At 44.2% G+C, this 57671-nt stretch carries 51 protein-coding genes; 34 read left to right on the top strand and 17 right to left on the bottom strand.

Going from position 1 to position 57671, the window contains the following annotated elements:
* Window positions 1–22 precede the first annotated feature (22 nt).
* The 6 genes from hemF to ACRN9H_RS16320 form a co-directional block, all read right to left on the bottom strand.
* A complete protein-coding gene (gene hemF / locus ACRN9H_RS16345; RefSeq protein WP_432315149.1) occupies window positions 23–931 on the bottom strand; it encodes an oxygen-dependent coproporphyrinogen oxidase in 909 nt (302 codons plus the stop codon).
* A gap of 25 nt (window positions 932–956) precedes the next feature.
* Window positions 957–1523, bottom strand: coding sequence for an L-threonylcarbamoyladenylate synthase (locus ACRN9H_RS16340; RefSeq protein WP_432315136.1), 567 nt, complete (start codon window positions 1521–1523; stop codon window positions 957–959).
* A 147-nt stretch (window positions 1524–1670) separates the two neighbouring features.
* Window positions 1671–2234: a topoisomerase DNA-binding C4 zinc finger domain-containing protein gene (locus ACRN9H_RS16335; RefSeq protein WP_432315134.1), complete on the bottom strand. Its 564-nt coding sequence runs from the start codon at window positions 2232–2234 to the stop codon at window positions 1671–1673.
* Between the two features lie 119 nt (window positions 2235–2353).
* Window positions 2354–2827 (bottom strand): DUF494 family protein, encoded by a 474-nt coding sequence (locus ACRN9H_RS16330; RefSeq protein ID WP_076501740.1) that lies wholly within the window; start codon window positions 2825–2827, stop codon window positions 2354–2356.
* Between the two features lie 2 nt (window positions 2828–2829).
* Window positions 2830–3846: a DNA-processing protein DprA gene (gene dprA, locus ACRN9H_RS16325; RefSeq protein WP_432315147.1), complete on the bottom strand. Its 1017-nt coding sequence runs from the start codon at window positions 3844–3846 to the stop codon at window positions 2830–2832.
* An 83-nt stretch (window positions 3847–3929) separates the two neighbouring features.
* Window positions 3930–5060, bottom strand: coding sequence for a LysM peptidoglycan-binding domain-containing protein (locus ACRN9H_RS16320; protein WP_432315132.1), 1131 nt, complete (start codon window positions 5058–5060; stop codon window positions 3930–3932).
* Window positions 5061–5185: 125 nt separating this feature from the next.
* Between ACRN9H_RS16320 and def the strand changes: the two genes are divergently transcribed.
* Genes def through ACRN9H_RS16295 form a run of 5 tightly spaced genes read left to right on the top strand, consistent with a single transcriptional unit; the run spans window position 5186 to window position 10836 of the window.
* Entirely contained in the window at window positions 5186–5698 is a 513-nt protein-coding gene (gene def / locus ACRN9H_RS16315) for a peptide deformylase (protein WP_432315131.1), read from the top strand.
* An 8-nt stretch (window positions 5699–5706) separates the two neighbouring features.
* Window positions 5707–6663: a methionyl-tRNA formyltransferase gene (fmt, locus tag ACRN9H_RS16310; protein ID WP_432315129.1), complete on the top strand. Its 957-nt coding sequence runs from the start codon at window positions 5707–5709 to the stop codon at window positions 6661–6663.
* Between the two features lies 1 nt (window position 6664).
* Window positions 6665–7951 carry a 16S rRNA (cytosine(967)-C(5))-methyltransferase RsmB gene (rsmB, locus tag ACRN9H_RS16305; RefSeq protein WP_432315127.1) on the top strand — a complete coding sequence of 429 codons (1287 nt, stop codon included), beginning with the start codon at window positions 6665–6667 and terminating at the stop codon, window positions 7949–7951.
* A 15-nt stretch (window positions 7952–7966) separates the two neighbouring features.
* Window positions 7967–9376: a Trk system potassium transporter TrkA gene (gene trkA / locus ACRN9H_RS16300; protein ID WP_432315126.1), complete on the top strand. Its 1410-nt coding sequence runs from the start codon at window positions 7967–7969 to the stop codon at window positions 9374–9376.
* 17 nt (window positions 9377–9393) lie between these two features.
* A complete protein-coding gene (locus ACRN9H_RS16295; protein WP_432315124.1) occupies window positions 9394–10836 on the top strand; it encodes a TrkH family potassium uptake protein in 1443 nt (480 codons plus the stop codon).
* Between the two features lie 52 nt (window positions 10837–10888).
* On the opposite strand, the gene hemG (ACRN9H_RS16290) is transcribed toward ACRN9H_RS16295, so the two are convergent.
* The gene (gene hemG, locus ACRN9H_RS16290; RefSeq protein WP_432315122.1) at window positions 10889–11443 is read right to left on the bottom strand and encodes a menaquinone-dependent protoporphyrinogen IX dehydrogenase; all 555 of its coding nucleotides are present in this window, start codon (window positions 11441–11443) and stop codon (window positions 10889–10891) included.
* A gap of 199 nt (window positions 11444–11642) precedes the next feature.
* Between hemG (ACRN9H_RS16290) and ACRN9H_RS16285 the strand changes: the two genes are divergently transcribed.
* Window positions 11643–11951: an ArsR/SmtB family transcription factor gene (locus ACRN9H_RS16285; RefSeq protein ID WP_432315120.1), complete on the top strand. Its 309-nt coding sequence runs from the start codon at window positions 11643–11645 to the stop codon at window positions 11949–11951.
* An 82-nt stretch (window positions 11952–12033) separates the two neighbouring features.
* On the opposite strand, the gene hemG (ACRN9H_RS16280) is transcribed toward ACRN9H_RS16285, so the two are convergent.
* From hemG (ACRN9H_RS16280) to pepQ, 4 genes are all read right to left on the bottom strand, one after another.
* Window positions 12034–12558, bottom strand: a complete 525-nt coding sequence (gene hemG / locus ACRN9H_RS16280; protein WP_432315119.1) for a menaquinone-dependent protoporphyrinogen IX dehydrogenase — start codon at window positions 12556–12558, stop codon at window positions 12034–12036.
* A 2-nt stretch (window positions 12559–12560) separates the two neighbouring features.
* Window positions 12561–14018, bottom strand: coding sequence for a TrkH family potassium uptake protein (locus ACRN9H_RS16275; protein ID WP_432315118.1), 1458 nt, complete (start codon window positions 14016–14018; stop codon window positions 12561–12563).
* A gap of 77 nt (window positions 14019–14095) precedes the next feature.
* A complete protein-coding gene (locus ACRN9H_RS16270; RefSeq protein ID WP_432315116.1) occupies window positions 14096–14710 on the bottom strand; it encodes a YigZ family protein in 615 nt (204 codons plus the stop codon).
* A gap of 21 nt (window positions 14711–14731) precedes the next feature.
* Window positions 14732–16054, bottom strand: a complete 1323-nt coding sequence (gene pepQ / locus ACRN9H_RS16265) for a Xaa-Pro dipeptidase (protein ID WP_432315114.1) — start codon at window positions 16052–16054, stop codon at window positions 14732–14734.
* A 490-nt stretch (window positions 16055–16544) separates the two neighbouring features.
* Between pepQ and fadB the strand changes: the two genes are divergently transcribed.
* The 5 genes from fadB (at window position 16545) to ACRN9H_RS16240 (ending at window position 24347) form a co-directional block, all read left to right on the top strand.
* On the top strand, window positions 16545–18695 hold the full coding sequence (fadB, locus tag ACRN9H_RS16260) for a fatty acid oxidation complex subunit alpha FadB (protein ID WP_432315112.1): 2151 nt from the start codon (window positions 16545–16547) through the stop codon (window positions 18693–18695).
* Between the two features lie 22 nt (window positions 18696–18717).
* On the top strand, window positions 18718–19881 hold the full coding sequence (gene fadA / locus ACRN9H_RS16255; protein WP_432315110.1) for an acetyl-CoA C-acyltransferase FadA: 1164 nt from the start codon (window positions 18718–18720) through the stop codon (window positions 19879–19881).
* Window positions 19882–20188: 307 nt separating this feature from the next.
* Window positions 20189–20434, top strand: a complete 246-nt coding sequence (gene tusA / locus ACRN9H_RS16250) for a sulfurtransferase TusA (RefSeq protein ID WP_220772707.1) — start codon at window positions 20189–20191, stop codon at window positions 20432–20434.
* 48 nt (window positions 20435–20482) lie between these two features.
* The gene (locus tag ACRN9H_RS16245; protein WP_432315109.1) at window positions 20483–20929 is read left to right on the top strand and encodes an MOSC domain-containing protein; all 447 of its coding nucleotides are present in this window, start codon (window positions 20483–20485) and stop codon (window positions 20927–20929) included.
* 229 nt (window positions 20930–21158) lie between these two features.
* Window positions 21159–24347, top strand: coding sequence for an amidohydrolase family protein (locus ACRN9H_RS16240; protein WP_432315145.1), 3189 nt, complete (start codon window positions 21159–21161; stop codon window positions 24345–24347).
* 205 nt (window positions 24348–24552) lie between these two features.
* Here the strand turns inward: ACRN9H_RS16240 and ACRN9H_RS16235 are convergent, their stop codons facing one another.
* Complete coding sequence (locus ACRN9H_RS16235; protein WP_259564062.1) at window positions 24553–25155, bottom strand: DNA-3-methyladenine glycosylase I; 603 nt, start codon at window positions 25153–25155, stop codon at window positions 24553–24555.
* Between the two features lie 118 nt (window positions 25156–25273).
* Between ACRN9H_RS16235 and glyQ the strand changes: the two genes are divergently transcribed.
* Both glyQ and glyS read left to right on the top strand, forming a co-directional pair.
* On the top strand, window positions 25274–26179 hold the full coding sequence (gene glyQ, locus ACRN9H_RS16230; RefSeq protein WP_259528464.1) for a glycine--tRNA ligase subunit alpha: 906 nt from the start codon (window positions 25274–25276) through the stop codon (window positions 26177–26179).
* A 10-nt stretch (window positions 26180–26189) separates the two neighbouring features.
* Window positions 26190–28259 (top strand): glycine--tRNA ligase subunit beta, encoded by a 2070-nt coding sequence (gene glyS / locus ACRN9H_RS16225; RefSeq protein WP_432315107.1) that lies wholly within the window; start codon window positions 26190–26192, stop codon window positions 28257–28259.
* 423 nt (window positions 28260–28682) lie between these two features.
* Here the strand turns inward: glyS and gyrB are convergent, their stop codons facing one another.
* The 4 genes from gyrB to dnaA all read right to left on the bottom strand — a co-directional run bounded on the left by gyrB (window position 28683) and on the right by dnaA (window position 34917).
* Entirely contained in the window at window positions 28683–31100 is a 2418-nt protein-coding gene (gene gyrB / locus ACRN9H_RS16220) for a DNA topoisomerase (ATP-hydrolyzing) subunit B (RefSeq protein WP_263189977.1), read from the bottom strand.
* A gap of 16 nt (window positions 31101–31116) precedes the next feature.
* Window positions 31117–32199 (bottom strand): DNA replication/repair protein RecF, encoded by a 1083-nt coding sequence (recF, locus tag ACRN9H_RS16215; RefSeq protein ID WP_263189975.1) that lies wholly within the window; start codon window positions 32197–32199, stop codon window positions 31117–31119.
* Between the two features lie 200 nt (window positions 32200–32399).
* Entirely contained in the window at window positions 32400–33500 is a 1101-nt protein-coding gene (gene dnaN, locus ACRN9H_RS16210) for a DNA polymerase III subunit beta (protein WP_432306514.1), read from the bottom strand.
* 19 nt (window positions 33501–33519) lie between these two features.
* Window positions 33520–34917 carry a chromosomal replication initiator protein DnaA gene (gene dnaA / locus ACRN9H_RS16205; protein WP_432315104.1) on the bottom strand — a complete coding sequence of 466 codons (1398 nt, stop codon included), beginning with the start codon at window positions 34915–34917 and terminating at the stop codon, window positions 33520–33522.
* A 446-nt stretch (window positions 34918–35363) separates the two neighbouring features.
* Here dnaA and rpmH point away from each other — a divergent pair, with 446 nt between their 5' ends.
* The 5 genes from rpmH (at window position 35364) to mnmE (ending at window position 39214) form a co-directional block, all read left to right on the top strand.
* Window positions 35364–35501 carry a 50S ribosomal protein L34 gene (gene rpmH, locus ACRN9H_RS16200; protein WP_006083827.1) on the top strand — a complete coding sequence of 46 codons (138 nt, stop codon included), beginning with the start codon at window positions 35364–35366 and terminating at the stop codon, window positions 35499–35501.
* 15 nt (window positions 35502–35516) lie between these two features.
* Window positions 35517–35873 carry a ribonuclease P protein component gene (gene rnpA, locus ACRN9H_RS16195; protein ID WP_432315102.1) on the top strand — a complete coding sequence of 119 codons (357 nt, stop codon included), beginning with the start codon at window positions 35517–35519 and terminating at the stop codon, window positions 35871–35873.
* Window positions 35840–36094, top strand: a complete 255-nt coding sequence (yidD, locus tag ACRN9H_RS16190; protein WP_076501674.1) for a membrane protein insertion efficiency factor YidD — start codon at window positions 35840–35842, stop codon at window positions 36092–36094. Before rnpA ends, yidD begins: the two co-directional genes overlap by 34 nt.
* A gap of 3 nt (window positions 36095–36097) precedes the next feature.
* Window positions 36098–37726: a membrane protein insertase YidC gene (yidC, locus tag ACRN9H_RS16185; RefSeq protein ID WP_432315100.1), complete on the top strand. Its 1629-nt coding sequence runs from the start codon at window positions 36098–36100 to the stop codon at window positions 37724–37726.
* A 126-nt stretch (window positions 37727–37852) separates the two neighbouring features.
* A complete protein-coding gene (gene mnmE, locus ACRN9H_RS16180) occupies window positions 37853–39214 on the top strand; it encodes a tRNA uridine-5-carboxymethylaminomethyl(34) synthesis GTPase MnmE (RefSeq protein ID WP_432315098.1) in 1362 nt (453 codons plus the stop codon).
* Window positions 39215–39305: 91 nt separating this feature from the next.
* On the opposite strand, the gene ACRN9H_RS16175 is transcribed toward mnmE, so the two are convergent.
* A complete protein-coding gene (locus ACRN9H_RS16175; RefSeq protein ID WP_432315096.1) occupies window positions 39306–40853 on the bottom strand; it encodes a POT family MFS transporter in 1548 nt (515 codons plus the stop codon).
* A gap of 250 nt (window positions 40854–41103) precedes the next feature.
* On the opposite strand from ACRN9H_RS16175, the gene mioC reads away from it, so the two are divergent.
* The 16 genes from mioC to ACRN9H_RS16095 all read left to right on the top strand — a co-directional run bounded on the left by mioC (window position 41104) and on the right by ACRN9H_RS16095 (window position 57411).
* A complete protein-coding gene (gene mioC / locus ACRN9H_RS16170) occupies window positions 41104–41544 on the top strand; it encodes an FMN-binding protein MioC (protein ID WP_394474597.1) in 441 nt (146 codons plus the stop codon).
* A gap of 439 nt (window positions 41545–41983) precedes the next feature.
* Window positions 41984–43873 (top strand): tRNA uridine-5-carboxymethylaminomethyl(34) synthesis enzyme MnmG, encoded by a 1890-nt coding sequence (gene mnmG, locus ACRN9H_RS16165; protein ID WP_432315093.1) that lies wholly within the window; start codon window positions 41984–41986, stop codon window positions 43871–43873.
* Window positions 43874–43989: 116 nt separating this feature from the next.
* Window positions 43990–44610, top strand: a complete 621-nt coding sequence (gene rsmG / locus ACRN9H_RS16160) for a 16S rRNA (guanine(527)-N(7))-methyltransferase RsmG (RefSeq protein ID WP_432315091.1) — start codon at window positions 43990–43992, stop codon at window positions 44608–44610.
* A 74-nt stretch (window positions 44611–44684) separates the two neighbouring features.
* Entirely contained in the window at window positions 44685–45473 is a 789-nt protein-coding gene (locus ACRN9H_RS16155) for a ParA family protein (RefSeq protein ID WP_263189966.1), read from the top strand.
* A 9-nt stretch (window positions 45474–45482) separates the two neighbouring features.
* Window positions 45483–46361, top strand: coding sequence for a ParB/RepB/Spo0J family partition protein (locus tag ACRN9H_RS16150; protein ID WP_432306516.1), 879 nt, complete (start codon window positions 45483–45485; stop codon window positions 46359–46361).
* Between the two features lie 223 nt (window positions 46362–46584).
* A complete protein-coding gene (locus ACRN9H_RS16145; protein ID WP_220773637.1) occupies window positions 46585–46968 on the top strand; it encodes an ATP synthase subunit I in 384 nt (127 codons plus the stop codon).
* 12 nt (window positions 46969–46980) lie between these two features.
* Window positions 46981–47802, top strand: coding sequence for a F0F1 ATP synthase subunit A (atpB, locus tag ACRN9H_RS16140; protein ID WP_220773638.1), 822 nt, complete (start codon window positions 46981–46983; stop codon window positions 47800–47802).
* Window positions 47803–47838: 36 nt separating this feature from the next.
* Window positions 47839–48114 carry a F0F1 ATP synthase subunit C gene (atpE, locus tag ACRN9H_RS16135; protein ID WP_220773639.1) on the top strand — a complete coding sequence of 92 codons (276 nt, stop codon included), beginning with the start codon at window positions 47839–47841 and terminating at the stop codon, window positions 48112–48114.
* Window positions 48115–48142: 28 nt separating this feature from the next.
* Complete coding sequence (gene atpF / locus ACRN9H_RS16130) at window positions 48143–48613, top strand: F0F1 ATP synthase subunit B (protein ID WP_220773640.1); 471 nt, start codon at window positions 48143–48145, stop codon at window positions 48611–48613.
* A gap of 15 nt (window positions 48614–48628) precedes the next feature.
* Window positions 48629–49162, top strand: coding sequence for a F0F1 ATP synthase subunit delta (atpH, locus tag ACRN9H_RS16125; protein WP_220773641.1), 534 nt, complete (start codon window positions 48629–48631; stop codon window positions 49160–49162).
* Between the two features lie 14 nt (window positions 49163–49176).
* Window positions 49177–50718 (top strand): F0F1 ATP synthase subunit alpha, encoded by a 1542-nt coding sequence (gene atpA / locus ACRN9H_RS16120; RefSeq protein WP_220773642.1) that lies wholly within the window; start codon window positions 49177–49179, stop codon window positions 50716–50718.
* A gap of 50 nt (window positions 50719–50768) precedes the next feature.
* Complete coding sequence (atpG, locus tag ACRN9H_RS16115; RefSeq protein WP_432315089.1) at window positions 50769–51629, top strand: F0F1 ATP synthase subunit gamma; 861 nt, start codon at window positions 50769–50771, stop codon at window positions 51627–51629.
* Between the two features lie 35 nt (window positions 51630–51664).
* Window positions 51665–53056 carry a F0F1 ATP synthase subunit beta gene (gene atpD / locus ACRN9H_RS16110; RefSeq protein WP_220773644.1) on the top strand — a complete coding sequence of 464 codons (1392 nt, stop codon included), beginning with the start codon at window positions 51665–51667 and terminating at the stop codon, window positions 53054–53056.
* Between the two features lie 36 nt (window positions 53057–53092).
* A complete protein-coding gene (locus tag ACRN9H_RS16105; RefSeq protein WP_220773645.1) occupies window positions 53093–53521 on the top strand; it encodes a F0F1 ATP synthase subunit epsilon in 429 nt (142 codons plus the stop codon).
* Between the two features lie 196 nt (window positions 53522–53717).
* On the top strand, window positions 53718–55082 hold the full coding sequence (glmU, locus tag ACRN9H_RS16100) for a bifunctional UDP-N-acetylglucosamine diphosphorylase/glucosamine-1-phosphate N-acetyltransferase GlmU (protein WP_432315087.1): 1365 nt from the start codon (window positions 53718–53720) through the stop codon (window positions 55080–55082).
* Window positions 55083–55299: 217 nt separating this feature from the next.
* A complete protein-coding gene (locus tag ACRN9H_RS16095) occupies window positions 55300–57411 on the top strand; it encodes a TonB-dependent receptor (protein ID WP_432315085.1) in 2112 nt (703 codons plus the stop codon).
* Window positions 57412–57671: the final 260 nt, after the last annotated feature.

The raw sequence follows: 57671 nt of genomic DNA, 5'->3' as shown, positions 1-57671 counted from the left end.
ATCCACTTTATAAGATTACTGGCTAAACCCAGTTGCGGGGTTTGAGGTAGTTATCGTACAAATCTGCCTCAGGGCTTCCGGCCTCTGGTGTATAAGCATATTGCCAACGCACTAATGGCGGTAGTGACATTAAAATTGACTCAGTACGCCCACCCGTTTGCAAGCCAAACAAGGTGCCTCGATCGTACACTAAGTTGAACTCAACATATCGACCACGCCGATAAAGTTGGAACTGACGCTCACGCTCACCAAATTCAATATCTTTACGACGCTCAACAATCGGCGCATAGGCCGTTAAGAAGCCATTACCCACAGCTTGCATAAAGCTAAAGCTTTGCTCGAATCCTTCTTGATTCAAGTCATCGAAAAACAATCCACCCACGCCGCGGGTTTCATTACGATGCGGTAGGAAGAAATACTCATCGCACCATTTCTTATATTTGGGATAAACCTCATCCCCGAAAGGCGCGCAAATATCCTTAGAAGTCTGGTGCCACTCGCGCACATCTTCCTCGAAAGGATAATAAGGCGTTAGATCAAAGCCACCGCCAAACCACCACACGGGATCGGCACCCTCTTTTTGAGCAATAAAGAAACGCACATTAGCGTGAGTCGTTGGGATATAAGGATTATTAGGATGAATAACTAACGAAACCCCCATAGCCTCAAAGCTACGACCGGCTAATTCAGGACGATGCGCCGTAGCTGACGCCGGCATAGCGGCGCCAGTCACATGGGAAAAATTAACCCCAGCTTGCTCGAACACTGCACCTTGAGTTAATACTCGGCTAGTGCCACCACCGCCTTCGGCGCGGGTCCATGAATCGGCGGCAAACGTAGCTTGGCCATCCAGAGCCTGTAAACCGGCACAAATTCGGTTTTGTAAATCGAGTAAAAACGCTTTTACCACTGCAATATCAGGCACACTCATCTTGTTATCCTTATTATTGGTTTGCTCATTGTCCATTTCGTAAAATCTTACCGCTTCGCGCATCGATAATGGTCGAGGGCTGACGTTGCTCACCGAGTTCGCCTAATACAAGTGCATCGATTTTACCGGTAAAATCAGCGAGGATTTCAGCGGCAGTTAATGCTGGCTCTTCACCAGCAAGGTTAGCGCTGGTCGACACTAAAGGTTTATTGAGCGCGCGGCACAGGGCTTGCACCCCAGCATGGGCAGATACTCGCACTGCGATAGAGTCAAATTCGCCACAAAGGTATTTTGAAACATGCGCTTTGATTGGCATTACAAAGGTAAAAGGTCCTGGCCACTTGGAAAATGCAAATTCGAGCTGCTCAGCCGTCAATTGCGATTCATCAACATAAGCTAAAAGCTGCTGAAAATCACTGGCGACTAAGATCAGTCCTTTTTGCCATGGGCGCTGTTTTACCGCCAATAACTTTTGGATAGCGGTGTCATTATCCGGGTCGCAACCTAGGCCATAAACGGCCTCGGTTGGATAAGCGATAACGCCACCTTGAAGAATGATGTCTTTTACATCGGATGGGTGTAGCTGCAACATCTTAGGATCACCTTTTGAGTATTGTCGATTTCTACAATCAAGTTATTGGATAAATTCGAACACAGACCAGCCCATCAACGGTCAGCCGAAGATTATACGCAAGCCAGTTTCATCGGCCAAATCATAAGATGCAGATCACACAATAAACTACAGTGGTCTTTTGTATTTACAGCTTTTTTGCGGACATTCTACGCGCATACCTGCCGCCCCTTTACGCTCAACTAAGATCCCAAAACCACAACTCGGGCAATTTTCAGCCACGGGTGGATAATTCACAATAAACTTGCACTTAGGATAAGCGCTACAGGCATAAAAACTCCTTCCAAAACGGCTGGTTCTGTGCTCAAGTTTACCCAGTTTGCACTCAGGGCAAGAAATGTCAGGCTGATCGCGCGTTTGATCCTGTTTTTCAATATGTGTGCAGCTAGGATATTGTGTACAACCGATAAAAATACCAAATCGACCAGACTTTACTGCCAGTGCGTGACCGCATTCTGGGCATACAGAACCTTCAATCACTTGAGTTTCAATAGATTCGTGCTGCACTAAGGGTCGAGTGTAATTACAGCTAGGATAGTTATTACAACCGAGAAAACCACCATGCTTACTGTGCTTCACCGATAACTCACTGCCACATTCAGGACAAAGCTCGTATTCTTTTTCCAGTGCGTGTTCATGGGCACTAAATAATTGTTCATCAATCTTAGACATAATCATTCACCACCTGTCGTAGCGCATTAGGATATCAAGCGCTGTGCCATCAATAAATTAATGGCATCAAAAAAGGAGGTCTTAGCCTCCCTTCTCTCATAATGCATATCTTGCAACGATTAAGAATGCAGCCTGCCTTCCGGTTGCTCGAAGATTAAATCTTCCATTTGCTCGTAAGCGGATTCATGACCGGGTGCATTGAATAACACCATCAAGATAACCCACTTCAAATCTTCTAAAATCAGTGTTGGTTCATCCAACTCCATGACTCTATCGATCACCATTTCACGGGTTTCAACATTTAGCACTGTCACTTGCTCTAAAAACAGTAAGAAACCGCGGCACTCAACATCCAGTTTTTCCATTTCGTCTTTTGTATAAATACGAAACGAATGCTGATCATGATTACAAAGATAAGGCTGATCGCCTTCTTGTAATTCAGCTAAGCGCTCTAACCAAGTTAACGCTTTTAAAATCTCGGACTTATGAAATCCAGCGCGAGTGAGTTCTTTGGTTAACTCGTCTTCATCAACGAGTAATTCAACTTCACTATGAACATAGTTTTCAAATAGATACATGAGGATATCAAACATGGCTAGCTCCTCTTTACTCTGACGTAACCACCGGGTATTGCGATAACCCAACCTTGCAATTCAAGTTCAAGCATTTGTTCTAACACCAGATCTATCGTTTTTCCACTATGTTCAACTACAGCATCAAGGGTTGTAGTTTCATAACCTACACTAGCTAACAGCGACGAAAATGGCAAATCACAAACATCATCCTGCTGTATATGGTGGTGCAGCCTCAACTCTTCAAGGTGAAAAGCGGTTAAACTTGCTAATTCTTCCACTATATCGGCCGCGGTCTCTACAAGTTTTGCGCCATCACGTAATAAATCATGACAACCCTGATGGTAACCGCCGAGGATTGAGCCAGGAACGGCAAACACCTCACGCCCTTGCTCCATTGCTAATCTCGCAGTGATTAAAGAGCCACTTTTACGGCAAGCCTCAACCACTAGTGTACCAAGAGAGAGACCGCTAATAATGCGATTTCGTTTCGGAAAATTACCCGCAAAGGGCTCTACATCTGGCCAAAACTCGCTAAGTATACAGCCTTGCAGCTGAATATCATGATAAAGCTGCCGATGTTTACGTGGATAAATTGTCTCGATGCCGGTACCCAGCACGGCAATTGTTCGTCCTTGGTGATCAACACAGGCTTTATGAGCCGCGCCATCAATCCCCATCGCCATACCGCTACAGATACTAAATCCCATTGATGACATATCAGCGGCAAGTTGATAAGCAACCTGTAAACCTCCCGGCGATGCATTACGACTGCCAACAATAGCAAGCGAAGGCAATGCGAGAGCTTCTATACAGCCTTTCAAAAACAAGACTGTAGGCGGATCGGTAAGCTGTTTTAAGAGTGGTGGGTAGAGCGGATCGGAGAAACAAAGTAGATGATGGTCAGCAGCCTGCTGTTGCCACAATAGGGCTATATCCACTTTTTGATAATCAATAGCAAGGCTCTGGAGCAGATGCTTAGATAAAGGTAGGGCTTCTTTCTCGTGCTCTAACCTTTGCCTAAGATCGTCCACTTCCATGTGCGTTAATAATTGTTGGATCCTAGCGGGTCCCAGCCCAGATACAGCACCAACAATTAACCAATCGACCAAGTATTCAGAAATTATAGACCTCTAAAGGCTAAAGATTCAGGAGCTATTAACTTATCGCCAACACGAACAGGGCGCTCAGTCGTGACAATTAATCCTAAACTCACTTTATCGAACACCTTAAACACTAACAATTTACCATGATAGACATCTGGCATTTGAATCGCGCGATCAGTGGAAGCTGAAGCGATTAAATTTTCGTAAGCTGTACGCTCGATAACAGGCACCGGCATACCATTAGGGTCGATAACAATCACCTCTCCATCACGGTAGATTGAAAATACAACTCCCGGTTCAATACGATCTTGAGTTCCCTTATCGAGATAAACGACATTCAACTTGCCCGCTTCACGTAAATTAGACTCTGTGGCCAAAACTAAGGCTGGAGCCTTTAACTCTGCGGGTTTAGGCGTGAAGTAAGCAGACATTAAAGAGTCACTCTCCATCGGCAGCACTCTAAAGCCAGCTTTAGTCTCGCGAAAACTGCTTAATAACTTAATTTTTGAAACCTTACCAGACTCAATCACCTGTCCTGTTGAGGCTAAAATGGCTTCTTGACCTAATACTTCACCCGATTCTTTATTCAAAAACTCGCGGCCGCGTTCATAAGCACCGTATTTTTGCCCCAGCGGTAGAATGCCATCGATATAAATTACATCGCCAACGATATGATGGCGTGATGGGCTTTCACCTGATAACACCATAGGTTGTTCGGCAAGCCAGTTAGTTTCAACCACTCGATTTTGAACTAAATATTGTTCTATCAAAGTGAGATCAACCGCTGGTATTGCATTATTTTTTGCAATAACCCGTCCCTCTGGACTCTTCTTGATATGGGGTTTAGCGCTATCACTGGAGGCGCCATTACGCATCAGTCGCGGTTGACCATCGACAAATACCAATGTGAGCTGATCGCCAGGATAAATGAGATGGGGATTAGCAATCTGAGGGTTAACATCCCACAAACGTGGCCATTTCCATGGATCATTTAGAAACACTGTGGAAATATCCCAAAGAGTATCACCCTTTTTCACCACATATGACTCAGGATACCCCGCTTTTAGCGTAAGAGTATCAGCGGTAACAAACGTGCAATTTAAAGTCATTAACGCGATTAAAATTAACCGTTTCATGGGCATTTCCATGTTGTTTGGCTCTTAGTTTGAGCTTTTACTATTATTGATAGGAACTAAAGATTAAAATTAACCCATTAGCATCAGTAAGTATAACTAACTGATAGATATTTGACAGACTTGTTAAGAGTTTATGTATGACACTATTAAAAGTTTTACAATTTCCCGATGAAAGATTACGGACACAAGCCACACCTATCACTGAGTTTAATGCTCAACTACAGACTCAAATTGATGATATGTTCGAAACCATGTACCAAGAGAAGGGAATTGGATTAGCTGCGACCCAAGTGGATTACCATAAACAACTTATTGTCATGGACTTACAAGATGAAGTCGAACGACCTAAAGTGTTTATTAATCCCGAAATTATCGCCAGCAGCGGCGACTTCTGCAATGAAGAAGGTTGCCTGTCGGTGCCGGGCATTTATGCCAAAGTCGATCGCGCCGAATTTGTTACGGTAAAAGCCTTAGACAGGCACGGCAACGAATTTATTGTTGAGGCCGATGAGCTTTTTGCGATCTGTATTCAACACGAAATGGATCACCTCAAAGGCAAATTGTTTGTCGATTATCTGTCGCCGCTAAAACGTCAGCGGATCAAACAAAAACTTGAAAAAGCGGCCCGATTGGACGCCAAAGAAGCATAGGATCAGATTTGAAACCACTCAACATCATCTTTGCCGGAACACCGGATTTTGCCGCTCGCCACTTACATGCACTGTTGAACTCACACCACAATGTGATTGGCGTTTACACTCAGCCCGATAGACCCGCTGGCCGCGGCAAGAAACTGACCGCCAGCCCAGTAAAAGAACTCGCCGTAGCCAACAATATTCCTGTGTATCAACCTGGTTCATTACGTAAAGAACCCGCGCAACAAGAACTTGCCGCGCTGAATGCCGATATCATGGTGGTGGTTGCCTACGGTCTGATCCTGCCAAAAGTCGTATTAGATACGCCGCGTCTAGGTTGTATTAACGTTCACGGTTCTATTTTGCCACGCTGGCGCGGTGCCGCACCGATCCAGCGCGCGCTTTGGGCCGGCGACAAAGAAACTGGCGTGACAGTTATGCAGATGGATGTGGGTTTAGATACCGGCGATATGCTACTGAAAACCACTCTGCCGATTGAAGATAGCGACACCTCAGCCAGCCTTTACGAGAAATTGGCGGAACAAGGTCCTGTTGCCCTATTGCAAGCCCTCGAAGGTCTAGCAAACGGCACCTTAGCCGCTGAAAAACAAGATGAAGCCTTAGCGAACTACGCAGAAAAACTCAGTAAAGAAGAAGCCAGACTCGATTGGAATAAATCTGCCAAACAACTCTGGCAAGAAGTCCGAGCCTTTAATCCTTGGCCAGTGAGTTACTTTGAGCACCAAGGCAATACCATTAAAGTGTGGCAGACCCAAGTTAGCGAGACCACCAGCACAGCCGCTCCCGGCACTATTATCAGCGCCAGCAAAAAAGGCATAGAAGTCGCCACCGCCGACGGCGTATTAACCCTGCTGAGTATGCAGCTGCCGGGGAAAAAGCCGCTCAATGTTGCCGATATACTCAATGCACGAGGTGAATGGTTTAGCCCGAATACTCGCCTCGCAAACGAGGCACAATAGTATGAACTTGCGCGCGCTGGCTGCGAAAGCCATCTTCGAAGTATTAGAAAAAGGCGTGTCACTCTCAGTGGCATTGCCCGATCAACAAAAGCACCTTGCCAGCGGCAAAGATAAAGCCTTACTCGCCGAGCTCTGTTACGGCGTGATGCGCACTCTGCCGCAAATAGAGAAACGCATCAGTGAATGCCTAGCGAAACCACTCAAAGGTAAGCAAAGGATTATCCACCAGCTGCTGATCATAGGTTGCTATCAACTTTACTTCACTCGCATTCCAAGCCACGCCGCGATTTCAGAAACCGCCGAAGCCTGTCGCCAGTTAAAATTTGAAGGCATGGTTAAGGTCGTTAATGGCGTACTGCGCAACATTCAGCGCCAGCTTTCGCCGCTGAGTACTGAGTCAGATACCTTAAGCTACAACACGCCCGCTTGGTTGATTAAGCGCTTGAAAGAAGCCTATCCCGAGCAGTGGCAAGACATCATTCAACAAAGCCATGAACGCCCACCTATGTGGCTGCGTAATAATCGCTTATCCCAGAGCCGTACCGAATACCTTGCTGCCTTAGCCGAACTCGAGATTGAAGCGAGCGAAGGCAGCAGTGCCGATGCCATTCTCTTGGCGCATCCAAAGGATGTCGCCACACTGCCACGCTTCCACGAAGGCGCGGCCTCAGTGCAAGATGGCGCGGCGCAATGGGCGGCGCCACTGCTCGCGCCACAAGCGAATGAGTTAATCCTCGATGCCTGCGCGGCGCCCGGTGGTAAAAGCTGTCATCTACTCGAACTTGAGCCAAGCATCAAACTGGTTGCCATCGACTTTGATGCCAAACGCCTCGAGCGCGTGCAACAGAACCTTGACCGCTTGTCATTAAAAGCGGAGCTTATCCATGGCGATGCGGCCAATATTGACTCATGGTGGCAAGGTGGACAATTTGATCGTATCTTACTGGACGCGCCATGCTCGGCCACGGGAGTGATCCGCCGCCATCCCGATATTAAATGGTTACGCAAAAACCATGACATCGAAGAATTGGCTGAACTACAACAGCAAATTCTCGATCATTGCTGGAAGTGGCTCAAACCCGGTGGCACGCTTCTTTATGCCACTTGCTCGATTTTACCGCAGGAAAATCGCGACCAGATCAGTGCGTTTTTAGAGAGAACGGCAGATGCTAAGCTAGATACATTACCCCAGCAAAATTCGCCACAAGATATAGGTTGGCAAATCACGCCAGGACAAGACAATATGGATGGGTTTTATTATGCCCGTTTATTAAAAGCGACCGATTAGGAAGTAAGCAAGGCCATGAAAATTATCATATTAGGTGCGGGTCAAGTCGGGGGAACCTTGGCCGAAAATTTGGTAGGTGAAAATAATGACATCACCATAGTCGATAATGACAAATCCAGATTACGCGCCCTGCAAGATAAATATGACCTTCGCGTCGTAACAGGCCACGCAGCTAACCCTGATGTACTCAGAGAAGCGGGCGCAGAAGATGCCGACATGCTGATCGCCGTCACCAACAGCGATGAATGCAATATGGCTGCTTGTCAGATTGCTTACACCCTCTTTGGTACCCCAACCAAAATTGCCCGAATTCGTTCAGAACCTTATTTGGCAATGCGCGATAAACTGTTTATCGACAGTGAAACAAAAAATAGCGACGGCCGTCCCCGCGGTGGCTTCGTGATCGATGAGTTAATCGCTCCTGAACAGTTAGTGACTGCTTACATTCAACGTCTTGTTGAGTATCCTGGCGCATTGCAAGTACTCGAATTTGCCGATGGTCGCTTGAGCTTAGTGGCTGTTCGTGCCTATTATGGTGGCCCGCTGGTAGGTAATGCTTTAGCAGCACTTCGCGAACATATGCCGAATATTGATACCCGGGTTGCGGCAATTTTCCGTCAAGGTCGCCCAATTATGCCTCGCGGTACCACGATTATCGAAGCCGATGACGAAGTCTTCTTCGTTGCCGACAGTCGTCACATTCGCGCAGTCATGAGCGAAATGCAAAAACTCGATAGCACCTACCGCAATATTATGATCGCTGGCGGCGGTAACATAGGATTAGGTTTAGCCAAACGCCTTGAGCGTACTCACTCAGTCAAGTTGATTGAGCATAAATATGAGCGAGCAGAAGCCTTATCGGAACAACTCGAAAATACCACCGTATTCTGCGGTGACGCGTCAGATCAAGAATTACTGCTCGAAGAACATATAGACCAAACCGACGTATTTATTGCAGTTACCAATGATGATGAAGCCAATATCATGTCGGCCCTGTTAGCCAAACGCATGGGCGCGAAAAAGGTCATGGTATTGATCCAGCGCGAAGCCTATGTAGATATCGTGCAAGAAGCGAATATTGATATCGCCATTTCACCACAGCAAGCGACGATTTCAGCACTATTAACTCATATTCGTCAGGGTGATATTTGTAACGTTTATTCGTTACGCCGCGGCGCTGCAGAAGCGATTGAAGCCATTGCCCATGGTGATTCAAGTACGTCAAAAGTGGTGGGTAAGGCCATTGGCGATGTGAAATTACCACCAGGTACCACAATTGGTGCCCTTGTACGTAATGACGAGGTGCTGATGGGCCACGATAAAACAGTGATAGAGCAAGGCGATCACGTTATTTTGTTTTTAGTGAATAAAAAATTTGTTGGCGAAGTCGAGAAGCTTTTCCAACCCAGTGCTTTCTTCTTTTAAACCTCTAAGCCCTATCCATGCTGAACTTTAGACCACTATTGTTTATTTTAGGCCTGTTTTTGTCGATGCTGACAGCCTTCATGTTAATCCCACTGCTTCTTGCTATGTCCAATGGCGAAGAAACCGTGGGCTCTTTCATGCTATCTGCTTTATTGACCGGCATTAGCGCCAGCCTGTGTTTACATAATGGGCAGAGTAAAACAATCAATCTCAATATTCGCGATATGTTCTTATTGACCAGCTTAACCTGGTTAATCGTCAGTTTATTTGCTGCCATGCCCTTTACCCTTTATCACGGTATTGGTTACACGGATGCCTTCTTTGAAACCATGTCAGGTATTACGACCACAGGATCTACCGTCCTATCAGGTTTGGATACCATGGATCACAGCATCCTCATCTGGCGTTCTTTATTGCAATGGCTAGGCGGCATCGGCTTTATTGTGATGGCGGTAGCTATTCTGCCCTTTTTAAACGTTGGCGGAATGCGGCTATTTCGAACTGAATCTTCTGATTGGAGTGATAAAGCGGTTCCTCGCACCCAGAGCATGGCTAAGTATTTGTTTTTTGTGTATATCACTCTTACCGGTATCTGTTGCGTGGCCTACTATCTTGCGGGCATGACTTGGTTTCAAGCGATTAATCATGCCATGACCACCCTATCGACCGGCGGTTACTCAACCTCTGATAGCTCAATGGCTGCATTTTCGAACTCTGCTCATTGGGTCGGTGTAGTATTTATGGCTGCCGGAGGGTTACCGCTACTCATGTTTGTACACTGCATACAGCAAAGAAACCTACGGATTTGGAATGATGCTCAGGTCAAAGGCTTTCTATTTTTTCTAACTATAGTGTCTTGTTCTATTGGATTTTGGCTGTGGCAAACCCGCGATATCGCATTACTTGATGCACTGCGTTTATCCAGCTTTAACGTAGTTTCAGTGGTGACCACCACAGGTTATGGTTTAACAGATTACGGTGCTTGGGGCGCTTTTTCTAACATTGCCTTTTTATTTTTAATGTTTGTCGGCAGTTGCTCAGGCTCAACCTCTGGCGGGATAAAGATTTTTCGTTTTCAAATTGCTGGCGCCATTATGCGTGAGCAATTAAAACAACAATGTCATCCGAATGGGATTTTTAGAGAACGCTATAACAACCGCATCATCAGTGAAGATATTGTGCGTTCACTGATCACTTTCGTACTGTTATTTATGATGGTTATTGTGGCCTTATCGGTGATTCTAGTACTGACGGGACTTGATCCTATGACGAGCTTTACCGGTGCAATTACCGCAGTCACAAACGTAGGTCCAGGGTTAGGACCCATTATTGGCCCAGTGGGTAACTTTTCGACGCTCCCCGATGTGGCTAAATGGGCATTAGCCCTTGGTATGTTACTCGGCCGTTTAGAAATTTTGACCGTCGCGGTGTTGTTTCATCCGAGTTTCTGGAAATACTGATCCCATAACGCTTAAAAACTAAAATACGCTTAAATAATTAAGCGCATTTTTATTATGCGGCAGTGTTCACCTGAGCTAACTCCAACAGATGATCGGCATAGACCTTCACATCCTCCCAGTCGGTATAGTCGATAACGGTTTTAGGATCCGTTGGGCCTTTAGTGATCTTCATAATCAATTGGATCATCCACCTGTCGTACCAAGGCCATGAAGGATAATCGACTTTACCGGCAATAATTTTAAGGTCTGCTGGTGTCCAAGGCGACAGCGTAATGAACTTTTGCAGATATTTATTATTCTCAGGAATGCGTTTTTCAGGCTTTCTCGCCACCACGTTGACGCAAAAAAAACTGTTGGGCAATGCGGCCAAAGCGCGTGCATGCTGCTCAATAAATTGAAACACGCTTTTATCATAACTGCCGTAGAGTACACAGGCGCCCAAGGCGACGGCTTGATAAGCGGACCAGTTAATAGATTTAGCTGCAGCACTGTTGATATCGATGAGATCGACCTGCACTCCCCGTGACCTTAATTGGTCGGCAATCGCACTGGCTATCTTGGCCGTGTGGCCGCCACGGGTAAAATAAAGCACAAGAACACGTATCATAGGAAATTCCAAATCGATTCAGTAAGTAGGCTATTGTGGCAAGATTGTGCGCAATAAACCTCTGATAGGATCACAAATTAGTCGTATCTCATATTCTGAGATACAAGAATTGAGATCTACATGAGTGAGCAGTATGATTGCGTTGACACAGGTGTTCAATTAGAATTATCTAATAAAAAGCGATAAAGTGAGTGACCTTATGCAAAATGACATAGATGTAGCTGCAATGGTAACTAATGCGGAAAGTGCGGCAAAATGGCTCAAAGCTATAGCGAACCCCTATCGCCTAATGATTTTGTGCCTACTACTCGACAAAGAGTTGAGCGTAACAGAGCTCAATGCCACAGTGCCATTAAGCCAGTCAGCACTATCCCAGCATTTAGCGGTATTACGTACTGAAGATTTGGTTGATACCCGTAAGAGCTCGCAAATTGTTTACTATAAACTCAAAGACGAACAAGTGACTCAGGTGATTTCGATTCTGCATAGCCGCTACTGTGCAACCTAATGCAACAAAATCAGCCTAAATTTAAGCCTTAGCATTTTACATCGCTAAGGCTTAAGTAACCTGAACTAGGGGATAAGTATCTTTAAGCTTGGCTAAACCGGGTACCAAAGGCGTCAACTTTAGCCCAATCGGTAAACTCAAAGGTGCCCGAAATATCGGTAGGACCTTTTGTCACCCACATGATGAAACGTATCATAGTGCGATCGAATAAACCGTATTTAGGATAATCAATCTTACCCGCAAACACTTCTAACATCTGCGGCTGCCACAGTGATAATTGCAGAAACTTTTGCATATAAGGGTTAGTTTCGGGCGTATTCTTTAAAGGCTTGCGGGCCACAACATTAACGGTAAAAAAGCCATTAATCTTAGTATTCAATACTGCATGGTGGCGATTTACAAACTGGTAAAGCGCGGGCCTATGTTTACCATAACGAATACTGGCACCAATCAATACTTTATCAAAATCAGCTAAGTTCAAAGCTTCAGCCTGCTCTAATGTGGCCAACGAAACCTGTTCCCCCGCTTGCTCAGCAATGGCCTTCATTTTCTGGCAAATTGCTAAGGTTTGGCCATCTATCGTCGAATAGATTATTAATGTTTGCATGATTAATTCTTCCAAAAAGTTGGCGTAAACAAAATCAGTAAAGTAAAGACTTCTAATCGCCCGAAAAGCATGGCAATTACGAGAACCCATTTAGCGCCATCACCGATACTGGCATAGTTGCTGGCAACAGCGCCTAAACCTGGGCCCAAGTTATTGAGGCATGCAGCGGTGGCACTAAAAGCGGTAATATCATCAAGCCCCAGCGCCATCAGCGTAAGCATACAAACAACAAAAACAAGGGCATAAGCAGAAAAGAATCCCCACACCGCATCAATAACGCGGTCAGATAGTACTTTAGAGCCAATACGAATTGAAAACATCGCTTTAGGATGAACCAAACGTTTTAACTCACGGGAGCCTTGCAACAATAATAAAATAATACGGATAACTTTAATACCGCCAGCAGTAGAGCCCCCACAGCCACCAATAAAACTTGAAAATATCAATAAAATAGGCAGAAAGAGTGGCCATAAATGGAAGCTTTCACTACCAAATCCTGCGGTAGTCGCCACCGATACCACCTGAAATAACGCATGATCTAAGGTTTCTTCGGGAGAATCATAAATGCCAGATTGATACAGAGTAAAAAAGCAAATCGCCGTCAATATTAGTTGGATCGCCACCAGCATTTTAAATTCAGTATCTCTAAAATATACTTTTACGTTGATGCCTCTGCGGGAAAATGCCGCGAAATGCACACTAAAATTGACGGCAGAAACAATTAAAAAGAAGGCACAAATGAGATTAATCGCGGAGCTATCAAAATAGCCGATACTGGCATCATGGGTAGAAAATCCGCCAATCGCAATCGTCGAAAATGAGTGACAAACAGCATCAAAAAGACTCATGCCCGCAAACCAATAAGCAGTTGCACAGGTAATGGTCAGGAATAAATAAATATACCAGAGTGCTTTAGCTGTTTCGGCTATACGCGGGGTCATTTTATTATCTTTTACTGGCCCAGGAATTTCAGCCCGATACAGCTGCATTCCTCCAATCCCCAGTACGGGTAAAATAGCCACGGCTAATACGATAATCCCCATACCACCGAGCCATTGCAGCAAATGTCGATAAAATAAGATGGCTTTAGGTAGGGAATCAAGCCCCACAATTACGGTTGCACCTGTGGTGGTTAATGCAGAAAAGGATTCGAAGAAACTATCTGTCCAGCTAAGATCTGGCTCGCTAGAGAATATAAAGGGTAATGCACCAATGGACCCAAGAACGGTCCAGAATAGAACAACAATAAGAAATCCTTCTCGGGTACGTAACTCTTCTTTGCAGCGACGATTAGGATACCAAAGCCAAAAACCAATAAACAAACTGACAAAAAATGCCTGCACAAATGCAGTACCACCACCATCGTTATACCATACGGCAATCAGTGCTGGCGGCAACATAGTGGTGGAAAACAAGCCAACTAATAGGCCTATAATTCTTATTATTGTTTTATATTGCATTGAGCGGGTTCAATTATTCCATAGGCTGCAAAGGTATTTTCAGCATTTAAGCTATTTTGGCATAATTTACGCAGGCATCACAACTCAAACTCAGGCTGCAAACTTCCCTGGCTCAGTGTCGCCAACAACTCACAAAGTAATGCCTGTTGCTGTCGCCCGATTTCAAATTCAATATCGACTGCCTCAGCAAATTGCTTATCGATGATTAAAGCATTCACTTGCTGTAATAGATGCTCAACATCGCGAAGCTGCGCATAATTACAATGCAGCTTCGCGGGATAGCGTAATTGTTTAAGGCGAGTAGGCAATTGAATCAAGCCTTGCCTCAATCCAGAAGTGTAAGCTCGCACTAAGCCACCCACACCCAACTTAGTGCCACCGAAGTAACGCACGACGATAGTGCCAATTTCGCCAATATTTGCACCTTGTAATAACGCTAACATAGGCCGTCCTGCACTGCCTGCTGGCTCACCATCATCACTCGAACCAATTAAGACGCTATCATCCGGTGCGCCAGCCACAAAAGCAGAGCAATAATGGCTGGCGCCGGGATAGTCACGCTTTATGTCAGTGAGTACTAACTTAAATTTTTCAAAGCTATCGCAATGAAAGAGAAAAGAGATAAAGCGGCTATGCTTTACCTCTTCTTCTACCACGATATCTTCACAGGGAACGCTATAACTTTCGAGCACACATCCGCCCTAATCTTTACCCTATATACCCAAGCCGAGCTCACGGGTCATGTTCTCGTTGCGATCTTGATGCACTATGACGTTATCTTCGATACGAATACCGCCAAAAGGCCTTAACTCATCAACCGTTTGCCAGTTGATCTGCAGGCCACGACTATCTTGTTTAAGCTCATTGAGCAGAGTATCGATGATGTATAACCCAGGTTCCATAGTCAGCACTTGGTTTGGCGCTAAAATGCGGGTGCAGCGTAAGAATGGGTGGGCCTCGGGTGCCGCGATATGGGTACCGCGCTCATCGTGGGAGAAGCCACCCACATCATGTACTTGTAAACCTAACATGTGGCCTAAACCATGGGGGAAGAAAGCACTGGTAATGCCTTGATCAACCAAACCTTGGGCATCCCCCGTGGCTAAATCAAAATCCAATAGCATTTGCGCGACTTTAGCGTGAGTCGCTAAGTGTAAATCAGGATAACGCACGCCGGGGCGCATCATGTCGATGAGCTCAAGCTGCGCCTTATTCATCGCAGCGATCAACTCATCAAAACGATTCTTCTCGAATGCATAGGTTCTAGTGATATCAGACGCATAACCAAAGTAGCTCGCGCCGGCATCGATAAGAAAAGACAAACGTTTCGCAGGGCTTTGATGCTCGAGCGCGGTGTAATGCAAAATCGCCGCATTTTGATTAAGAGCGATAATATTGCCGTAGGGCACTTCATTTTCGCTCTGACCCACGGCAGATAAATAATGCTGTTGGATCTCGAACTCACTCGCACCGTTATAAAATGCATTTTTAGCCGCCAAATGTCCCTGCACCGCAATTTGATTCGCGCGGCGCATACATTCCAGCTCATATTCAGTTTTAGTGGTTCTGTGGTAATGCAAATAGCTCATCACAGCATCAGGATTGCGACTGGTAAAACCCAGCACTTCGGCTACATCTAAATGCTCACCCAAATAAGCCCAATTAACAGTGTCTTTGGGCAACAGTTCAGCGACCTTATCGGCCTTAGTTAACAGCTTAATATCAAAATGCTCGGTCCAGAACATATCCGGCACATCGGATACTTTGTGCCAAAAATCCACAGGACGATAAAAAATCAGCTGCGGCTTATCGCGACCATTGACGACTAACCAGCAATTCGGATTATCCAACACTGGCAACCATGCCTTGAAGTGCGGGTTTGCTTTAAAGGGATAATTGATATCATCCAAAAACATCCGATGCGGCTGACCCGAATGGATCACTAAACCAGACAAGGCTTCTCGAGACAAAATCTCTGCGACTCGACGGTTTAACTCGGCAATATGGGCACGATAGTGATGAGCCAACTGATCCATTTGTCATCTCCTGCAATGAATAAAAGTTAATAATATGAGCTGAATTTGCTCACATAATCTTAATCTGATCATGAACAACAGATTCAATCAAAACGTTAAACTGTCACTCAATCTAAAATACATGGCTGCTGAATAAAGAACATTAAAGCGATAACATCATGATTATTTTTAATAATTCTATTCAACCCTAGCATGGCTACAGCGTTTAAACGTCTAAGGAAAACAGCCACAAAGACCTATTTATCTGCAAAGTGATTTAACGCATTCTAGGTGTTCTACACTCTGTGCAGTGTATCACAAAGGTGAAAAATCACTCTAGCCGACAATAAATTAAACAGTCGTTTAAATTGGGTGTTGTAATTTATCGAATTTCGAAGCACACTGGCACACAACTGGTCAAATGATGGCCGAAGCTGCTGTGAGATAGAGAGTCGTACTAGCACCAACACATAATGGTGGGTATCACTTTTAAGCCAAAAGGAAGCAAGCAATGATCTACCAAAGTCCTACAATTCAAGTTGAGTTACTCGAGGATAATATTGCCAAGCTGTGCTTTAACGCACCCGGTTCGGTGAACAAATTCGACAGAGAAACCCTCGCCTCGCTCGATGCCGCATTAGACAGCATCAAGCAAAATTCCAATATCAAAGCGTTAGTGCTGACCTCAAGTAAAGATACCTTTATTGTGGGCGCCGACATTACCGAATTTTTAGGCCTGTTCGCACAAGATGACGCCGTATTGCTCTCTTGGGTTGAACAAGCCAACGCAGTCTTCAACAAACTCGAAGACTTGCCTTTCCCAACCGCATCAGCAATCAAAGGCTTTGCCTTAGGTGGCGGCTGTGAAACCATTCTGGCAACGGATTTTCGTATCGCAGATACCACAGCCAAAATCGGTTTACCTGAAACTAAACTCGGCATCATCCCAGGTTTTGGCGGCACAGTTCGTCTGCCACGTGTGATTGGTGCAGATAACGCACTTGAGTGGATCACCACAGGTAAAGACCAACGCGCTGAAGATGCACTGAAAGTCGGCGCTGTTGATGCCGTGGTTGCACCACAAGCGTTAGAAGCGGCTGCGATTCAAATGCTGAAAGATGCTGTTGCTGAAAAGTTGGATTGGCAAGCGCGTCGTAACCGCAAGCTGTCTGCCCTAACGCTGCCAAAACTTGAAGCTATGATGTCATTCACCACAGCTAAAGGCATGGTGTTTGCTGTTGCGGGTAAACACTACCCTGCACCAATGGCTGCTGTAAGCGTAATTGAGCAAGCATCGACTAAAGGTCGTGCTGAAGCATTACAAATCGAACATCAAGCCTTTATCAAGCTGGCTAAAACTGACGTAGCTAAGGCACTTATCGGTATTTTCCTTAATGATCAATTTGTTAAAGGTAAAGCGAAGAAAGCCGGCAAGTTAGCAAAAGAAGTCAACAACGCGGCCGTATTAGGCGCAGGTATTATGGGCGGCGGCATCGCTTACCAAAGCGCCAGCAAAGGCACACCGATTGTCATGAAAGACATTGCCCAGCCAGCATTAGATTTAGGCCTCAATGAAGCCGCTAAACTGCTGTCTGCCCAAGTCGCCCGTGGCCGTTCAACGCCAGAAAAAATGGCCAAAGTGCTGAACAATATCACTCCTTCGTTAGATTATGACGCGATTAAACACAGTGATGTTGTCGTTGAAGCCGTTGTTGAACATCCAAAAATCAAAGCACAGGTTTTAGCCGAAGTTGAAGGCTATGTGAGTGAAGATGCAATTATCGCCTCAAACACTTCAACCATTTCAATCAACTTGCTCGCTAAGAGCATGAAGAAGCCAGAGCGTTTCTGCGGTATGCATTTCTTTAACCCAGTGCACAAAATGCCGTTGGTTGAAGTTATCCGTGGCGAGCACAGCTCTGAAGAAACCATCGCCTCTGTTGTGGCTTATGCCAGCAAAATGGGCAAGACCCCAATCGTTGTTAATGATTGCCCAGGCTTCTTCGTTAACCGCGTACTCTTCCCTTACTTTGCAGGCTTTAACGGCTTACTTGCCGAAGGTGGCGACTTTGCTGCAATCGACAAAGTGATGGAAAAACAATTCGGTTGGCCAATGGGTCCAGCTTACCTGCTCGACGTAGTCGGTTTAGACACAGGTCATCACGCCCAAGCCGTTATGGCTGAAGGTTTCCCTGATCGCATGGGTAAATCAGGTACTGACGCGATTGATGTGATGTTTGAGAACAAACGTCTTGGCCAGAAAAATGGCAAAGGTTTCTATGTCTATTCAGTCGATAGCCGTGGCAAGCCGAAGAAAGATGTCGATCCAACAAGCTACGGTCTATTGAAAGATGCCTTTGGCGAGTTAAAAGCCTTTGAAGCCGATGACATTATTGCCCGTACTATGATCCCTATGATCATCGAAACCGTGCGCTGTTTAGAAGAAGGTATTGTCGCATCGCCTGCCGAAGCGGATATGGGCCTAGTTTATGGCTTAGGTTTCCCGCCATTCAGAGGCGGCGTATTCCGTTACTTGGATACCATGGGTGTCGCAAATTTTGTAGCCTTAGCAGACAAATACGCTCACTTGGGCGGTCTGTATCAAGTCACAGATGCGATGCGCACATTAGCAGCCAATAACGGTAGCTACTACCAAGCCTAATTAGCGGGAAAGGAATTTAATCATGAAACAAGCTGTTATCGTAGACTGCATCCGTACTCCGATGGGCCGCTCAAAGGCTGGCGTATTTCGTAATGTGCGTGCAGAAACTCTGTCTGCCGAACTAATGAAAGGTCTGTTGCTGCGTAACCCACAACTCGACCCAAACCTGATTGAAGACGTGATTTGGGGTTGTGTGCAACAAACCCTAGAGCAAGGCTTCAACATCGCCCGTAACGCTTCGCTATTAGCGGGCATTCCAAAGACTGCTGGCGCTGTGACAGTTAACCGCCTATGTGGTTCATCAATGGATGCTATCCATCAAGCTGCACGTGCGATTATGACTGGCATGGGCGACACCTTTATTATTGGTGGCGTAGAACACATGGGCCACGTGCCGATGAGCCATGGTGTCGACTTCCACCCAGGTCTTGCTAACAACGTGGCAAAAGCCTCTGGCATGATGGGTTTAACGGCTGAAATGCTGGGTAAACTGCACGGCATTACCCGTGAGCAGCAAGATGCTTTTGCGGTACGTTCACACCAACGCGCTTATGCTGCAACGGTTGAAGGCCGCTTTGCCAAAGAAATCTATGGCATTGAAGGTCACGATGCTAACGGCGCCTTAATTAAAGTCCTGCAAGACGAAGTGATCCGCCCAGAAACCACAATGGAATCTTTGGCTGCACTGCGCCCCGTGTTTGATCCAGTAAATGGTACTGTGACTGCTGGTACTTCTTCTGCACTGTCAGATGGCGCTTCAGCCATGTTGATCATGGAAGAATCTAAAGCGCGCGCACTTGGCTTGCCGATTCGTGCACGTATTCGCTCTATGGCGGTTGCAGGTTGTGACGCGGCTATCATGGGTTACGGCCCAGTGCCAGCCACGCAAAAAGCACTGGCTCGTGCCGGTATCACAGTTGCCGATTTAGATGTGATTGAACTGAACGAAGCGTTTGCAGCTCAGTCTTTGCCTTGTGTAAAAGATTTAGACTTAGCGGATGTGGTTGACGACAAAATCAACCTCAACGGCGGTGCGATTGCACTAGGTCACCCACTGGGTTGTTCAGGTGCGCGTATCTCTACGACGCTGATCAACTTGATGGAAGACAAAGACGCGACCTTAGGTTTAGCGACCATGTGTATTGGTTTAGGCCAAGGTATCGCAACCGTGTTTGAACGTGTTTAATTCGTTAATCGAATAATTATCAAAGCCGGAACTTGTTCCGGCTTTTTTATACTTTTTATACTTTTTATACTTTTTATACTTTTTATACTTTTTATACTTTTTATACTTTTTATACTAAAAATTATCCCCCAACTACGTCGTACAAATAACAGATGCCATAAGTGTTCCACGTGGAACATTTAATATTCCACATGAGTAATGACACATATACCCGAGAACAACTCACAAATTTAAATCGCCAACTTGGTTTATCATAGGTGCTGGAGTAACATTAGCTCATTCTGCTTAACCGTTCAGTAGAGGTAATATGAACGACGCTTTCTCAACTGCACAGCATAAACTCGACGCCCTCGGCTTACGCTGCCCAGAACCCGTAATGATGGTACGTAAAACAGTAAGACAAATGGCAGCCGGTGAGACATTACTGATTATCGCTGATGACCCTGCAACAACACGTGATATTCCAAGTTTTTGTGAGTTTATGGATCACACTCTTATCGCTAGCGAAACAACACAAATACCCTATCAATATTTGATCAAAAAAGGTCTTTAATCCGTATAGCTAATGAGGACTAGCTTATTGATTGGGGAGCATAAAACTATGCCAAAACTGTTGGGTATTGCCTATAAGACCGCAAAACGCGGCACGATGAACGAGGTTCTCTGCGCTAATGTCACTCAATTAAGAGGTATAGAGAACGACGTTTTTGGCCACCCAGGCAAACGCCAAGTCACAATCCTCTCCCATCAGCAGTGGCAACAGGCATGTCATAGTCTGCAAGTTGATTTACCTTGGATAACTCGCAGGGCAAACTTGCTTATCGATGGTCTAATGTTTAGCCATGCAGACGTAGGCAAACATTTACTGATTGGCGAGTTACGATTAGAAATCACTGGCGAGACAGAACCCTGTAAAAAGATGGAAATCGCTCACACTGGTTTAGAGGTGGCATTAACCCCATATTGGCGTGGTGGTGTCACCTGCCGAGTCATACACAATGGCATGATCCACCTCGGTGACGATGTTGAAATATCACTCCTCACCTAAAGCGGCCTTCCATACCAAAGTCATTCTTGCTCGCTAAACACAAAAACCAAACGTCTTGTTTGGTTCCTCTACTATTTCCCGCTCGCACTAAACCTCAGTCATCACTTGAAACAGTATTTACGTTTTCCTTCTTATCTATTTATGCGATAACTACACCAAGTATTAACAAAAATTTATCTTGTGATTAATACCGCTCATGTAGCCCATAAGAACGATAACAGGAAGTGACATATTGAACTCTAAACTTACCCCGCTTTATATTGCCCTCACGCTTGGGATGAATACCCTCGCAGTTAACGCCACAGAAACGAAAGAGTCGACTTGGAATGTTAACGCTCCAGCAAATGCTCCCTTAGAGCAAGTCAAAGTTGATGTTAATGAAGGCACTTGGATGAACTTGAGTGTCAGTCCAGATGGTAAGCATATCGTCTTCGACTTACTCGGTGACATCTACCAAATTCCAGTAACAGGCGGTGAAGCTAAGCCATTAGCCCAAGGCATAGCTTGGCAGATGCAGCCCGTCTATAGCCCTGATGGCAAGCACATTGCTTTTACGTCCGATGGCGATGGTGGTGATAACATTTGGATTATGGATGCAGATGGTAAAAACCCAAGAACAGTTACCCAAGAAACCTTCAGGCTGCTAAACAGTCCAGCTTGGAGCCCAGACTCCCAGTATCTGGTTGCCCGTAAGCACTTTACCGCCAGTCGTAGTTTGGGTGCGGGCGAAGTGTGGCTATACCACGTTGCGGGTGGTGAAGGGGTTAAATTGACCGAACGTCCTAATGATGAGAAAGATTTAGGTGAACCCGCGTATTCACCCGATGGTCGCTATATCTACTTTAGTCAGGATGACACGCCGGGTAAAACATTCCATTACTCAAAGGATTCGGTCAACGGTATCTACAAAATAAAACGCTACGATACTCAGACTGGTGAGATTGAAGTATTAATCGAAGGCACGGGTGGAGCGATTCGGCCAACGCCGAGCCCAGACGGCACTAAGCTCGCCTATATTAAGCGCGATGATTTCCAGTCATCACTCTACCTACTCGACCTTAAGTCGGGAGAAACAACTAAACAGTTTGGCGAACTTGACCGTGATATGCAAGAGACTTGGGCCATTCATGGCGTCTATCCAACAATGGCATGGACACAAGATAGCAAGGATATTTTCTTCTGGGCTAAGGGAAAAATTAATCGTCTGAATGTTGCCAATAAAACACTCACAGATATCCCCTTTAGTGTAAAAACTGAGTTAGCCGTACAGCCCTCAGTGCGCTTTAAGCAAGATATCGATAAAGACGTTTTCGATGTAAAAATGCTACGTATGGCGCAGGTCTCTCGCGATGGCAGTAAAGTGGCCTTCGAAGCGCTGGGTAAGATTTGGTTAAAATCATTACCCGATGGAAAAATGTCGCGCTTAACTGAACTCAATAATGGGATTGAAGAACTGTATCCCCAATGGTCCCGCGATGGCAAAAATATTGTTTTCACCACTTGGAATGACCAAGACCAAGGAACAGTACAAGTCATTAGCGCCAAAAGTGGCAAACCTAAGCAGCTAACATCTGAACCAGGAAAGTACGTAGAACCCACCTTTTCACCCGATGGTGAACTTGTGGTGTATCGTAAAACCCAAGGCGGTAACCTCACACCAAGAACTTGGTCGCAGGAGCCTGGACTATATAAAGTCGATATCAAAGGCAAAAAAAATAACAAGATCAGTGCCGATGGCTACCAAGCTCAATTCGGTGCCAATGCCGATCGTGTCTTTTTTATGAATAGCAGCGAAGATGAAACGCCACAGTTATCATCTATCAACTTAGATGGCTTCGATAAGCGAGTTCATTACAGCAGCAAACATGCGACTGAATTTAGGGTTTCACCCGATGGTGAGCAACTCGCCTTCGCAGAACGCTTTAAGGTTTGGGTGACACCTTTTGCTAAACACGGTGAAACCATTGAGATTGGACCCAATGCCAACAATTTACCCGTAAGCCAATTGAGTGTCCGCGCGGGTAAAAGTATCAGTTGGAACAGTAAAAGCAACCAACTGTATTGGACGCTTGGCCCCGAACTTTATCAAGCCAAGGTTGATACTCAATACCTGAATAAAGATGAAAAGGCTCAGCCAAGCATTATCAATTTAGGCTTTACCGAAAAGGCTGATGTTCCACGTGGAACAATCGCCTTCGTCGGTGGCAAAGTGATTACGATGGAAAATGACCAAGTCATAGATAATGGCGTGGTCATAATCAAAGACAATCATATTGTCGCCGTAGGTGATGCCAATATAGCGATTCCCAAGGATGCGCAGATCATCAACATCAAAGGAAAATCTATCATGCCAGGGCTATTCGATGCCCACGCCCATGGACCGCAAGCAGATGATGAAATTGTGCCACAACAGAACTGGGCGCTGTATTCCGGTTTATCTTTGGGTGTCACCACGATTCACGATCCCTCGAATGACACGACAGAGATTTTTGCCGCTTCCGAACAACAAAAAGCAGGACACATAGTTGGCCCACGTATTTTCTCAACAGGCACCATATTGTATGGCGCCAATGCACCAGGTTACACATCGCACATAGACTCACTCGATGATGCAAAGTTTCATCTTGAGCGCCTTAAAAAAGTCGGGGCGTTTAGCGTTAAAAGCTACAACCAACCGCGACGTAATCAGAGGCAGCAAGTCATCGCTGCCGCACGTGAACTCGAAATGATGGTCGTGCCTGAGGGTGGCAGTTTGCTACAACACAATCTCACCATGGTCGCCGATGGCCACACAACGGTTGAGCACTCTCTGCCAGTGGCAGCGATTTATAACGATATCAAACAATTCTGGAGCCAGACTAAAGTCGGTTACACCCCAACCTTAGTGGTCGCCTATGGCGGCATTTCAGGCGAAAACTACTGGTACGACAAAACCGATGTGTGGGCGCATCCACGCCTGTCGATGTATGTCCCCGCCGATATCTTGCAGGCGAGATCAATGCGACGCCCGCATGCTCCAGATGGCCACTATAATCATTTCAATGTTGCAAAAGTCGCTAACGAGCTCGATAAGTTAGGAGTCCGCCCAAATATTGGCGCCCACGGTCAGCGTGAAGGTTTAGCGGCACATTGGGAAATGTGGATGTTCGCCCAAGGCGGCATGAGCAATATGGAGGTACTGAAAACGGCCACCATTAATCCGGCGACGACCTTTGGTATGGAACAACAGCTAGGCTCGATTAAAGCAGGTAAGCTCGCAGACTTAATCGTTATTGATGGTGATCCATTAGCCGACATACGCGTCACCGACAAAGTCACTCATACTATGGTTAATGGTAAGTTATTTGATGCAGAGACTATGAATGAGCTTAATGGGGATAAGGAAAAACGTAAGCCATTTTTCTTTGAGAAAATCTAAACTCTATCCTCAAGGTTAGAATGAATGGGAGAGTCGCTTTCCTGTTTTAATTATTTGGTTTAACCAGATATCACCAATGAAGATAAAAGCATGTTCCACGTGGAACATGCTTTTTTACATTTTGTGCATTGTTTATTGTGTATATGGACAAGAACTCGAATATTGCTATGAGTACTGTCCTACATCACATCAGCAAGATGAACGATTACTGATGTTCGCAGTTATGCTGACCGGCACAGGAATCAACACAAGCCTGATAAGAAATACACTCTACAAGGTGGTCATTCACCATACCCACCGCCTGCATAAAGGCATAACAAATTGTTGGGCCGACAAAATTAAATCCAAGCTTCTTTAACGCTTTTGACATGGCTTCTGATTCTGGCGTTTGCGCTGGAACCTGAGACATAGCAGTAAACTGATTAACTATGGGCTTACCCCCAACAAAGCTCCATAAGAATGCAGAGAAATCCTTCCCATCGGCAGTATAGGCCAAATATCCTTTGGCATTCTTGATAATAGAGTTCACCTTCAAGCGATTGCGCACTATGCCGGGATTCAACATAAGTTCCTCCACTTTCGCCTCATCAAAGCCAGCAATCGCTTCTGGTTCAAAATTGGCAAAGGCCTGCTCATAGTTTTGTTGTTTCTTCAGGATCGTAATCCACGATAATCCAGCCTGTTGACCATCTAAACACAACTTAGCAAACAGCTCCTTAGGATCTCGAACCGGCCGCCCCCACACTTTGTCATGATACTCACGATACAAGGGATCATCACTTACCCAGCCACAACGGATCTCTTCCATGGTATATAACCTTATTGTTTTAATTAAGAAGGTAAAAAATAACCTACATAAGCAGATATCTACAAGGTATAATCGAACCCATTTTCTATTCAGGCTGACGGCAGTAGACAAAGTAGACATGACAACAAAACACGACGTAAAAACATTTCAGGGTTTCATTCTCACCCTGCAGGAATATTGGGCACAGCAAGGCTGTGCAATCGTTCAACCTCTAGATATGGAAGTCGGCGCTGGAACATTCCACCCACAAACTTTCCTACGTTCTCTAGGGCCAGAACCTATGAGCAGTGCCTATGTGCAGCCATCGCGCCGCCCTACGGACGGTCGTTACGGTGAAAACCCTAACCGTCTGCAGCACTACTACCAATTCCAAGTCGTGTTGAAGCCTTCACCTGACAATATTCAAGAGCTGTATTTAGGCTCACTGCAAGCGCTGGGTATCGATACTCAAATCCACGATATCCGCTTTGTAGAAGATAACTGGGAATCACCAACACTAGGTGCTTGGGGCTTAGGCTGGGAAATCTGGCTTAATGGTATGGAAGTAACTCAGTTTACTTACTTCCAACAGGTCGGCGGCATCGAATGCAGCCCTGTCACAGGTGAAATCACCTATGGCCTAGAGCGTCTGGCCATGTATATCCAAGGCGTAGATAGTGTTTATGATCTCGTATGGACCGATGGTCCACTGGGCCTAATCACCTATGGCGATGTGTTCCATCAAAACGAAGTAGAGCAATCGACCTATAACTTCGAACACGCCGATGTGGATTTTATGTTCACCCTGTTCGATCAGTGCGAAAAAATGTGTCAGCATTTATTGTCACTGGAAAAACCTTTACCTCTGCCCGCCTACGAGCAAGTGATGAAAGCCTCGCACGCCTTCAACTTACTCGATGCCCGCCATGCCATTTCAGTGACCGAGCGCCAACGCTACATCTTACGCGTTCGTACTATGGCCAAAGCGGTCGCTGAATCTTATTATCAGGCACGCGAAGCGCTTGGCTTCCCAATGTGTAAGTAGAGGTAAAAACATGAATTTTGAAAACTTACTCATAGAGTTAGGCACAGAAGAGTTACCACCTAAGTCACTGCGTAAACTGGCTGAATCCTTTGTAGCTAACTTTACCGAAGAACTCAGCAAAGCCGATTTAGCGTTCAGCTCAGCCGTTTGGTACGCAGCGCCACGTCGTCTGGCGATTAACGTCACTGAACTGGCCCTTGCACAAGCCGACAAAGTGGTTGAAAAACGCGGTCCCGCCGTGAGTTCAGCCTTTGATGCTGAAGGCAAACCGACGAAAGCCGCCGAAGGTTGGGCACGTGGTAATGGTATTACTGTTGAGCAAGCCGAACGTTTAGTCACAGATAAAGGCGAATGGTTAGTCCATAACGCTAAAGTAGAAGGCGTCGAAACAAAAAGTTTGATCGCTGCTATGGCTCAACGTGCACTCGATAAATTACCCATCCCTAAGCCAATGCGTTGGGGCAATAATAAAACCCAATTTATTCGCCCTGTGCACACCGCGACTATGTTGTTAGGCAGTGAGTTGATTGAAGGTGAATTGCTGGGTATCAAATCGGCACGCACTGTTCGCGGTCATCGCTTTATGGGCCTAAAGCAGTTTGAATTAGCCCATGCTGATCACTACCTTGCCGACCTGAAAGAAAAAGGCAAAGTCATCGCCGATTACGAAAGCCGTAAAGCATTGATCAAAGCCGATGCCGAAAAAGCCGCCGCTAAGATTGGTGGTACAGCCGATATCGAAGAAAGCCTGCTTGAAGAAGTCGCCTCTTTGGTTGAATGGCCAGTGGTATTGACCGCCAGCTTCGAAGAAAAATTCTTAAGTGTACCGTCTGAAGCTTTGGTCTACACCATGAAGGGCGATCAAAAATACTTCCCCGTCTTTGATGACGCGGGCAAGTTACTGCCAAACTTTATCTTTGTGACCAACATAGAATCTAAAGATCCTGCGCAAATTATCTCAGGTAACGAGAAAGTCGTTCGCCCACGTCTTGCCGACGCCGAATTCTTCTTTAATACCGATAAAAAACACACGCTGGAATCACGTTTACCTAGCTTAGAAACAGTATTGTTCCAACAGCAGCTGGGTACATTAAAAGACAAAGTAAATCGTATCTCTGCCCTAGCCGCCTTTATTGCCGAGCAAACTGGTGCGAATGCGGTTGATGCAGCCCGTGCAGGTTTGTTATCTAAAACCGATTTGATGACCAATATGGTGATGGAATTTACCGACACTCAAGGCACTATGGGCATGCATTACGCCCGCCTCGATGGTGAAACCGAAGCCGTTGCAGTTGCGATGGAAGAACAATACAAGCCTAAGTTCTCTGGCGATACAGTGCCAAGTGCTGGCGTATCTTGCGCAGTCGCATTAGCAGACAAGCTCGATACTTTAGTCGGTATCTTTGGTATTGGCCAAGCTCCTAAAGGCGCAGCCGATCCCTTTGCCCTACGCCGCGCAGCAATTGGCGTGCTACGTATCATAGTAGAAAACAAGCTACCACTTGATTTAGTTGATCTTATCGCTAAAGCACAAGCACTGCATGGCACTAACTTAAGCAACGCCAATGCAAGCGACGAAGTGTTAGAGTTCTTAATGGCACGCTTCCGCGCTTGGTATCAAGATAAAGGCATTGGTGTTGATGTGATCTTAGCAGTGCTAGCACGTCGCCCAACACGCCCAGCTGATTTTGATAGTCGTATCAATGCGGTATCACACTTTAGAAGCCTAGAAGCTTCTGGCGCACTTGCAGCAGCGAACAAACGTGTATCCAACATTCTGGCTAAGGTTGAAGGCGCTTTACCGACAACGATCAATGCAAGTTTGTTGACCGAAGCCGCAGAGCAAGCATTAGCGGCCAAGTTGAACGAACTACAACCACTGCTGGCGCCTTTGTTTGCCAATGCCGATTACCAACAAGCCTTAACTTTGCTAGCTGGCCTACGTGAAAGCGTGGATCAGTTCTTCGAAGATGTGATGGTAATGGCAGATGATGAAGCTTTGAAAAACAATCGTTTAGCATTGTTGAATAATCTACGCGAGCAGTTCCTGCACGTAGCGGATATATCGCTACTGCAATAACGATACGCTTTTCAGTCTTCATAAAAAACGCGCTAACTAGCGCGTTTTTTATGGTCGCTATTTTCTCAATAACAGTAAGTAAAAAGTGACCATTTTTGTATAAACTTTTAAACGATCTGCCCAGTCGCTAAACAGAAAGAATCTGTATGCAATAGAAATACTCTAGATAACCTGAACTCGGGATAGTAGCGTACTAACTGATTAATCTTATTACCTTATCCACAAAATTAACGCTGCAGAGGTTGTTTTTCGTTATCAGGCAAGTTTGCGTATCTAATAACGGGCGATTGGGAAATAATCGGTAGAGACGCAGAGTCTTATCCCGAGTTGAGGTTAAATCGTAGATATAAAAAGGGAAAGCCTAAGCTTTCCCTTAATCACTAACTTAATAACATGTTACTAAAAGTGCATTACATATCAGCACTACACGTCTAAGTTAGCCACGTTTAATGCGTTCGCTTCGATAAACTCACGACGTGGTTCAACTTGATCACCCATCAAACAAGTAAATAACTGATCGGCGCCAACGGCATCATCAATCGTCACTTGCAACATACGGCGTGACTCAGGATCCATTGTCGTTTCCCACAATTGCTCAGGGTTCATCTCACCCAATCCTTTATAACGTTGGATGTATAAACCGCGCTTAGCTTCAGAAATCGTCCAATCTAGGGCTTCAAGGAAGCTACCGACTTCTTTAACACGTTCGCCGCGTTGTACATAACCACCTTCTTCAATCATACCCTCTAACGCCGCACCTAACTTACCGATACGTTGGTAATCGCTTGATTGGAAGAAGTCATAAGTAAACAGATAATTAGTATCGATACCGTGTTTACGAATAGTGATCTTAGGCAAATACACTTTACGCTCTGGATCAAGAATCGGCTCAGCAGAATACAGCACGCCGCTACTTTCCATTTCCACTAGCTCATGGATAAAGGCATCGATCCATTCTTTCATCTTGCCTTCATCGGCCAACATATCATTGGTGATCATTGGGTGGTAAAGCATACGGTTAGTAATGTGCGTTGGATAGCGCTGCTCTAGACGAGCCACAATCGCTTCCACTTCACGATATTGAGTCACTAAACGCTCTAACGGCTCACCTGACATACCAATCGCACCTTGCGTTGGATAAACAATAGTTCCATCCAATGCTTGAGTCGTGAGGTATTGAGTTAATGCTGGCTCGTCTTTCAAATACTGTTCTTGTTTACCTTTTTTAACTTTAAATAAAGGTGGCTGAGCAATATAGATGTAACCACGTTCAATCAATTCAGGCATTTGACGGAAGAAGAAGGTCAACAGCAAGGTACGAATGTGCGAGCCGTCGACGTCAGCATCCGTCATGATGATGATGTTGTGATAACGCGTTTTATCTGGGTTATATTCGTCGCGACCAATACCACAGCCGAGCGCCGTGATCAGTGTGGCCACTTCTTGAGAAGACAGCATCTTATCGAAGCGTGCTTTCTCAACGTTTAGAATTTTACCTTTGAGTGGCAAAATAGCTTGGTTTTTACGGTTACGCCCCTGCTTGGCACTACCACCAGCAGAGTCACCTTCCACTATATAGATTTCAGAAAGACCAGGGTCTTTCTCTTGGCAATCGGCCAGCTTACCTGGTAAACCACCTAAATCGAGTGCGCCTTTACGACGGGTCATTTCACGGGCTTTACGCGCCGCTTCACGGGCACGTGCCGCATCAACAATCTTACCAACAATTAACTTAGCATCAGCTGGGTTTTCCAGCAGATAATCGTTCAGTTTTTCACCCATGGTTTGTTCAACCGCGGTTTTCACTTCGCTTGAAACCAGTTTATCTTTGGTTTGTGAGCTGAACTTAGGATCAGGTACTTTAACAGAGATAACAGCAGTCAAACCCTCGCGGGCATCGTCGCCAGTCGCGCTAGTTTTGCCTTTCTTGTTGTAACCTTCGTTTTCCATGTAACTGTTAAGGTTACGTGTTAAAGCACTACGGAAACCGACTAAGTGAGTACCACCATCACGCTGTGGAATGTTGTTGGTAAAACAGAATATATTTTCTTGATAACCGTCATTCCACTGCATAGCCACTTCAACGGTAATACCGTCATCGCGCTCTTGAATGAAGTGGAACACATCTTTGTTGATAGGTGTTTTATTGCGGTTCAAGTAATCAACGAATGCGCTAATACCGCCTTCGTATTTGAATAATTCATTTTTATTATCGCGCTCATCAATCAGACGAATACCCACGCCTGAGTTGAGGAATGACAATTCACGTACACGTTTTGCTAGAATTTCGAAATGAAACTCGATATTACTAAAAGTATTTTCACTTGGCCAAAAACGGATTTCAGTACCGGTTTTAGTTGCATCACCAATCTCTCGGATTGGTGCATCTGGTACGCCGTGGGTATAAAATTGCTCATACACTTTGCCAGCACGACGAATGGTCATCTGCAGCTTTTTAGATAACGCGTTAACTACCGACACACCCACACCGTGCAAGCCGCCAGACACTTTATAAGAGTTATCGTCGAACTTACCGCCGGCATGCAATACCGTCATAATAACTTCTGCTGCCGATATACCTTCTTCTTCATGGATAGAAACCGGGATACCACGGCCATCATCCTTAACAGAAACCGAACCATCAACATGGATAGTAATCGTAATCTCGCTACAGTGGCCGGCTAAGGCTTCATCGATAGAGTTATCGACTACTTCGAACACCATATGATGTAGACCCGTACCGTCGTCGGTGTCACCAATATACATCCCAGGTCTCTTACGTACTGCATCAAGGCCCTTAAGGACCTTAATACTCGAAGAATCGTAACTATTCTCTGACATATTATTCTCTCAATGGTTATTCAATTACCGTTACACGTCCCTGTTCCACATGGAACATCCTACTAGGAGGCGTGTGTAACGAATCGACTATTGCAGCAGGATCTATGGCGGTCACAAACACTTGTGCTCCGGTATCCGTTAACTGCTTAAGCAATAGCTGTCTATGCTGTGCATCCAACTCGGACGGAAGATCGTCCACAAGATAAATACTGTGTTTATCTATTTGTTGTTTGAGCAACTTTCCCTGTGCAATACGCAGTGCACAGACTAATAATTTTAATTGACCACGGGACAGGGCATCCTGCGCTGGCAAGGTGCCTACACGAAGTCTAAGGTCAGCTTTATGGGGACCGCTGACGGTATGACCTGTGGCCAAATCTCTGGAATATTGATTTTCGAGTAGTTCAGCAAAATCCGTTTTACTATCCCAGCCGCGCGTAAATGAAACCTTCACATCTACACTCGGTAAAAACTCCCCGATTATACCCTTAAGTAGCTCATTTAACGAGTCTACATAATGGTTTCGTATTTCGGTAACCTGCTCGGCATAACGCACAAACTCTTGGTCCCAAAATTGAATATTGCTATAGGTCGAACCATTTCTAAGCAATTGATTTCTTTGTTTAAGAACTCGTCTAACATTCACCCAAGCAGTATAAAACTGTGGGTCAGCATGAAATGCCCCCCAATCGATAAATTGTCGACGGGATTTTGGGCCTTCAAACAGTAAAGAAAAACTTTCAGGTGTGATCACTTGGATGGGTAAGGTTTCAGCCAATGTCGATAAACGTTTGACTTTTTCGCCATCAATTTTCACTTCTGTCTCACCACTACGAAAGCGTCGTAAACCGATTTTACTGTCGCCGCGCACTAAGTTTAACGTGGCAAATAAGGTTAATTTATCATCATCGTTATTAATCACGCGCTGGGATAAATGGCTGCGAAACGAACGCCCCATACCGAGAAAATAAATAGCCTCTAGAATACTGGTTTTGCCGCTGCCATTTTGGCCATAGATCAAGTTAATCCCCGGAGCAGGCATTAGCTGGGCAGACTGAATGTTACGAAAGGCTTCGATATTAAGACGGGTCAGGCTCATGCATTACTCATAGCGTTGCGTAAACGGCATATACAAGGACTCATAGCACTTAGCATATCGAGCTCCGCTGCTGACCGCCAAGATTATTGGTAACTGAGTGAAGGAATAGCCAATGCTGCATATTAAACATAACGCCGCCCTTAGGCGGCATCTACATTAAAGACAGAGGGACTGACACGGGTAATATAAAAATGAAGAGTTTATAAACGCATCGGCATAACCACATACATGGAATCTTCTTCCAAGTGGTTTTCGATTAAGGCGCTGGAGTTACCATCAATCAGCGTGATACGCACATCGTCTGACTTAAGATTGTTAAGCACATCAAGTAAATAACTCACGTTAAAGCCAATTTCTAAGGCTTCATTATTGTATTCAACATCGATGATCTCTTCAGCTTCCTCCTGTTCAGGATTATTAGCGGTGATCTTGAGCAAACCATTTTCGAGTTGAATGCGTACGCCACGGAATTTTTCATTGGATAAAATAGAGGCACGTGTCAGCGCTTGCTTTAAGTGATTACGACTCGCAATCACAATTTTATCACCGCCCTTGGGCAGTACACGGCGATAATCAGGAAAACGACCATCCACTAATTTACTGGTAAAAACGGTATTGGCCGTGGTGGCACGAATGGCGTTATCACCAATAGCTATCGTGATATCAAGATCATCCGACTCTAATAAACGTGCCATTTCCATTATGCCTTTACGCGGCACAATAACTTGTTTTTCAGGTAATTGCGCTTCAATAGTGCGATGACTCAAGGCTAAACGATGGCCATCGGTCGCAATCGCACGCAAAGTATTACCTTCGGTTTCAAACAATAAACCGTTGAGATAATAACGCACATCTTGGTTAGCCATAGAAAACTGCGTCGAATCGATAATCGACTTTAGCATGCCCTGCTTTATGCTAAATTCAATCTCTGCTTGGAAAGCTTCAACGTTAGGATATTCTTCAGCGGGCAAAGTCGCTAATGAAAAACGGCTGCGACCTGAACGCAATAACCATTTGTTATCTTGTTGTTCGACTTTTAATTCGCTTTGTTCAGGTAAAGATTTAACAATATCGAGTAATTTTCTAGCCGGCACCGTAGTGCGACCTTCTTCTATATCACCGTGAACGACGGCTTGGCCCACGAGTTCAACTTCTAAATCTGTACCGGTCAATTTAAGTGTGTGACCACTTACTTCTACAAGAAGATTCGACAAAATTGGCACATTATGACGTTTTTCAACGGCGCCACACACCAATTGTAACGGCTTTAATAGGGTGTCCCTATCAATTGAGAATTTCATCGTGTCCAAATTCCTTGTTTTAAGAAGATAAAGTTCTAATTAAATTAGCATAATCTTCTTTTATATCGTGGCTCTCTTCCCGTAGCTGAGCAATCTTACGACAGGCATGCAATACAGTGGTGTGATCTCTACCACCAAAAGCATCACCAATTTCCGGCAAGCTTTGGTTAGTTAATTCTTTAGATAACGCCATTGCCACTTGTCTTGGCCGCGCGACACTGCGTGAACGGCGCTTAGACAACATATCAGCCATCTTAATCTTGTAGTATTCCGCTACGGTTTTCTGAATATTGTCTATAGTGACTAATTTTTCTTGAAGTGCCAAGAGGTCACGTAAAGCTTCACGAACAAAATCAATGGTAATTGGTCGACCGGTGAAGTTAGCGTTAGCAATAACGCGGTTTAACGCCCCTTCCAGTTCTCGCACGTTTGAGCGTAAACGCTTAGCAATAAAGAAGGCCACTTCATCGGGTAAATTAATACCACTCTCTTGTGCTTTACGCATTAAAATCGCGACACGGGTTTCTAACTCGGGTGGCTCAATAGCCACTGTTAAACCCCAACCAAAACGCGATTTTAATCTATCTTCAACGCCGTCGATTTCTTTTGGATAACGGTCTGATGTCAAAATAATTTGGTGATTACCCTCAAGTAAGGCGTTGAAGGTATGGAAGAATTCTTCTTGGGATCTGTCTTTATTGGCAAAAAATTGAATATCATCGATAAATAACGCATCCACGCTACGGTAGTAACGTTTAAATTCTTCGATCGCATTATTTTGCAGTGCTTTAACCATATCCTGCACAAAACGCTCTGAGTGCATATAAACCACTTTAGCATTGGGATTATTTTTGATGATCCCGTTACCTACAGCATGCAACAAATGCGTCTTACCCAGACCTGTACCACCGTACAAGAATAATGGGTTATAAGCTCCGCCAGGATTTTCAGCCACTTGCATCGCTGCAGCCTTACCTAATTGGTTTGATTTACCTTCCACGAAGTTATCAAACTGGTAGCTTGGATTAATGTTACTGCGATGATTGGCATTCGCCATAGGCTCAGCTTGGACATTAAATGTCGTCCCAACTGTCGCTTTAGTTTGGGTGTTTTGGGTATAAGGAGTCCGAGTTGGCGCAATAGGTGCCGGCACACTGGGCTTTTTTGCCGAAGGGCGACTACCAATATCAAAACGTAATTTAGGCGCATCATTACCCATTTGTTCAATAAAGAACTGATTAATGATATTGATGTATTTATCTCTGACCCAATCAAGCACGAAGCGGTTGGGCGCATAAAGCACCAGAGTATCACCATCCATTTCAGCTTGTAACGGTCTGATCCACATACTAAACTGCTGAGCAGAAAGCTCATCTTGCAGACGTCCGATACATTGTTGCCAAAGTGAAACCGCCACTTAGTTATCCCCAAAAGATCATCAAAAAAGAGGTGTATTCTATAGCGAGATCTCAATGATCGCCATCCTTAAAAAATATTTATCCCCAGCGAGATCATTCTGCTTAAAACTTGTCGATCATCAAAGATCTAAAACGATCCTTTTATTCTGCACTAAGCGCAAATCCTGCTTTATTAAGCGATCCACATTGATCTATAATGGCGGCCCTTAGATCGACTCGAAGATAAGCTTCACTACTATATGTAGTGTCTGTGCACAGAGTTATCCACATCTTATAGTGTATTTTGAGGATTAATCTAAGGACTCGCTGGCAGAAATAAAATACTTACTTACTTTCGTTGTTGACGGGGCTCAGTAAAGTGATTACAATTCGGCCTCTTTTTTGCCCTTACCTCTAACTTTGGAGATAAGGATATATTCACTAATAACAAAGACGGATTGCCATCATGAGTAAACGTACTTTTCAACCTAGCAACCTGAAGCGCAAGCGTTCTCACGGCTTCCGCGCTCGTATGGCTACTGTAGGCGGCCGTAAGGTGCTTGCACGTCGTCGTGCGAAAGGTCGCGCTCGTTTATCTGCTTAATAAGTGGGTAACTAGTTGACTAGCTATACCTTTACGCGGGAGTTACGTTTGTTAACTCCCGCGCAATTTAAATCTGTATTTTCCAATCCCATCAAAGCATCTTCTGCTGAAATTACCTTGCTCGCTATTCCTAACTCGGAACAACATCCGCGTATGGGCCTTACTGTTGCTAAACGCTATGTAAAACGCGCTAACCAACGCAACCGTATTAAACGCGTAATAAGAGATAGTTTTCGCTTAAATCAACACGACATTCCTCATCTTGATATTGTTGTGCTTGTCAGAAATGGCGTGATGGAAATGGAAAACGCTGAAATCAACAAATTGATAGAAAAGCTATGGCGCAAACTCAGTCGCCGCTACAATGGCTAGCGACCACGTTTATTCGTGGCTATCAGGTATTCATCAGCCCTATACTGGGCCCTAGATGCCGTTTCAATCCCACCTGCTCTCACTACGCTATTGAAGCAATAAAAGTGCATGGAACCGCGAAAGGTTGTTGGTTTGCATTGAAACGCATATTAAAATGTCACCCTTTACATCCCGGCGGTAGTGATCCCGTCCCCCCTAAAAATGACAGGTGTAATAAATAGGCTATGGAATCTCAACGCAATATATTGCTCATAGGACTACTGTTTGTCAGCTTTTTGCTGTGGCAACAGTGGCAAACGGATAAAGCTCCTAAACCCGTTGCAACCGAATCGTCATTAGTGGCGAATGCGGCAAACTCACACAGTGCCGATGTTCCAGAAGCTGATACTGGTGTGCCTGCTGTAGCTGTGACTGAAAATGGTAAACTTATTACCGTAAAAACCGATCAGTTAGATGTTCAGATTAATCCAGTCGGTGGCGACATCGTTTTTGCGGCATTAGTTTCGCATAAAATGGAGCTCGATAAAGAGCAACCATTTGTATTGCTTGAGCAAACGAAAGATTTCACTTATATCGCCCAAAGCGGTCTAATTGGTCGTGATGGTATCGACAGTAGTGCAAAAGGTCGTGCGCAATTTAGCACTACAGCCACTGAATATACGTTAGCTGAAGGCCAAGACACCTTAGAAGTGCCATTAACCTATGTGGCTGACAATGGCGTAACTTACACTAAAGTATTTGTATTCCATCGCGGTAAGTTTAACGTCGATGTTGATTATAAAATCAATAATACTTCAGCAACACAGTTACAAGTTCAGATGTATGGTCAGATTAAACAAACCATTAAACCGTCTGAAAGCAGTATGGTTATGCCAACCTATCGTGGCGCAGCATTCTCGACGCAAGATGTGCGTTATGAGAAATACAACTTTGATGACATGGCAAAAGGCAACCTGAACCAAGCGACATTGGGCGGTTGGGCAGCCATGCTACAACATTATTTCGTTTCAGCTTGGATCCCACCGGCTACCGACAGTAATACTATTTTCTCTAGTGTTAGTGCCGGCGGTTTAGCAAATATTGGTTTCCGCGGCGCGGTATACGATATTGCACCTGGAGCAACTCAAGAGATTAGCTCACAGTTCTATGTTGGTCCTAAAGATCAAAAAGCACTGTCTGCAATCTCTGAAACCTTAAACCTAGTTGTCGATTACGGTTTCCTATGGTGGCTAGCGGTTCCAATTCACTGGTTACTGATGTTCTATCAGTCATTCGTTGGTAACTGGGGTCTAGCAATTATCCTGATCACCTTAACCGTTCGTGGTTTACTGTTCCCGCTAACAAAAGCGCAGTACACCTCAATGGCGAAGATGCGTAACCTGCAACCTAAACTGACAGAGTTGAAAGAACGCTTTGGTGATGACCGTCAAAAGATGGGTCAGGCCATGATGGAACTGTATAAGAAAGAAAAAGTTAACCCTATGGGTGGCTGTTTACCTATTATTTTACAGATGCCAATCTTCATTGCCTTATACTGGGTATTGTTAGAAAGCTTCGAACTACGTCATGCACCATTTATGTTATGGATCCACGATTTATCGGTACAAGATCCATACTACATATTGCCGTTGCTGATGGGTGTGTCGATGTTTGTGATGCAGAAAATGCAGCCTATTGCACCGACAATGGATCCAATGCAAGTGAAAATGATGCAATGGATGCCAGTCATCTTTACCGTATTCTTCCTGTGGTTCCCATCAGGTCTAGTGCTGTACTGGTTAGTAGGTAACATTGTTGCTATCACGCAACAAAAGATTATTTATGCTGGCCTTGAGAAAAAAGGCTTAAAATAAGCCTAAGATTTCCAAGACTCTAGCGCATCGTTACATATTAATATGAACGATTGACACTAAAAGGCGGCTTAATTGGCCGCCTTTTCCTTTATATGATTAGTAGACATTAGCTGGGTGGGTATTCTTGTGACAACTGACACTATTGTGGCTCAAGCCACCGCGCCCGGACGTGGCGGCGTTGGCATCATTCGAATTTCAGGCGACAAAGCCTTTGATGTCGCTATGGCCGTATTAGGTCATCTTCCTAAAACCCGATATGCCGATTACTGCGATTTTAAAAGTGCATCGGGACAGGTGATAGACCAAGGTATTGCGCTATTTTTTAAAGGACCTAATTCCTTTACTGGCGAAGATGTACTTGAACTGCAAGGCCACGGTGGCCAAATCGTTCTCGACATGCTGATCAAACGTGTAATGGAAGTCGGTGGCATTCGTATCGCAAAACCGGGTGAGTTCAGTGAACAAGCCTTTATGAACGATAAGCTCGATTTAACCCAAGCCGAAGCGATTGCCGACCTTATTGATGCCACGAGTGAGCAAGCCGCTAAAAGCGCGCTGCAATCTTTGCAGGGCGAATTTTCTAAGGAAGTCCACGAGCTGGTGGACCAAGTCACTAACCTACGTCTATACGTAGAAGCTGCAATTGATTTCCCCGATGAAGAAGTCGACTTTTTAAGTGATGGCAAAATTGCCAATGCACTCTATAAAATCATCGACAAACTCGACGTAGTGCAAGCCAGTGCGAAGCAAGGTTCTATTATCCGCGAAGGCATGAAAGTCGTGATTGCGGGTCGTCCTAACGCCGGAAAATCCAGCTTATTAAACGCCTTAGCCGGTAAAGAATCAGCTATCGTGACCGAAATTGCCGGAACAACACGGGATGTATTACGTGAACATATTCATTTAGATGGTATGCCACTACACATTATCGATACCGCAGGCCTGCGTGATACCACAGATACCGTAGAACAAATTGGTATTGAGCGCGCATGGAATGAAATTAATACTGCCGATCGCGTACTGTTTATGGTTGATGGCACCACAACTGCCGCCGTGGACCCGCATGATATTTGGCCAGATTTTGTCGATCGCCTGCCTTCTAATTTGGGCGTGACTGTGATTCGCAATAAAGCCGATCTCACGGGTGAAGACTTAATGATGACCGAAGAACAAGGTTATAGCGTCTACCGGATCTCGGCTAAAACAGGCTTAGGAGTTGAAGAATTAAAGCAACACTTGAAGTCACTCATGGGTTATCAAAGTAATCTCGAAGGTGGCTTTATCGCCCGTCGTCGCCACTTAGAAGCCCTTGAATTAGCCGCAGGACACCTGCAACTAGGTAAAGAACAGTTAGAGGTTTATTTAGCTGGAGAGTTACTGGCAGAGGAGCTGCGTATGTGCCAATTAGCATTATCAGAAATCACTGGCCGCTTCACTTCAGATGATTTACTTGGCAAGATTTTTAGTTCTTTCTGTATCGGAAAGTAATTAATATTAATCAGAATCCCCTATAAATCAGCCCATATAATATGGGCTGATTTTATCTAAGTAACCAATATTCCCATCCGCTAACTCCGGCTTAAGCTTGTCGGTAATGATCTTGCATCTGATAGGTTCTTGCATAAAGAGCAAATATCAATGCAGCGCAAATAGCAAAAACAGCAAAGAAAAACATTTGAAATGCGGTAATGCTAATGCCCGTTAAAGCGATTTGTTCAGTCACCGCAGGGCTTTTTACACTGACGTTCGCGAGCAATACCCATAAGTTACCGACGGTCACCGATAGTGTCCAAAAACTCATAATGGTGCCCTTCATCGCCTTAGGCGCTTGGCTATAGGCAAACTCTAATCCCGTAGAAGAGACTAAAACCTCACCAAACGTTAGCAAAGCATACGGTAGAATTTGCCAAAATATTGATAATACCGTTCCCCCATCCATCACTAATTGAATACTGCCAACGACTATCCAGCTCACACCTGTAATCGCAATTCCCGCTCCCATTTTACGCAAAGCCGTTAATCTAACTCCCATGCGCTCAATCGCCGGATAAAGCACAAAGTTATTAAACGGGATCAATATCATCACTAATAATGGATTCAACGCTTGCATCATGGCAGGTTCAAACCATTGCGGCTTAGACATGTCATTAGCTTGCAGTATCCAAGTTGACGCTTTTTGGTCGAACAAAGACCAAAAAGGTGTCACTAACGCAAACAATACTAAGATACGTAATACAGAACGTACCCCATCGACGGCGGTATCAGGGTGAATCCCTTTAGCTCGCTCGAGTTGTAATGCGGCGCCAGCGCCCACAAATCCCATCACTAACACTAAGGCGCTACATAACCCCGCAACTATGCCTAAAGTAGGAATATTCACTAAAGCATATGCTGCTGACATAATTCCGATTAAGGCTAATACCAAACCAATATTGGACTGGCCCACGACCTTAGTTAGTAACGCGGTACGGATCACAGGCAAAAAACCATGGGGGTTTTTAGGCTCGGGTGGCATATGCACATAACGTTTACGCCCTAACCAAAAGAACACAGTTGCAATAAACATCAACACACCGGGGATTCCAAATGCCACCGCTGCGCCATAATATTTCAACAATAACGGCATAGATAATGAGGCAAAAAAGGAACCAAAGTTAATCGTAAAATAAAATAGATCAAACGCTTTCTGCGCCAATGTTTTATTAGTTTGATCAAATTGATCTCCCATAAAAGAAGAAACCAACGGCTTAATCCCACCCGAACCGAGCGCAATTAAAAATAATCCCGTATAAAAACCTTGAATACTGTGTTCAAAAATAGCCAAAAATGCATGACCAACACAATAAATAAGGCTTAACCACAGGATAGTATTGTATTTACCAAAAAAACGATCGGCAATCCAACCACCGAGTAACGGAAAAAAGTACACACCAATGACAAAGGAATGGAACACATCCTTAGCCATAGTTCCACGCAGTTCTTCTGGAATAGATAACAAAAGTGCTGTCATCAAGAATGGGGTAAGAATATTCCGCATACCGTAAAAGCTAAAACGTTCACAAGCTTCACTGGCTATGATGTAAGGAATTTGCCGTGGCCACTGGGGCGCATTTACGGGTGTTGTCATGGATTATCCTATTATAATTATTTGATTTTAAATGAAATTAACTTTTTAAATATATTAATTATCTATCAAGAAGCTAAAAGTAACATGTAAGCGAAACCAACCTTATATAAAGGATGCAAAAACTGCAAAAATCACGTATTGCTTCTGTGGTCCTATCCACATTTCCTTTATGATGAACATAATAATAGCCATTCAGCTATCTATTTAATTGAAATTAGTTTTAAAAACAACAACACACTGAGAAATAATAATGGCAAAGATTGAAGTAATCGTTGGTACAACATTGGGCAGTGCAGAGTATGTTGCCGACGAAATGATGGCCCAATTAACGGAGCAAGGACACCAAGTTCAAGTTCATTTAACCCCGACATTGTGCGAAATAGACACCCATGCACTGTGGATTATCGTATCATCAACTCACGGAGCGGGTGATCTTCCAGATAATATTCAGCCTTTTTTCAACGAAATTACCGAGCAAAAACCGGATCTCAGCCAAGTCAACTTTGCCTTATGTGCAATTGGTGACTCAAGTTACGATACCTTTTGCCAAGGGCCTGAAAAATTAATTTCAGCGATTCAAGAGTGCGATGCAAAAGCCTTTGTGGATAAGATCCAGATCGATGTGCAACTCGATCCTGTACCAGAAGACCCAGCGCTTGCATGGTTAGCACAATGGCAACAGGATATTTAAGATCGCGTATTAGATAAGACCGCGATCTATGTACAGTTTAGATCATAGTTACCCACAATTTACTTATTTTAAGTATAAATCTGTGGATAACCTATTATTTAGATCTGATCAACCTCTGTACTATTCACACTCCGATCTGCTTAATGATCCACCTTGTGGATAAGTAGCCGATCTATCCCCATGTTTAATGCAGTTAGATCGCGAACAGATCACAGGTTCAAGATCGTGCTAAATCATGATTAATAAAGAGAATTAGGCTTATACACAGAAAATGGCGATCCTAATAGTAAACATAATAAGAAGATCTATATAAAGATCTTAAGATCTATTAGTCCGGATCAACTCGATCGAACAGCGTAAAATGATCATTCACCTATCGCAAAGCAAGTGCTAAAATATCCAGCTCGTACTGAGTCTTTTAGCAATTGAAGGTAGTGGCATGAATTTTCATGAACGGTTTGATGTTATTGTTGTTGGTGGTGGTCATGCCGGAACTGAAGCAGCATTAGCCGCAGCAAGAATGGGATCAAAAACATTATTACTAACGCACAATATTGATACGTTAGGGCAAATGTCATGTAATCCAGCGATCGGTGGTATTGGTAAAGGTCATTTAGTAAGAGAAATTGACGCCCTAGGCGGTGCAATGGCAATCGCAACCGATTATGCAGGGATCCAATTTAGAACCCTAAATTCAAGCAAAGGCCCTGCAGTACGAGCAACACGAGCACAAGCTGACCGTGCATTATATCGTCAAAAAATCCAAAATATATTACAAAACCAACCTAATTTACGTATTTTCCAACAAGCCGTTGATGACTTAATTGTTGAAAATAATCAAGTCGTTGGCGTAGTAACCCAAATGGGATTAGCCTTTGAATCACCGACAGTTGTACTGACAACTGGTACATTTTTAAGTGGTAAAATTCATATTGGTTTAGAAAACTACAGCGGTGGCCGTGCAGGCGATCCACCAGCTATTGCTTTAGCAAACCGTTTACGTGAATTACCGATTCGAGTGGGTCGCTTAAAAACAGGTACACCGCCACGTATCGATGCCAACACAATCGACTTTTCACAAATGGCTGAACAGAAAGGTGATTCTCCCTTACCTGTCATGTCATTTATGGGAGATGTCAGTCATCACCCAAAACAAATTTCTTGCTGGATCACTCATACCAATGAAAAAACCCATGAGATAATTCGTGGTGGTTTAGACAGAAGCCCTATGTATTCAGGGGTTATTGAAGGTATTGGTCCACGTTACTGCCCTTCGATTGAAGATAAAATCCATCGTTTTGCAGATAAATCTTCACATCAGATCTTCATAGAACCAGAAGGATTGAATACAAATGAGATCTATCCTAACGGGATCTCTACTAGCTTGCCTTTTGATGTGCAATTAAATTTAGTTCGTTCGATCCAAGGTATGGAAAACGCTGAGATCATGCGTCCTGGTTATGCGATTGAATATGATTACTTCGATCCTAGAGATCTAAAAAATTCATTAGAAACCAAAGCTATCAACGGGTTATTCTTCGCTGGCCAAATCAATGGTACAACAGGCTATGAAGAAGCTGCTGCGCAAGGTTTATTAGCCGGCATGAATGCATCACTGCAAGTGCAAGGCAAAGAAGCTTGGTGCCCACGTCGAGATGAAGCTTATTTGGGTGTTCTGGTCGACGATCTATCAACTTTAGGTACCAAAGAACCGTACCGTATGTTTACTAGCCGCGCGGAATATCGTTTGTTACTTCGTGAAGATAACGCTGATATTCGTTTAACGGCCAAAGGTCGCGAATTAGGTTTAGTCGATGACACCCGCTGGGCGGCATTTAGTGAAAAACTGGAATCTATTGAACTTGAGCTACAACGTTTACGCGCTCAATGGGTACATCCAAATTCGCCTTTGATCACTGCGTTAAACCCACACTTAAATACGCCGATCTCCCGTGAAGCGTCATTTGAAGAATTACTGCGTCGTCCTGAAATGGATTACAGCAAATTAATGCAGATCGAAGGTTTTGGTCCAGGACTTGAAGATCCGCAAGCGGCTGAGCAAGTACAGATCCAAGTAAAATACTCAGGCTATATTCAACGTCAGCAAGAAGAGATCAACAAAGCTGTACGTAATGAGAACACTGGCCTACCTTTGACGCTCGATTACAAAGAAGTACCAGGCTTATCGAACGAAGTGATTGCTAAGTTAAATAACCATAAACCAGAAACCATAGGTCAAGCGTCACGGATCTCTGGCGTTACTCCTGCGGCTATTTCAATTTTATTAGTCCATCTCAAAAAACGTGGCTTATTACGCAAGAGTGCGTAAAAGCTGTTTAATCGCTGGTTAGGACATAGAAGGGAAGCATTCAGGCTTCCCTTCATCGTTTTCGGGCTTCATAATAGCCTTCGCGTTCATAATTGTATCTTTGTTGAGGTTGCTCAGTGTTATCTGCCCAGTTAGAGGCTTATTTAGCCGAAATAAATCTGCCCGCAACCGTCGAGCAGAAAAAACAACTAATTGATTTTGTTGGCATGCTCAACAAATGGAATAAAGCCTATAACCTTACCGCGGTTAGAGATCCTGAAGCTATGTTAATTCGTCATATCATGGACAGCTTAGTGGTTTCAAAACATCTGCAAGGTGAGCGTTTTATCGATGTGGGTACTGGACCCGGGTTACCGGGCATCCCGTTAGCGATTATGAATCCAGATAAACAATTTGTGTTATTGGACAGCTTGGGTAAACGTATTCGTTTTCAAAAACAAGTGTCTTTTGAATTAAGTATTCATAACATCAGCTCAGTTGAAAGCCGCGTAGAAGCTTATCAGCCTGAGCAAAAGTTCGACGGTGTATTAAGTCGTGCATTTGCTTCAATCCAAGATATGCTGACTTGGTGCCATCATCTACCCGCTGAACATGGGCAGTTTTATGCCCTTAAAGGCCAGTTGAATGATGAAGAAATGCAACATATTCCGAATGGATTTGCAGTGAAAGAAGTTATCGATCTTAAAGTACCTAAACTCGACGAACAAAGACATTTATTGAAAATAATCAAAGAATAACAGGCTTGAAAGTGATGAATAAATTCATTTTTAAGCAAGGGCAATAAACCAGCATTTACATACAGGGTGATATTGTGGGTAAAGTAATTGCCGTGGCTAACCAGAAAGGTGGCGTAGGAAAAACAACTACTTGCGTTAACCTCGCCGCTTCGTTAGCAGCAACAAAACGTAAAGTATTATTGATCGATCTCGATCCCCAAGGTAATGCCACTATGGGGAGCGGCGTTGATAAATATGAAGTAGAAAATACCGCCTACGAATTACTGGTTGAAGACAAACCCTTCGACGAGCTCGTGATTAAAAATACTGCGGGTAAATATGATCTTATTGCCAGTAATGGTGATGTGACAGCAGCAGAAATAAAACTGATGGAGTTTTTTGCTCGCGAGGTGCGTTTACGCCATGCGCTAGCACCGATCAAAGATCAATATGATTATATCTTTATCGACTGCCCTCCTTCATTGAACATGCTGACGGTAAACGCTATGTCAGCTGCTGACTCAGTACTCGTGCCAATGCAGTGTGAATACTATGCCCTTGAAGGTTTAACGGCACTGATTGATACCATTACTAAGCTTGCCGCAATGGTCAATCCAGGACTTGGTATCGAAGGGATTTTACGTACTATGTATGATCCGCGTAATCGTTTATCTAATGATGTGTCCGATCAGCTAAAACAGCATTTTGGTGACAAGGTGTATCGTACTGTAATCCCGCGTAATGTCAGGTTGGCTGAAGCGCCGAGCTTTGGGGCTCCAGCAATGTATTACGATAAATCGAGTGCTGGTGCTAAGGCATATCTGGCACTTGCGGGTGAAATGATCCGTCGTTCAGAACAACAAACTCAGGCTAAGCAAGCGTAAAGGATCACCATGACGTTAAAGAAAAGAGGATTAGGCAAAGGGCTAGATGCCCTACTGAGTAACAGCCATGCCGCTAGTAAAAAACACACAGAAGAAGCTGATTTTGTAGAAAAAAAAGAAGAGCTTATCCATCTCGATTTAGACTTATTACAACCGGGTAAGTATCAACCGCGTAAAGATATGTCCCCTGAAGCGTTAGAAGAACTGGCGCACTCTATTCGCAATCAAGGCATTATTCAGCCCATCGTTGTGAGACAAGTGACCAATGATATGTATGAAATCATTGCTGGCGAACGTCGCTGGCGTGCAGCCCAACTTGCTGGTTTACATAAAATTCCCTGTATTGTAAAGCAAGTGCCCGATGAAACCGCGGTTGCTATCGCTTTGATTGAAAATATCCAGCGCGAAGACTTAAATGCCATGGAAGAAGCCATTGCATTGCAACGTTTGATGCAAGAATTTGAACTAACTCACCAACAGGTTGCCGATGTTGTGGGAAAATCGCGAGCGAGTGTATCTAACTTGTTGCGTTTAAACGGTTTAAATGAGCCGGTAAAACGATTACTTGAGTATGGCGATATTGATATGGGCCATGCACGCGCTTTGTTAGCTATTGAGGGAGAGGAACAAACCAATCTTGCGAGATTGGTGGCAGCTAAGGAGTTAACCGTTCGTGAAACTGAACGATTAATTAATCAAACCTTAAATCCGCCTAAACAAGCCGAAACTACGACTAAAGATCAAGATGTTTGTCGTTTAGAGCAGCAGTTAATTGAAAGATTAGGTGCCAAAGTTTCTATTGCTCACAGTAGTAAAGGAACTGGTAAAATTGTAATTAACTATCAGAATCTCGCTGAATTAGACGGGATTCTTAGCAAAATACATTAATGTCTGTAGATTAACTGTTTTTAATGTAAATTTGTGACATATGCAAATATTACATTTTACATGTTTGGTATGAGATAACATTAAAAGTGCTGTTTTTCCTCATCTCAAAGTTGCAATGAAGGCGTTAAACGGTATACTTTCGCAAGCTTTTTGTGCATCGAGTAAATACGGATATTTGTCATCCGGTCATCGAAACAAAAAGTAAGAATGCGGAGATGATGAATTGAGTAAGGTTTTAGCGCGTCGTGGCCGGTGGTCAGCCTATAAATTGGTGATGATGCAGGCGGCGGTCGCTGGGGGTGCTTCAATTCTCTTTTTCGCTGTGTGGGGAGTTCAGTTTGGCTATTCTGCATTAGCAGGTGGTTCAATCGCTGTACTCCCTAATTTTGTATTCGCAACCCTCGCTTTCTCCCATTCGGGGGCGAGTTCATCAGGAAAAGTCGTAAAATCATTTTTTCTGGGGGAAGCGATAAAGTTGCTGTTAACTATCGTATTATTTGCTTTAGTGTTTGGCACGCTAAAGGTGCTTTTTGCTCCTTTGTTTGCCTGTTACGCACTATGTCTCATAGTACCTTTTGCTGCTTCTTTATACTTCAAGCAAAATTAAGTGAGATTAATCATGGCGACAACTGGTGAAGTATTAAATGCTTCCGAGTACATCCAGCATCACCTGACTAATGCGAAAATGTGCTCTACCGATGGTGGAGTTGCTTTTAATAATGCATGTCAAGATGCTGGTTTTTGGACTTGGCACATTGACTCACTTTTGTTTTCAGCAGGTCTCGGGGTTTTGTTTTTATGGTTATTCTATAAAACAGGACAAAAAGCCACCACTGGTGTTCCAGGTAAATTTCAATGTTTTATTGAAATGTGCGTGGAAGGTGTCGATAAAATTGCAAAAGATTCTTTTCATGGTCGTAATGTAGTTATCGCTCCGTTAGCTCTAACAATTTTCGTCTGGGTTTTTTTGATGAATTTTATGGATCTAATCCCTATTGACTTTATACCTGAGGCCGCAAACAGATTTTTAGGTGTTCCTTATCTTAAGATTGTACCCACTACTGACTTGAACGTCACTTTAGGCTTGTCTCTAAGTGTGTTCGCGTTAATTGTGTTTTACAGCATCAAAGTTAAGGGGATTGGTGGGTTCGTTAAAGAACTTACTATGCAACCTTTCAATCATTGGGCACTGATTCCTGTTAACTTTATTTTGGAAACTGTGACCTTGATTGCTAAGCCCATTTCATTGGCGCTTCGTCTGTTTGGTAACCTGTATGCAGGTGAGTTAATTTTTATTCTGATTGCACTAATGCCTTGGTGGGCTCAGTTCGCACTTTCAGTGCCTTGGGCTATATTCCATATTTTAATTATAGTGCTTCAGGCCTTTATTTTCATGATGCTGACGATTGTTTATCTAAGCATGGCACATGAAGATCATTAATTTAATTAAGAAAATTAGATATTAATCGGAGATAAAATGGAAACTGTAATTAGTTTTACGGCAATCGCTGTTGCTATCATGATTGGCCTAGCTGCATTAGGTACTGGTATTGGCTTTGCTATCTTAGGTGGTAAGTTTTTAGAAGCTTCTGCTCGTCAACCTGAACTAGCTTCATCTTTACAGATTAAGATGTTCATCGTAGCGGGTCTTCTAGATGCGATCTCTATGATTGCAGTTGGTGTTGCATTATTCTTCGTATTTGCTAACCCATTCTTAGCTCAGTTCTTAGAGAACGTAGCTAAACTTGGCTAATTTTAGCACCCTGTAAGGAGTTGTCGTTATGAATATTAACGCTACCCTGCTAGGCCAAGCTATTTCTTTTGCGCTCTTTGTGTGGTTTTGCATTAAGTTCGTATGGCCGCCATTGATGAATGCGATCGAAGAGCGCCAGAAGAAAATTGCTGATGGTCTGGCTGATGCCGGCCGTGCTGCCAAAGATCTTGAGTTGGCTCAAGCAAAAGCGACTGAGCAACTAAAGGAAGCTAAGGTAACTGCTAATGAAATTATTGAGCAAGCTAATAAGCGTAAGTCTCAAATAGTAGAAGAAGCAAAGGCTGAAGCTGAAACTGAACGAGCTAAAATACTCGCTCAAGGTAAAGCTGAAATTGAGAACGAACGTAATCGCGTGAAAGATGACTTGCGTAAGCAAGTTGCTGTTTTGGCCATTATTGGTGCAGAAAAAATTCTTGAGCGTTCGATAGATCCTGCCATCCACAATGACATAGTTAATAAACTAGTCGCTGAAATTTGATAAGGGAGTTGAGTTATGGCTGAATTAACCACCATCGCTCGCCCTTACGCAAAGGCAGCTTTTGATTTTGCGGTTGAACAGAATGCAGTGGATAGCTGGGCAGAAATGCTTAAGTTTGCGGCGTTGGTAAGTGAAAACGAAACCATACAACCACTGCTAGCTGGCGCATTAGCCAGTAAGCAACTTGCAGACCTCTTTATTGGAGTGTGCGGTGAGCAAGTCAACGAGCAAGGTCATAATCTGATTAAGGTGATGGCTGAAAACGGTCGTTTAGTGATACTGCCTACAGTATCGCTACTTTTTGCTGAATACCGTAATGAGTTAGCAAAAGAAGTTGAAGCCGATGTGGTTTCTGCTACTGAGTTGAGTTCTGAGCAACAGCAGCAAATTAGTGTTTCTTTAGAGAAACGTCTCGCACGCAAAGTTAAGCTGAACTGCAGCATAGATGCATCGCTTATTGGCGGTGCCATTATTAAGACAGGTGATCTAGTCATTGATGGCTCGATACGCGGTAAGTTATCGCGCCTGTCTGATAAGCTACAGTCGTAATTGGGAGTTTAAGCATGCAACTGAATTCCACTGAAATCAGCGATCTGATTAAACAGCGGATCGAGCAGTTCAATGTTGTCAGCGAATCTCGTAACGAAGGTACTATCGTTGCGGTAAGTGACGGCATCATCCGTATCCACGGCTTAGCCGATGTGATGCAAGGTGAGATGATTGAACTGCCTGGTAACCGTTTTGCAATCGCGTTGAACCTTGAACGTGATTCTGTCGGTGCCGTAGTAATGGGTCCTTATGCTGATTTAGCAGAAGGCGTAAAAGTGAAAACAACTGGCCGTATTCTGGAAGTTCCAGTTGGTCGTGGTCTATTAGGCCGTGTTGTTAACACTCTAGGTGAGCCAATTGACGGAAAAGGACCTATCGATAACGATGGTTACTCGCCAATTGAAGTTATCGCACCTGGTGTTATTGAACGTCAGTCTGTTGATCAACCAGTACAAACTGGTTATAAAGCCGTTGATGCCATGATCCCTATTGGTCGTGGTCAACGTGAATTGATTATTGGCGACCGTCAAACTGGTAAAACAGCAATGGCGATCGACGCAATCATCAACCAGAAAGATTCTGGCATTAAATGTGTGTACGTCGCGATTGGCCAAAAAGCCTCTACTATCGCTAACGTAGTGCGCAAGCTAGAAGAACACGGTGCTTTGGCTAACACTATTGTTGTTGTTGCAACCGCTTCTGAAGCCGCTGCTCTACAATACTTAGCACCTTATTCTGGTTGTTCTATGGGTGAATACTTCCGCGACCGCGGTGAAGATTCTTTGATCGTATACGATGATTTGTCTAAGCAAGCAGTTGCTTATCGTCAAATTTCGTTACTGCTCAAGCGTCCACCAGGCCGTGAAGCTTATCCTGGTGACGTATTTTATCTACATTCTCGTTTATTAGAGCGAGCATCACGCGTTAACGTGATTTATGTAGAGAAGTTCACTAAAGGTGCTGTAACAGGTAAAACCGGTTCGTTAACCGCGTTACCTATTATTGAAACACAAGCGGGTGATGTATCTGCATTCGTACCGACCAACGTAATTTCAATTACTGATGGTCAGATCTTCCTTGAGACTGATTTGTTTAACTCAGGACTTCGTCCGGCAGTTAACCCTGGTATTTCTGTTTCTCGTGTTGGTGGTGCGGCTCAGACTAAGATCATCAAGAAACTGTCTGGTGGTATTCGTACCGCACTAGCACAGTATCGCGAGCTTGCTGCGTTCTCGCAATTTGCATCTGATCTTGATGATGCAACACGTGCTCAGCTTGAGCATGGCGTGCGTGTTACCGAACTGATGAAACAAAAGCAATATGCTCCAATGAGCGTAGCCGCTCAAGCTGTGTCTATTTTCTCAGCTGAAAAAGGTTACCTGAAGAGTGTTGCGCTAAACAAGGTCGGTAATTTCGAAGCCGCTTTGCTCTCGTTCATGAACAGCGAGCATGCTCCTTTAATGAAGCTTATTAATGATACTGGCGATTATAATGCTGATATCGAAGCTGAATTAAAAGCTGGCCTCGACAAGTTCGTAGCAACCCAAACCTGGTAACAATGATAGAGGTGTCTTAAGACACCTCAGGTCCAGATTGGAGAGTAGAGATGGCCGGCGCTAAAGAGATTAAAACCAAGATCGCGAGTGTTAAAAACACTCAGAAGATCACGTCCGCCATGGAAATGGTGGCAGCCAGCAAAATGCGCAGAGCGCAGGAACGCATGGTTGCAAGCCGTCCATACGCGGAAAGCATACGTAAGGTGATCGGTCACGTAGCGCAAGGTACTCTCGAGTATAAACACCCCTATTTAGAGGTGCGAGAGGCTAAGCGGGTTGGTTACATTGTAGTTGCAACCGACCGTGGCCTTTGTGGTGGTCTGAACGCTAACCTTTTTAAAAAGGTAGTGTTAGATATGAAAAACTGGAAAGACCAAGGTGTAGAATTTGAATTTTGCCCCATTGGCGCACGTAGTGTGCAGTTTTTCAAAAGCTTCGGTGGACAAGTGTCTGCTCACGCTTCAGGTTTAGGCGATGCCCCAAAGCTCGCTGACTTGATCGGGACAGTCAGTGTTATGTTAGAAGCTTACAACGAAGGCAAACTGGATCGTCTGTACATAGTATTCAACAAATTTGTGAACACTATGACCCAGACTCCTGTGATTGAGCAGCTGCTACCTTTGCCTAAATCAGAAGAAGAAGCAGCTAAATATCCTTGGGATTATATTTATGAGCCCGATCCAAAAACACTTTTGGATGCATTATTGGTTCGTTATATTGAGTCTCAGGTATATCAAGGTGTTGTTGAAAACGTTGCGTCAGAACAAGCTGCCCGTATGGTGGCAATGAAAGCTGCAACTGACAACGCTGGTGAGCTAATTAATGATTTGCAATTGGTCTATAACAAGGCCCGTCAGTCTGCTATTACGCAGGAACTGTCGGAAATTGTTTCTGGTGCCTCTGCGGTTTAGGTTAGGTAACGAATACAAGTTTTAGAGGATTAATCATGAGCACAGGTACTGTTGTCCAAGTGATTGGCGCGGTTGTGGACGTAGAGTTTCCACAAGATGCCGTACCTCAAGTCTATGACGCTCTGAAAATCGTAGGTGAAGGCCCTTGTAATGGTTTGGTGCTGGAAGTTCAGCAACAGCTAGGTGGTGGCGTAGTACGTACCATCGCTATGGGTTCTTCTGACGGTCTGCGTCGTGGTCTTGAAGTAGCAAACTCAGGTTCACCTATTTCTGTTCCGGTAGGGGTTGCAACCCTTGGCCGTATCATGAACGTATTAGGTGAGCCTATCGATGAAGCGGGTCCTATTGGTGAAGAAGAGCGTTATGAAATTCACCGTAAAGCCCCTTCATATGAAGATCAATCGAACTCTACTGAACTATTAGAAACAGGCATCAAGGTTATCGACCTTGTTTGTCCGTTTGCTAAAGGTGGTAAAGTCGGTTTGTTCGGTGGTGCGGGTGTTGGTAAAACAGTTAACATGATGGAACTGATTAACAACATCGCTAAAGCTCACTCGGGTCTTTCTGTATTCGCCGGTGTAGGTGAGCGTACTCGTGAAGGTAACGACTTCTACTACGAGATGAAAGATTCTGGCGTTCTCGACAAAGTGGCCATGGTTTATGGTCAGATGAACGAGCCACCAGGAAACCGTTTGCGCGTTGCACTGTCTGGTCTGACTATGGCAGAGAAGTTCCGTGATGAAGGTCGTGACGTACTGTTGTTTATTGACAACATCTACCGTTATACCTTAGCTGGTACTGAAGTATCTGCATTATTAGGGCGTATGCCTTCTGCGGTAGGTTACCAACCAACATTGGCTGAAGAGATGGGCGTTCTGCAAGAACGTATCACTTCAACTAAGTCTGGTTCTATTACCTCTGTACAAGCAGTATATGTACCTGCGGATGACTTGACCGATCCGTCACCAGCAACAACCTTCGCTCACTTAGATGCGACTGTTGTATTGTCACGTCAAATTGCTTCACTGGGTATTTATCCAGCGGTTGACCCATTGGATTCGACTTCACGTCAATTAGATCCATTGGTTGTTGGTCAAGAGCATTATGACGTTGCTAACGGCGTGCAAACTGTACTGCAACGTTACAAAGAGCTGAAAGATATTATTGCGATTCTGGGTATGGATGAATTGTCAGATGATGACAAGACTATGGTATTCCGTGCTCGTAAGATTGAACGCTTCTTGTCTCAGCCTTTCTTTGTAGCAGAAGTCTTTACTGGATCTCCTGGTAAGTACGTTTCTCTTAAAGACACCATCCGTGGCTTTAAAGGTATTTTGGAAGGTGAGTTTGATCACCTGCCAGAGCAAGCGTTCTACATGGTTGGCTCTATTGACGAAGTCATAGAGAAAGCTAACAAAAAAAAATAACTAAGTAGTATTACTTAGTTTTTTAAGGAGAACGGGATGGCAGCCATGACAGTACATCTTGATATTGTGAGTGCAGAAAGCAGTATTTTCAGCGGCCGTGTAGAGAGTTTACGAGTAACGGGTGTTGAAGGTGAGTTAGGTATTTTACCTGGTCACGCTCCTCTGCTAACGCAAATTAAGACTGGCATGGCGCGCATTGTCAAACAAGGCGGCAATGAAGAAGTGTTTTATCTTTCAGGTGGTTTACTGGAAGTACAACCTTCTTCAGTTTCTATATTGTCTGATGTGGTTATGCGTGCCAAAGATATTGATGAGCAAGCGGCATTAGAAGCTAAGCGTCGTGCAGAAGCCCATATGGTAACTGCTGGTGCTGACTTTAATTATGACGCAGCTATGGTTGAGTTAGCGAAAGCAATGGCTCAATTACGTGTTGTTGAAACCATCAAGAAAAACATTGCCAGATAAGGTTATTGTTTGTGAAAAGAGGCGACCATAAGGTCGCCTTTTTTGTACGTAAAATTACAGTACTACACATATTGCATGTGTTGATTTATCCATCTGACTATCCACTTCGCTTTTAAATGTACTTTCCGTTAAAATTGCGACACAAAATAGACCTTAGTTTTTTCACCCTCTTGGGTATTTGTTCAAGGATATGGTAATGGCATTAAATGTAGTGATCTTAGCGGCTGGTAAGGGAACACGGATGCGCTCAGATCTTCCTAAGGTTTTACATCCTATTGCGCATAAAAGTATGGTGCAGCATGTTATCGATACGGCTAAAAGCTTAGGTTGCGATACGATCCAACTAGTCTATGGTTACGGTGCCGACAAACTACAAGCCGCGCTCGGTGAGCAGGATGTGCAGTGGGTATTACAGGATGAGCAGTTAGGTACTGGCCATGCGGTGGCGCAGGCAAATCCCAATATCAATGATGATGATACAGTGCTTATTCTTTACGGTGATGTACCGCTGATCCAGCAATCAACATTAACTGCCTTATTGGCAGCACGACCTGAAAACGGTGTGGCTGTGTTAACGGTGAATCTAGCTAACCCTATAGGTTATGGCCGTATTGTTCGTGAGCATGGCAAGGTTATTGGAATTATTGAACAGAAAGATGCCAGCGCTGAACAGCTACTCATTAATGAAGTTAATACCGGCATTATGGCGGTTCCAGGTAAGCAGCTCAAAGGCTGGCTTAGCCGCTTGTCGAATAATAATGCCCAAGGCGAATATTATCTAACCGATATTATTGCTATGGCAAAAAACGATGGTGTGGATATTGATACTGCCCAGCCACAATCCGCAGTAGAAGTCGAAGGCGCCAATAACCGTGTGCAATTAGCGCAGCTCGAACGTGCTTACCAAGCCCGTGAAGCGGAAAAACTCATGTTGGCAGGGGCGAACCTTCGCGACCCAAACCGTATCGATATCCGTGGTGAAGTCACCGTCGGTATGGATGTGATGATCGATGTGAACGTCATATTTGAAGGCAAAGTGACCTTAGGTAATAACGTTACTATTGGTGCTGGTGCGATTTTAATTGATTGCGAGATTGCCGATAACGCTGAAATCAAACCTTACTCTATTATCGAAGGTGCGAAACTTGGTGTTGCAGCCAGTGCTGGTCCCTTTGCTCGTTTGCGCCCGGGCGCTGAACTTAAACAAGATGCGCATATCGGTAATTTTGTTGAAGTGAAGAAAGCGATTATAGGTGTGGGCTCTAAGGCTGGACACTTAGCTTATTTAGGCGATGCGATTATAGGTGATGGCGTGAATATTGGTGCGGGTACTATTACCTGTAACTATGATGGCGCCAATAAACATCTTACTGTGATTGAGGACAATGTTTTTGTTGGCTCTGATACTCAGCTGGTGGCTCCGGTCACTATTGGTAAGGGGGCAACCTTAGGTGCAGGTTCTACCATTACCCGTGATGTGGCTGAAAACGAATTAGTGATCACCCGCGTTAAACAAAAACACCTTACGGGTTGGCAACGTCCAGTCAAAATTAAAAAATAACCTTATAAAACTGATTCCCGAAAAAGCGGCTATATGCCGCTTTATTGTTGTTTAGCATTAATTGCTATGTTTTAAGGTTTGATTAATGAAGTGGTGCTGTTGTTTTTCGATAATTTAGAGATATATCACACGCGATTGTAAATTCATGTAAAGAACTTTAAATAAAAACACTTCTCATTTATATTGCCTGCAATTTATAAGACTTGAGGTGTTGGCAATGATATTTAAGTATTCAGGTGTAGGTTTAGCAGTATGGGCGGCACTCAGTGCTATGCCTGTTTTGGCAGAAGATGCCGCTGCAGATAAAAATCTTAAAGAAGAAAATATTGAGCGTATTAATGTCACTGGCCGTACTTTTAATGATTATAAAGTCGGTACAGCCTCAGGTGCTATGCGCGGTGATATTGATTTAATGGACACGCCACAGTCAGTCAATGTTATTCCTGACTTTGTGACCGATGAACAGCTTGCCACTAACCTAGCTGAAGTGTTGGTTAATGATTCAAGTGTTACTGCGGGCACGACCCGTTGGAACCGTCAAGTTTTTAGTATCCGCGGCTTTGAATTAGATTCTGGCAATGGTTACCTCATTAATGGCCATCAACAATGGTCTCACTATGTACAACCTATCGAAACCTTGCAGCAAGTCGAAGTATTAAAAGGCCCTTCAAGCATGTTGTATGGTCAATCTGGCCCTGGCGGTTTAGTGAACATGGTCACTAAAAAGCCAACCTATGATTCTATGCTCGATTTAGGTTTTGATACCGATGGTTATGGTTCTACTCGTGCTCAATTAGATGCGGGTGGTAGTTTAAATGAAGCGCAAAGCATTCGTTACCGTACGGTATTAGTTAAGCAAGATACAAAATACTGGCGTGAATATTCCGCTAATGACGAGAATCAAGAGCGCGACCGTTGGTTAGGCTATCTCAATATGGAATTTGACCTAAGCGATGATGTATTGCTGTCGGTTAAATACGATCATACTCAAGATAAAGCCGGTATTGATGCGGGTGGTTGGTTAGATAAACAAGGCAATGTTGTTGGCAATCGTAAAACCGTTTGGGATGCACCTTGGGCCTTTACCGATAATACCGTGTCGAACTTAGGTGCCGATCTAACTTGGCACATGAGTGACAACTGGAAAGTTAAAGGTGGTTATAACGAACAACAGTTTGATCGCCAGCGCTTTGATTCTGCTCCGCAATATACCGTTGATCCGTTTACCAAAGGTTATAGCATTAAACCATTTGACCGTTACGATGATTGGCAGCATAAAACTGCTTACGTTGATTTCACGGGTGAATTTACTTTGGCAGGAATGGATCATCAACTGCTGATAGGCGCTAACTATTTAGATTATTTCTATCAACAGCAAATTCAACGTGGTGCTACCCAAATTGTAACGCCAGGCCAGCCTGTTGTTAAACCAGATCTGGATTATCACTCAAAACCTAAAGGCGATGCGAGTACCTATAAGTATTATGGTTTCTATCTGCAGGATTTAATGACGCTCAATGAGCAATGGAAACTGCTTGCTGGCGTACGTTACGACGAACAGAAAAAAGATGGTGAAGGTGAAAACAGTTATGCCGTGTCGCCTAAGTTTGGCGTGATTTACTCGCCAATGGCTAATGGCAATATCTACGTTAACTATTCAAAAAGTTTCACTCCGCAAGGTGCTGTTAATAACGAGTTCGATGTCAATAACGATCTAAACTTAAAGCCTGAATACGGTATTCAGTATGAAGTGGGTACTAAGTGGGAATTGTTTGATGATAGATTGCTGTTTACCGCAGCAGTGTTTGATATCACATTAGAAAACATCACTATTTCAGAAAAATTATCCTCACCCATAGGTGATTATACTGACATCACAACTCAAGGTGGCGAGCAAAAACACCGTGGTTTTGAAATGGGTGCTCAAGGTCAGTTAGGTGATAGTTGGTTTGTTACCTCATCAATGATGTATTTAGATGCTGAATATCAAACGGGTGATGCCCGAGAAGGTAAAACACCTATTGATGCCCCTGAGTGGTCAGCCAATATCTGGACCCGTTATGAGTTATCTGATGCATTAGCCTTTAACTTTGGTGCCATTTATGTCGGTGAACGTTTTGCTGATTTGGATAACACTATCACCAAAGACGGTTATGTGCGTTTTGATATCGGTGCGGCATACACTATGGATATCATGGGTAAAGATGTGAGCCTTCGTGCCAACGTTAGAAACTTATTCGACACTGACTATATTGATGGTGGCCAATACAACATGGTCACTATCGGCCAAGATCGTAACTTTAGTGTCGCTGTTGAAGCCAAGTTCTAATATTTATTAAGGTTTGATTTTGTAAAGGCAGCTTCCCGTAGTGGAAACTGCCTTTTTTATTCGTGTTAATCTGTAATCACTGGATTCTACACCTCAAAAAACACTCGGTTCTGCGAGAAAGATCGTTTCAAAAAACTAGGGTCTGTTGATCTTTCGAGAGTGATTTTTAGACAGCATGACAAGACGTTATAATTTGCTTCGCCAAAAGTAACCATAACCTCAAGCCATGCCAAGACTTATGCTAACCGATGAACGCTGGG

The sequence above is a fragment of the Shewanella sp. MF08487 genome (assembly GCF_050848685.1).
Classification (GTDB): Bacteria; Pseudomonadota; Gammaproteobacteria; order Enterobacterales; family Shewanellaceae; genus Shewanella; species Shewanella glacialipiscicola.
The sequence above is the reverse complement of the archived record's forward strand: the minus strand, read 5'-3'. Positions and strand labels throughout refer to the sequence as shown.

Bases quoted from the DNA above. Each gene is read 5' to 3' on its own strand.
- hemF (WP_432315149.1), bottom strand. From the start codon at position 931: ATGAGTGTGCCTGATATTGCAGTGGTAAAAGCGTTTTTACTCGATTTA.
- ACRN9H_RS16340 (WP_432315136.1), bottom strand. From the start codon at position 1,523: ATGTTGCAGCTACACCCATCCGATGTAAAAGACATCATTCTTCAAGGT.
- ACRN9H_RS16335 (WP_432315134.1), bottom strand. From the start codon at position 2,234: ATGTCTAAGATTGATGAACAATTATTTAGTGCCCATGAACACGCACTG.
- ACRN9H_RS16330 (WP_076501740.1), bottom strand. From the start codon at position 2,827: ATGTTTGATATCCTCATGTATCTATTTGAAAACTATGTTCATAGTGAA.
- dprA (WP_432315147.1), bottom strand. From the start codon at position 3,846: ATGGAAGTGGACGATCTTAGGCAAAGGTTAGAGCACGAGAAAGAAGCC.
- ACRN9H_RS16320 (WP_432315132.1), bottom strand. From the start codon at position 5,060: ATGGAAATGCCCATGAAACGGTTAATTTTAATCGCGTTAATGACTTTA.
- def (WP_432315131.1), top strand. From the start codon at position 5,186: ATGACACTATTAAAAGTTTTACAATTTCCCGATGAAAGATTACGGACA.
- rsmB (WP_432315127.1), top strand. From the start codon at position 6,665: ATGAACTTGCGCGCGCTGGCTGCGAAAGCCATCTTCGAAGTATTAGAA.
- trkA (WP_432315126.1), top strand. From the start codon at position 7,967: ATGAAAATTATCATATTAGGTGCGGGTCAAGTCGGGGGAACCTTGGCC.
- ACRN9H_RS16295 (WP_432315124.1), top strand. From the start codon at position 9,394: ATGCTGAACTTTAGACCACTATTGTTTATTTTAGGCCTGTTTTTGTCG.
- hemG (WP_432315122.1), bottom strand. From the start codon at position 11,443: ATGATACGTGTTCTTGTGCTTTATTTTACCCGTGGCGGCCACACGGCC.
- ACRN9H_RS16285 (WP_432315120.1), top strand. From the start codon at position 11,643: ATGCAAAATGACATAGATGTAGCTGCAATGGTAACTAATGCGGAAAGT.
- hemG (WP_432315119.1), bottom strand. From the start codon at position 12,558: ATGCAAACATTAATAATCTATTCGACGATAGATGGCCAAACCTTAGCA.
- ACRN9H_RS16275 (WP_432315118.1), bottom strand. From the start codon at position 14,018: ATGCAATATAAAACAATAATAAGAATTATAGGCCTATTAGTTGGCTTG.
- pepQ (WP_432315114.1), bottom strand. From the start codon at position 16,054: ATGGATCAGTTGGCTCATCACTATCGTGCCCATATTGCCGAGTTAAAC.
- fadB (WP_432315112.1), top strand. From the start codon at position 16,545: ATGATCTACCAAAGTCCTACAATTCAAGTTGAGTTACTCGAGGATAAT.
- fadA (WP_432315110.1), top strand. From the start codon at position 18,718: ATGAAACAAGCTGTTATCGTAGACTGCATCCGTACTCCGATGGGCCGC.
- tusA (WP_220772707.1), top strand. From the start codon at position 20,189: ATGAACGACGCTTTCTCAACTGCACAGCATAAACTCGACGCCCTCGGC.
- ACRN9H_RS16245 (WP_432315109.1), top strand. From the start codon at position 20,483: ATGCCAAAACTGTTGGGTATTGCCTATAAGACCGCAAAACGCGGCACG.
- ACRN9H_RS16235 (WP_259564062.1), bottom strand. From the start codon at position 25,155: ATGGAAGAGATCCGTTGTGGCTGGGTAAGTGATGATCCCTTGTATCGT.
- glyQ (WP_259528464.1), top strand. From the start codon at position 25,274: ATGACAACAAAACACGACGTAAAAACATTTCAGGGTTTCATTCTCACC.
- glyS (WP_432315107.1), top strand. From the start codon at position 26,190: ATGAATTTTGAAAACTTACTCATAGAGTTAGGCACAGAAGAGTTACCA.
- gyrB (WP_263189977.1), bottom strand. From the start codon at position 31,100: ATGTCAGAGAATAGTTACGATTCTTCGAGTATTAAGGTCCTTAAGGGC.
- recF (WP_263189975.1), bottom strand. From the start codon at position 32,199: ATGAGCCTGACCCGTCTTAATATCGAAGCCTTTCGTAACATTCAGTCT.
- dnaN (WP_432306514.1), bottom strand. From the start codon at position 33,500: ATGAAATTCTCAATTGATAGGGACACCCTATTAAAGCCGTTACAATTG.
- rpmH (WP_006083827.1), top strand. From the start codon at position 35,364: ATGAGTAAACGTACTTTTCAACCTAGCAACCTGAAGCGCAAGCGTTCT.
- yidD (WP_076501674.1), top strand. From the start codon at position 35,840: ATGGCGCAAACTCAGTCGCCGCTACAATGGCTAGCGACCACGTTTATT.
- yidC (WP_432315100.1), top strand. From the start codon at position 36,098: ATGGAATCTCAACGCAATATATTGCTCATAGGACTACTGTTTGTCAGC.
- ACRN9H_RS16175 (WP_432315096.1), bottom strand. From the start codon at position 40,853: ATGACAACACCCGTAAATGCGCCCCAGTGGCCACGGCAAATTCCTTAC.
- mioC (WP_394474597.1), top strand. From the start codon at position 41,104: ATGGCAAAGATTGAAGTAATCGTTGGTACAACATTGGGCAGTGCAGAG.
- mnmG (WP_432315093.1), top strand. From the start codon at position 41,984: ATGAATTTTCATGAACGGTTTGATGTTATTGTTGTTGGTGGTGGTCAT.
- ACRN9H_RS16150 (WP_432306516.1), top strand. From the start codon at position 45,483: ATGACGTTAAAGAAAAGAGGATTAGGCAAAGGGCTAGATGCCCTACTG.
- atpB (WP_220773638.1), top strand. From the start codon at position 46,981: ATGGCGACAACTGGTGAAGTATTAAATGCTTCCGAGTACATCCAGCAT.
- atpE (WP_220773639.1), top strand. From the start codon at position 47,839: ATGGAAACTGTAATTAGTTTTACGGCAATCGCTGTTGCTATCATGATT.
- atpF (WP_220773640.1), top strand. From the start codon at position 48,143: ATGAATATTAACGCTACCCTGCTAGGCCAAGCTATTTCTTTTGCGCTC.
- atpH (WP_220773641.1), top strand. From the start codon at position 48,629: ATGGCTGAATTAACCACCATCGCTCGCCCTTACGCAAAGGCAGCTTTT.
- atpA (WP_220773642.1), top strand. From the start codon at position 49,177: ATGCAACTGAATTCCACTGAAATCAGCGATCTGATTAAACAGCGGATC.
- atpG (WP_432315089.1), top strand. From the start codon at position 50,769: ATGGCCGGCGCTAAAGAGATTAAAACCAAGATCGCGAGTGTTAAAAAC.
- atpD (WP_220773644.1), top strand. From the start codon at position 51,665: ATGAGCACAGGTACTGTTGTCCAAGTGATTGGCGCGGTTGTGGACGTA.
- ACRN9H_RS16105 (WP_220773645.1), top strand. From the start codon at position 53,093: ATGGCAGCCATGACAGTACATCTTGATATTGTGAGTGCAGAAAGCAGT.
- glmU (WP_432315087.1), top strand. From the start codon at position 53,718: ATGGCATTAAATGTAGTGATCTTAGCGGCTGGTAAGGGAACACGGATG.
- ACRN9H_RS16095 (WP_432315085.1), top strand. From the start codon at position 55,300: ATGATATTTAAGTATTCAGGTGTAGGTTTAGCAGTATGGGCGGCACTC.